Here is a 50,921-nt window from a genome sequence, read left to right on the forward strand (position 1 = left end):
ACCGACATGCCGGACCGGGTGGTCTGGGTGCCGCTGAACTCCGTCGGGCGGGGCGTCCCGGCCGACACCGGCGCCCGGCCGGGCGGTCTGGTCCGGATCGGCCCCGCCGCACCGGGTACTCCCGACGTCACACCGGAGGTGGGGGCGTGACTGCCTTCGCTCAACTGGCCGCGGCACCGCACAGTGCCGTACTCGCCGCCGAGGATCTGTCGATGTTCGGCACCGACCCGTGGTGGCTCGTCGTCATCAAGGCGGTGTTCTGCTTCGCGTTCCTGATGGTGACCGTGCTCTTCTCCATCGTGTGGGAGCGCAAGGTCGTCGCCTGGATGCAGCTGCGCATCGGCCCCAACCGGCACGGCCCCTGGGGCATGCTCCAGTCGCTCGCCGACGGCATCAAGCTGATGCTGAAGGAAGACGTCGTCGTCAAGCGCGCCGACAAGGTCGTGTACGTGCTCGCGCCGATCGTCGCCGCCATCCCCGCGTTCATGGCGATCGCGGTGATCCCGTTCGGCCCGTCCAACGAGGTCTCGATCTTCGGGCACCGTACGGCGATGCAGCTCACCGACCTGCCGATCGCGATGCTCTACATCCTCGCGGTCGCCTCGGTCGGGATCTACGGCATCGTGCTGGCGGGCTGGTCGTCCGGATCGACGTACCCGCTCCTCGGCGGTCTGCGCTCGTGCGCGCAGATGATCAGCTACGAGATCGCGATGGGCGCCGCGTTCGCCTCGGTCTTCCTCTACTCCGGGTCGATGTCGACCTCGAAGATCGTGGAGGCGCAGCAGGACCGCTGGTTCATCATCCTGCTGCCGGTCTCCTTCATCATCTACATCGTCACGATGGTCGGTGAGACCAACCGGGCCCCGTTCGACATGCCGGAGTCCGAGGGCGACCTGGTCGGCGGCTTCAACACCGAGTACTCATCGATCAAGTTCGCAATGTTCATGCTCGCCGAGTACGTCAACATGGTCACCGTCTCCGCGGTCTCCACGACTCTGTTCCTGGGCGGCTGGCGGGCCCCGTGGCCGATCAGCACCTTCTGGGAGGGCGCGAACCACGGCTGGTGGCCGATGCTCTGGTTCGTCCTCAAGGTCCAGTTGCTGCTGTTCTTCTTCATCTGGCTGCGCGGCACGCTGCCCCGGGTCCGTTACGACCAGCTGATGAAGCTCGGCTGGAAGGTCCTGATCCCGGTCTCCCTGCTCTGGCTGATGCTGGTCGCGACGGTGCGGGCGCTGCGCAACGAGGGGTACGACTTCTCGAAGATCGTGCTGTACGTGGCCGGGGCCGTGATCGCGATCCTGCTGATCTCCTTCGTCGCCGACATCTTCCGCGACAAGAAGGGCCGGGCCGCGGAGGCGGAGGCCGGACCGGAGCCGTCGTTCGACCCGATGGCGGGCGGATTCCCGGTGCCGCCGCTGCCCGGACAGACCCTGCCGCCGGTGCCGCGCCGCAGGCCGCGGGGCGAGCGGAAGCTCGTTGTCAGTGGCGGGTCGGATACTCAGAGTGACGGAAATTCGAGTGACGGAAAGGAGGCTGACGGTGTCTGAGTCATCAGAGCCCTCGGGCGAGAAGTTCCAGAACCCTGTCGCCGGCTTCGGCGTGACCTTCAAGGCCATGTTCAAGAAGCGGCTGACCGAGCAGTATCCGGAAACGCAGAAGGTGACGGCGCCGCGCTTCCACGGCCGGCATCAGCTCAACCGCCACCCGGACGGTCTGGAGAAGTGCATCGGCTGTGAGCTGTGCGCCTGGGCCTGTCCGGCGGACGCGATCTACGTGGAGGGCGCGGACAACACCGACGAGGAGCGCTACTCCCCGGGCGAGCGCTACGGCCGCGTCTACCAGATCAACTACGCGCGCTGCATTCTCTGCGGACTGTGCATCGAGGCGTGCCCGACCCGGGCGCTGACGATGACCAATGAGTTCGAGCTCGCCAACACCACCCGCGAGAGCCTCATCTACACCAAGGACGAGCTGCTCGCGGGCCTGGAGGAGGGCATGGTCGACACTCCGCACGCGATCTTCCCCGGGATGGACGAGCAGGACTACTACCGGGGGCTGGTCACCGAGGCCGCGCCGGGTACGGAGCGCCAGGCCGCGGTCTCCAAGGGCGAGCCCAAGCAGGACAACGGGCACGGATGCGGCTCGACGCAGGAGGTGGACGCATGACCGGCCTGGCCGCAGCGGCCTCCCAGACCTCGACCGGTGAGGCCTTCCAGTTCTGGGTGCTCGGCACTGTCGCCGTGATCGGCGCGCTGTCCACCGTACTGATGAAAAAGGCCGTGCACAGTGCTCTGAGCCTCGCCGGGACCATGATCGTCCTGGCGGTGTTCTACCTCGCCAACGGTGCCTACTTCCTGGGTGTCGTCCAGATCGTCGTCTACACCGGCGCGATCATGATGCTGTTCCTCTTCGTGGTCATGCTCGTAGGTGTCACGGCGGCCGACTCGCTGAAAGAGACCCTCAAGGGCCAGCGCTGGCTGGCCGCGGGCTGCGGGATCGGCTTCGGCATCCTGCTGATCGCGGGCATCGGCAACGCCTCGCTGAACAGCTTCAACGGGCTCGGCACCGCCAACGCCGAGCACGGCGGAAACGTCGAGGGGCTGGCCAGCCTCATCTTCACCAAGTACGTCTTCGCCTTCGAGATCACCGGCGCCCTGCTGATCACGGCGACGGTCGGCGCGATGGTGCTCACCCACCGGGAGCGCACCGAACGGGCCAAGACCCAGCGGGAGATGTCCGAGGAGCGCGTACGCGGCAAGCAGCTGCCGCCGCTGCCCGCCCCCGGTGTCTACGCCCGGCACAACGCCGTGGACATCCCGGGTCTGCTCCCGGACGGCACACCGTCCGAGCTCACCGTCATGCAGACGCTGCGCAATCGCGGGCAGATCCGCGATGTGTCGAACGAGTCGCTGGACCAGCTCAAGGCGCTGGAGCAGCGCTCCGAGGAGCGGCTCGGCCGTGACAACGAAGATGAGGGGGTCGCCAAGTGAATCCGGTCAACTACCTCTATCTCGCCGCCCTGTTGTTCACCATCGGTGCGGCCGGGGTGCTGATCAGGCGGAACGCGATCGTGGTGTTCATGTGCGTGGAGCTGATGCTCAACGCCTGCAACCTCGCGTTCGTGACCTTCTCCCGGATGCACGGCAATCTCGACGGGCAGATCATCGCCTTCTTCACGATGGTCGTCGCCGCCGCCGAGGTCGTGGTCGGGCTCGCGATCATCGTGTCGGTGTTCCGTTCCCGCCACTCGGCCTCGGTCGACGACGCCAGCCTGATGAAGCTGTAAGGGGACGTTGAATCGTGGAGAACCTGATTGCGCTGCTCGTCGCGGCGCCTCTGCTCGGAGCCGCGGTCCTGCTCTGCGGCGGCCGACGGCTGGACCGCGCCGGACACTGGGTCGGCACCCTGCTCGCCGCCGTTTCCTTCGTCATCGGTGTCGTGCTCTTCCTCGACATGCTGGGGAAGGGCGCGGAGGACCGGGCGCTGCACCAGAAGCTGTTCAGCTGGATTCCGGTCGAGGGCTTCCGGGCCGATGTGGCCTTCCAGCTCGACCAGTTGTCGATGACGTTCGTGCTGCTGATCACCGGTGTGGGCACGCTGATCCACATCTACTCGATCGGTTACATGGCGCACGACGAGCGCCGGCGCCGCTTCTTCGGCTATCTGAATCTGTTCCTCGCGGCGATGCTGATCCTGGTCATCGCCGACAACTACCTGCTGCTGTACGTCGGGTGGGAGGGCGTCGGCCTGGCGTCGTACCTGCTGATCGGCTTCTGGCAGCACAAGCCCAGCGCGGCGACGGCCGCCAAGAAGGCATTCCTGGTCAACCGGGTCGGCGACATGGGCCTGTCGATCGCGATCATGCTGATGTTCACCACATTCGGCACCTTCGCCTTCGGTCCCGTCCTGGGGGCGACCGGTCAGACGAGCGAGGGCAAGCTGACGGCGATCGGCCTGATGCTGCTGCTCGCGGCCTGCGGCAAGTCGGCCCAGGTGCCGCTGCAGTCCTGGCTCGGTGACGCGATGGAGGGCCCGACCCCGGTCTCGGCCCTCATCCACGCCGCGACCATGGTGACCGCGGGTGTCTACCTCATCGTCCGGTCCGGCGCGATCTTCAACGCGGCGCCGGACGCACAGCTGGCCGTCGTGGTCGTCGGTGCGGTCACGCTGCTCTTCGGTGCGATCGTCGGTTGTGCGAAGGACGACATCAAGAAGGCCCTCGCCGGGTCGACGATGTCGCAGATCGGCTACATGATCCTGGCCGCCGGGCTCGGCCCGATCGGCTACGTCTTCGCGATCATGCACCTGGTGACGCACGGCTTCTTCAAGGCCGGGCTCTTCCTCGGCGCCGGTTCGGTCATGCACGGCATGAACGACGAGGTCGACATGCGGAAGTTCGGCGGCCTCAGGAAGTACATGCCGGTCACCTTCATCACCTTCGGCCTCGGTTATCTGGCGATCATCGGCTTCCCCGGTCTGTCCGGCTTCTTCTCCAAGGACAAGATCATCGAGGCGGCCTTCGCCAAGGGCGGCACCGAGGGCTGGATCCTCGGCTCGGTGGCCCTGCTGGGCGCCGCGATCACCGCGTTCTACATGACGCGCGTGATGCTGCTGACGTTCTTCGGCGAGAAGCGATGGCAGCCCGACGCGGAGGGGCATGAGCCGCATCCGCACGAGTCCCCGAAGTCGATGACCATCCCCATGATCATCCTGGCGTTCGGGTCGGTCTTCGCCGGAGGCCTCTTCTCCATCGGCGACCGCTTCCTGAACTGGCTGGAGCCGGTCACCGGACACAGCCACGGCCACGCCCCGGTCAGCGCCACGACCGTCACGGCAGCCACGATGGTGGTGCTCGTCATCGGCGTCGCCATCGCCTGGGCGATGTACGGACGGGGGCCGGTGCCGGTCGTCGCGCCGCGCGGCTCGCTGCTCACCCGGGCCGCCCGCCGCGATCTCCTCCAGGACGACTTCAACCATGTGGTCCTGGTCCGCGGCGGCGAGCACCTCACCCGCTCCCTGGTGTACGTCGACCACACCCTGGTCGACGGCGTCGTCAACGGCACGGCCGCCTCGATGGGCGGGCTCTCCGGCCGGCTGCGCAAACTGCAGAACGGCTACGCCCGCTCCTACGCGGTCTCGATGTTCGGCGGTACGGCGGTCGTCATCGCCGCGACCCTGCTGATGAGGGCGGTCTGATCACATGTCCTTTCCCCTCCTGACAGCGACGGCGGCGCTCCCGGCGATCGGTGCGATCGCCACCGCCGCCGTCCCGGCCGCCCGGCGCACCACCGCCAAATGGCTGGCGCTGCTCTTCTCGCTGGCCACGCTCGTACTGGCGGGCATCGCGCTCGCCCGCTTCGAGCCCGGCGGCGCCCGCTACCAGCTCACCGAATCGCACGCCTGGATCAAGGACTTCGGCGTCCGGTACGAACTGGGCGTGGACGGCATCGGGCTGGCGCTCATGGCGCTCACCGCCCTGCTGATCCCCTTCGTCATCCTGGCCGGCTGGCACGACGCCGACCCTTCCCCAAGCTCTCAACAGAGTTCGAGCAGGGGAGGCCCCAGTCCAAGCTCTCAACTCCGTTCGAGCAGGGGAGGCCCCAACGAGACCAAGCCGTATCGATGGCGGCCGACTCAGGGCTTCTTCGCCCTGATCCTGATGGTCGAAGCGATGGTGATCCTCTCCTTCGAGGCCACCGACGTCTTCCTCTTCTACATCCTGTTCGAAGCCATGCTCATCCCGATGTACTTCCTCATCGGCGGCTTCGGGGACCGGGCACACACCGGCAGCGACGAGAACGCGGCGGCGCAACGCTCCTACGCCGCCGTCAAGTTCCTCCTCTACAACCTGGTCGGCGGCCTCATCATGCTGGCCGCCGTGATCGGCCTGTACGTGGTCGCGGGGACGTTCTCGCTCTCCGAGATCGCCGAGGCCCGGGCGAGCGGCTCGCTCTCCATGGCGACCAGCACGGAGCGCTGGCTCTTCCTCGGGTTCTTCTTCGCCTTCGCGGTGAAGGCCCCGCTGTGGCCGCTGCACACCTGGCTGCCCAACGCCATGGGTGAGGCGACCTCCCCGGTCGCCGTCCTGATCACCGCGGTCGTGGACAAGGTCGGCACATTCGCGATGCTCCGCTTCTGCCTCCAGCTCTTCCCGGAGGCCAGCAAGTGGGCGACGCCGGTGATCGTCGTCCTGGCGCTGATCAGCATCGTTTACGGGGCGCTGCTCGCCGTCGGCCAGCGCGACATCAAGCGGCTGATCGCCTATGCGTCGATCTCGCACTTCGGCTTCATCATCCTGGGCATCTTCGCGATGACCAGTCAGGGCCAGTCGGGCGCCACGCTCTACATGGTCAACCACGGGATCTCGACCGCCGCGCTGATGCTGGTGGCGGGCTTCCTGATCACCCGGCGCGGTTCGCGGCTCATCGCCGACTACGGCGGGGTGCAGAAGGTGGCGCCGGTCCTGGCCGGCACCTTCCTGATCGGCGGTCTGGCCACCCTGTCGCTGCCCGGGCTCGCCCCGTTCGTCAGTGAGTTCCTGGTCCTCGTCGGCACGTTCAGCGCGTATCCGGCGGCGGGCATCATCGCCACGACCGGCATCGTGCTTGCCGCGCTGTACGTCCTCGTCCTCTACCAGCGGACGATGACCGGACCGGTGAAGGCCGGAGTCCAGGGCATGGCGGACCTCAAGGTCCGAGAGCTGGCAGTGGTCCTCCCGCTGATCGCGCTGCTGCTCTTCCTGGGGGTCTATCCGAAGCCGCTGACGGAGATCGTCAACCCGGCGGTGCAGCACACCATGTCGGACGTCCAGAAGAAGGACCCCCAGCCTGAGGTGGAGGCCGCCAAGTGAGCGCAACAGCTGTCCACAGCCTGTGGACAATGGCGGGCGGGGTGACATCGGCCGCCCCGGCCGAGAAGTTCAAGGCACCGGTCATCGAGTACGCCCAGCTGACCCCGGTCCTCATTGTGATCGGCGTCGCCGTCGTGGGCGTACTCGTCGAGGCCTTCGTTCCGCGCCGGGCCCGCTACTACACGCAGGTCTTCCTGACGGTCGTCGCCCTCGCCGCCGCGTTCGCCGCGGTCATCGGCCTGGCGGCCGGGGGATACGGCACGACGAAGGCGCACATCGCCGCGATGGGTGCCATCGCGATCGACGGGCCGACACTCTTCCTGCAGGGCACCATCCTGCTGACCTCACTGGTCGCCGTCTTCACCTTCGCCGAGCGGCGGCTCGACCCCGCCGCGCACGGCAACCACGTCGACTCGTTCGCCGCACAGGCCGCGTCGGTCCCCGGCAGCGACAGCGAGAAGGCCGCGGTCAGGGCCGGATTCACCACCACCGAGGTCTTCCCGCTGGTCCTCTTCGCGGTGGCCGGCATGCTGGTCTTCCCGGCGGCCAACGATCTGCTGACGCTCTTCGTGGCCCTGGAGGTCTTCTCCCTCCCGCTCTACCTCCTGTGCGCCGTCGCCCGCCGCAAGCGGCTGATGTCGCAGGAGGCCGCGGTGAAGTACTTCCTGCTCGGCGCCTTCTCGTCGGCGTTCCTGCTCTTCGGGATCGCCCTGCTGTACGGGTACGCGGGCTCCGTCTCGTACGCCACCATCGCGAACGTGGTCGACGGCTCCGTCACCCGGATCGACCCGGCGCTCGCCGACACCATGGGCAACGACGCGCTGCTCCTGATCGGCGGGGCGATGATCCTGACCGGTCTGCTCTTCAAGGTCGGCGCCGTCCCGTTCCACATGTGGACCCCGGACGTCTACCAGGGCGCCCCGACCCCGGTCACCGGCTTCATGGCCGCGGCCACCAAGGTCGCCGCGTTCGGTGCGCTGCTGCGTCTGCTGTACGTGGTGCTGCCGGGCCTCGCCTGGGACTGGCGCCCGGTCATGTGGGCCGTCGCGATCGTCACGATGCTGGGCGGTGCGATCGTCGCCATCACCCAGACCGACATCAAGCGGCTGCTCGCCTACTCCTCGATCGCACACGCCGGCTTTATTCTCGCCGGTGTCATCGCGACCACCCCGGACGGCATCTCGTCGGTCCTCTTCTACCTGGGCGCGTACTCCTTCGTGACGGTCGGCGCGTTCGCCGTCGTCACCCTGGTGCGCGACGCGGGCGGCGAGGCGACGCATCTGTCGAAGTGGGCCGGGCTCGGCCGGCGCTCGCCGCTGGTCGCCGCGGTCTTCGCGGTGTTCCTGCTGGCCTTCGCCGGTATCCCGCTCACCTCAGGGTTCTCCGGGAAGTTCGCCGTCTTCAAGGCTGCGGCGGACGGCGGTGCGGGCGGTCTGGTCGTGGTCGGTGTGATCTCGTCGGCGATTGCCGCGTTCTTCTACATCCGGGTCATCGTGCTGATGTTCTTCAGCGAGCCGAAGGCGGACGGCCCGACGGTCGCCGTCCCGTCCCCGCTGACGATGACGACGATCGGGGTCGGGGTCGCGGTCACGCTGGTGCTGGGCCTGGCCCCGCAGTACTTCCTGGACCTGTCGAGCCAGGCGGGAGTGTTCGTGAGGTAGCACACACGCACACAGCTGGGACAACGCCGGACGGGCCCGAGAAGTCAAGCCCGTCCGGCGTTGTCGTAGGCGGCGCCTATCGTGGCAGGGGACGGCGGCAGGACAGAACGGCACGACTTCGGGGGACAGGGCAATGGGCGCGACGGGCGGGACCATGGATGTGACCGAGAGCGACGCGCGGCAGACGCTGCACCGGGTGTTCGGGTACGAGGCGTTCCGCGGCGAGCAGGAAGTGATCGTCGATCATGTGGTGGCGGGCGGGGACGCCGTCGTGCTCATGCCGACCGGTGGCGGAAAGTCCCTCTGCTACCAGATCCCGGCCCTGGTCAGAGCCGGTACAGGCATCGTCATCTCACCCCTGATCGCCCTGATGCAGGACCAGGTGGACGCGCTGCGGGCGCTCGGTGTGCGGGCCGGCTTCATCAACTCCACGCAGGATTTCGACGAGCGCCGCTCGATGGAGGCCCAGTTCGTCGCCGGCGAGCTCGACCTGCTCTATCTGGCCCCGGAGCGGCTCCGCCTGGACACCACGCTCGGCCTGCTCTCCCGTGGCGAGATCTCCGTCTTCGCGATCGACGAGGCGCACTGCGTGGCCCAGTGGGGCCACGACTTCCGCCCGGACTATCTGGCCCTCTCCGTCCTCGGCGAGCGCTGGCCCGACGTACCGCGCATCGCCCTGACGGCCACCGCGACCAACGCCACGCACCAGGAGATCACGCAGCGCCTGGGCATGCCCGACGCGAAGCACTTCGTCGCCAGCTTCGACCGGCCCAACATCCAGTACCGGATCGTGCCGAAGGCCGACCCGAAGAAGCAGCTGCTCTCCTTCCTCAAGGAGGAGCACGCCGGGGACGCGGGCATCGTCTACTGCCTGTCACGCAACTCGACCGAGAAGACCGCCGAGTATCTCTGCCGCAACGGCATCGAGGCCGTCCCGTACCACGCCGGTCTCGACGCGGGCACGCGCGCCGTCCACCAGTCCCGCTTCCTGCGCGAGGAGGGCCTGGTCGTCGTCGCGACCATCGCCTTCGGCATGGGCATCGACAAGCCGGACGTACGCTTCGTCGCCCACCTGGACCTGCCGAAATCGGTCGAGGGCTACTACCAGGAGACCGGCCGCGCCGGGCGTGACGGGCTGCCGTCCACGGCCTGGATGGCGTACGGCCTCCAGGACGTGGTGCAGCAGCGCAAGCTCATCCAGGGCGGTGAGGGCGACGAGGCGTTCCGCCGCCGCGCGGCCTCCCACCTCGACTCGATGCTGGCCCTGTGCGAGACGGTCCAGTGCCGCCGCGCCCAGCTCCTGACGTACTTCGGCCAGGAGCCCACCGCGGCGACCTGTGGCAACTGCGACACCTGCCTCACCCCGCCCGAGACCTGGGACGGCACGGTGGTCGCGCAGAAGCTGCTGTCGACCGTCGTGCGGCTGAAGCGGGAGCGAGGGCAGAAGTTCGGTGCGGGCCAGATCATCGACATCCTGCTCGGCCGCAAGACGGCGAAGGTCATCCAGTTCGACCATGACCAGCTCTCGGTCTTCGGCATCGGCGAGGAGCTGGCCGAGGCCGAATGGCGCGGAATCGTACGGCAGTTGCTCGCCCAGGGGCTGATCGCGGTCGAGGGCGAGTACGGCACGCTGGTGCTGACCGAGGAGAGTGGCCCGGTGCTCGGCCGGGAGCGCGAGGTGCTGCTGCGCAAGGAGGCGCCGAAGCCCGCGTCGCGCTCCACGAAGGGCGAACGCAAGGCGAAGTCCCAGGCGTCCGCCGCCGAGCTGGCGCCCGAGGCCGTCCCGGTCTTCGAAGCGCTACGGGCCTGGCGCGGCGCCCAGGCGAAGGAACAGGGCGTCCCGGCGTACGTCATCTTCCACGACGCGACGCTGCGCGAGATCGCCACGGTGCGGCCGGACTCGGTGGCCGCGCTGGGCGGCATCAGCGGCCTGGGCGAGAAGAAGCTGGCGACGTACGGGGAGGGGGTGCTGGAGGTGCTCGCGTCGTTCGGGGAGGCGGGGGCGGAGGCGGTGGCCGCTCCGGCACCGGAAGCCGGATCGGCCCCGGCACCGGAACCCGGCCCCGCGCCGGCTCCGGCCTCTGTACCGGGTCCGGCCACGGCCGGTTCGTCAGCGGCTTTCGACGACCCGGAGTTCGGCTGGGACGAGGAGCCGCCCGAGTACGAGTGAGTGCGGGGCGGGTGGCGGCGCCGGGGTTACTCCGGGGCCGTCGGCCGGCGGCGCGAGACGATCGCGGTGAGGTCGAGATCGACTGGGAAGGGCGCGGAGACCTTCATCCGGTCGTGGAAGATGCCGGTGGAGGTGTAGGCACCGGTCGACGGCTCCAGCTCGAAGACGTAGACCACCGCCCGGCCGTCCTGGTTCTCCACCCGCCAGTAGTGGGGGATCCGCGCCCGCGCGTACTTCACGGGCTTGGTTTCCCGGTCCCGGGTCAGGGATTCTTCGGACACGACCTCGACCGCCAACAGCACCGTCTCGGCGGGGAACCGCGTCTGCCGCAGACTCTCGACCGCGTCCGCCCGCACGACGACCACATCGGGTTCGGGCCGGTTCTGCCAGTCGACATCGATGGTGAATTCGCGAAAGACTTCCAAGCCGAGCGGTGCGAGTGACTGCAGCTGCCACTTGAGATAGTCGATCGCACGCTCGTGGAATACGGTCTGCGGACTCACGAAAACAAGGCTCCCGTCGATCAGCTCCGTGTGCGGAGGCAGATTCGGGAGTGTGTCCAGGTCATCGGCGGTCCAGCCGCCCGCGGGCGGAATCGCCCACCTCGGCTCGTTGGCCTCGGGTTCGACGCTCATCAGTGCTCCCATGCACGGAGTCTCGCGGGTCTGTCCAGCGTATCCGCCGGGAACCGGTTCCGAACCGCGCGAACAGGTGAACCAATTGCGTGCCATTGACGGCCGCGCTCCGTCAGGGGCGCGGCCGTCGACGGGCAGGCGTCATGCGGACGGCACGATCCGTCCCGTGACCTCGCCGAGGCCGACCCGCGTGCCGTCCGGGCCCGGTGCCCAGGCCGTCATCGTCACCGTGTCGCCGTCCTCCAGGAACGTCCGCTTGCCGTCCGGGAGGTCCAGCGGGTCGCGGCCGTTCCAGGTCAGTTCCAGGAGCGAGCCGCGCTGTCCGGGCTCGGCGCCGCTGACCGTGCCGGAGCCGTACAGATCACCGGTGCGCAGCGACGCGCCGTTCACCGTCATCTGGGCCAGCATCTGGGGCGCCGTCCAGTACATGGTGGCGAACGGCGGCTCGGCGACCAGTTGTCCGTTGATCGCGACGGAGATCCGCAGGTCGAGGCCGCCGGCCTCCTCCTCGCCCGCGTCCTCCAGGTAGGGGAGCAGCGGGAAGTCGCGGGCCGGGGGTGCGATCCGGGCCGCCTCCAGGGCTTCGAGCGGCGTCACCCATGCGGATACGGACGTGGCGAAGGACTTGCCGAGGAACGGGCCCAGCGGGACGTACTCCCAGGCCTGGATGTCCCGTGCCGACCAGTCGTTGAGCAGGCAGAGCCCGAAGACATGGTCGCGGAAGTCGCCGAGCGGGACCGGACGGCCCTGCTCGGAGCCCACTCCGACGACGAAGCCGACCTCGGCCTCGATGTCGAGCTTGATGGAAGGACCGAAGACGGGGGCCGCGTCGGCGGGCGCCTTGCGCTGGCCGGACGGGCGCACCACATCCGTGCCGGAGACGACGACGGTGCCGGACCTGCCGTGGTAGCCGATCGGGAGGTGCTTCCAGTTGGGCGTCAGCGCGTCACCGTTCGGCCGGAAGATCTTTCCGACGTTGGTGGCGTGGTTCTCGCTCGCGTAGAAGTCGACGTAGTCCGCGACCTCGTACGGCAGATGGAGCGTCACGGACCCGACCGGGTGCAGCAGCGGTTCGATGTCCACGCGGTGTGCCGGGACCGTCACCCACGCGGTCAGCGCCCGTCGGACGTCCCGCCAGGCGGTGCGGCCGGCGGCCAGCAGCGCGGTCAGGTCCGGCTGGGCGAGAAGCTGCGCGTAGGGCGATCCGAGTGCGTGTGCCGCCGCTCCGGCGTCCAGTACGTGGCTGCCGATGCGGACGCCGACCCGGCGGTCCTCGGGGTGGTCGGGGGTGGAGAACACGCCGTACGGAAGGTTGTGCGGACCGAAGGGGTCGCCCTCGGCCAGATCGAGCGGGCTGCTCTGCTCGGGCATGTGTTGCTGCCTCGCTTTCCAGGTCGCTTGGGGGACACGTTACGTCGGTGTCGCTACCCCGCGGGAGTGTCCCAACTGCTCCTCATGCCCGGAAAGTTCCGCCGCGCCCCCTGCTGTACGGGGGGCACGGCGGTGGGTTCACCCGGCCGTGCGCGGGATCCGCTTCTCCCAGGTCCGGTGGAAGACGACCTCGCCGCCGTCCTTGCACAGCACCTCGTCGGACGTGATGAAGTCGGTGTCATCTGCACTGATTTCGGACCGGGTCTCGATCCGTACGTCCCACGCCATCTCCGGCCGGTGCAGCCGGATCGACCAGTCGGAGCGGGTACGTGCGGAGAGCGGGTCGTTCTCCTGGATCGTGTACGTCTCCACGGCGTCCTCGGTGAATTCCAGGCCGTCCGGGTAGACGCGGGTGCCGCCGTAGCGCGGGTCGACCTCCAGCCGCCATTCGCCCTTGGCGACATCGCGGACCACCAGGCGCTCGGGGCGCTGTTCGTCGAGCGTCACCGGGTGGACGACGCCGAGCGGCTCCGACTGCTCCGGCTCCTCGAACCGGATCGCAGGGTCCTCGGTGTGCCGGCGCACCGGCAGTTCGACGAAGCTGGCGTCGGCGTCCAGGGTGAAGCCGACCGACCCGGCCTGCGGCCAGATCCACGGCCAGTACGAGGAGGAGACCGCGAGCCTGATCCGGTGGCCGGGCGGGAAGGTGTGCCCGATGCCGTTCAGGTCGAAGGTCACGTCCTCGGTCCCGCCCACCGGCCAGTCGTCCGCACGGTCGCGGCCGTGCCGTGCGGAGAGGTTGAGCGCGCCGCGGGTCACCAGGGTGGAGGAGCCGTCCGGCGCGACGTCGCAGAGCCGGGCGATCGCCTGGCCCCGCGGCACGTCCATCCGGATGCGCAGCTTCACCCGGGGGCGGCCCAGGATCTCGATCGGGGCGTCCTCGACCGGGAACTCGAAGCAGACCGACTTGGCGTCCTCGTCGCGCTGGTCGGGTGGCAGGTCGGCGTCGTTGCCGAACGGGAAGAAGCGCCCGGCGTCCAGACCGGTCTGCTGGGGCGAGTCGACGATCTGCGGACCGCCCTGGAGGGCGTACGCGACCGGCGCGATGTTCTCCGAGGGCCAACTGGTCTCACCGGCCCAGCGGCCGGGCAATGTCTCGTACACCGTGGCGGGCCGGTGGGACTCGCTGATCCAGGACCGCAGCAGGGGCTCGGCCATGATGCCGGTGTCCTTGTCCTTCAGGTGCTGGTCCCACCAGCGCAGCGTCTCCTGGAGGAAGCCGATCGCCGGACCGGGCGGCAGACCCCGGTCGGGGTACTGGTGCGACCAGGGACCGATCAGCCCGCGGACCTTGTCCGGGCCGAGGTGTTCGACGAGTCGCAGGACGGTGTCGCGGTACGGGTCGTGCCAGCCGCCCACCGCGAGGACGTTCGCTGTGATCGCGGAGTAGTCCTCGCAGACGCTGCCGTGCTTCCAGTAGTCGTCGCGGGTCTGGTGCGCCAGCCAGGTGTGGATGAATGGTTCGACCGTTTCCAGCCGATTCAGCCACATGTCCTTCCAGCCCTCGCCGACCTGTGCCGGATCCGGCGGCCGGGCGACGAAGGCCAGCATGGTGGCCGCCCAGGCGTGCATGTCGACGGCGAGGACCGAGCCGCCCATGTAGTGGACGTCGTTGTCGTAGCGGTCGTCGGTCGAGCAGACGGTGACGACGGCCTTCAGCGGCTCGGGGGCCAGCGCCGCGATCTGGAGCGAGTTGAAGCCGCCCCAGGAGATGCCGAACATGCCGACCCGGCCGGAGCACCATTCCTGCTCGGCCAGCCAGTGGATGACGGCGACCCCGTCGGCCAGCTCCGTCGCGTCGTACTCGTCGCCCGGCATCCCCTCGCTGTTGCCGTGTCCGCGTACGTCCACCCGGACGGAGGCGTAGCCGTGGCCCGCGTACCAGGGGTGGCGCTGCCAGTCCCGCGGTGCCGTCCAGTCGCTCAGCCGGTACGGCAGATATTCGAGGAGCGCGGGGACGGGTTCGTCGGTGAGGGGCCGCCAGATCCGGGCGTAGAGCCGGGTGCCGTCCGGCAGCGGAATGTAGACGTCCTCACGGGTGGTGTCATACGGATACGTGGTGCGGATGTGCATGGCGGTACCTCAGTGGACGGGGTGCATGGTGCGCTTGAGCCAGGGTGCGGCGGCGATGACGGCCACACCGGCCACCACCGCGATTGCGCCATTGACACCGAAGTAGGCGGGGTTGGAGACCTCGCCGTACAGCTTCACGATTTGGGCCTGGATGCCGTTGGCGAGGGCCAGCGAGAGGAACCAGAGCGCCATGGTCTGGCTGGCGAACGCCTTGGGCGCGAGCTTCGTGGTCGCGGACATGCCGGAGGTCTCCAGCAGGATGTCGCCGAGGCCGAGCAGCAGATACGAGCCGACGATCCACCAGGCGGCCATCTTGTAGGTGTCACCGGAGTGCCCGGAGGTCGGCAGCACCATCAGCAGGAACGACAGTCCGCCGAGGATCACTCCGATCGCGATCTTGTTGGAGGCGTGCGGCTGACGCGGGCCCATCCGGGCCCAGACGGCGGCGACCACCGGGGCGAGCGCGACCTCGAAGGCGCCGAGTGCGGAGGCGTACCAGCTCGCCGGGAAGTGGAAGCCGAGGATCTCGGTACGGGCGTTGGTCGACGCGAGCAGAATCATCGTCGAGTACGCCTGGAAGAGGATGAAGTTGAAGACGACGGAGGCCAGGAACAGCACCACGTACGGGCGCAGCCTGCCGCGTTCCTCGCTGGTGACCCGCGGGCTGCGGAACATCACCACGAAGTACACGACCGGTGCGATCACCGAGACGATGGTGAGCAGGTCGACGAAACGGTCCATGGTCAGCCACCCCGCAAGAGCCAGCGCGGTGGCGGCGGCGGCGACCACGACGGCACCGGCCACGATCAGCCGGACGGCGCGGCGCATCGGCTCCGGAGCCAGCGCGAATTCGGCGCTGTGCTTTCGCCCGGCCAGGTGACGCCTGCCCAGTACGTACTGGATCAGCCCGAGCGTCATACCGAAGGCGGCCGCCGAGAAGCCCCAGTGCCAGCTCGCATGGTCCCCGAGCCAGCCGGTGACCAGCGGGCCGAGGAACGCCCCGATGTTGATGCCCATGTAGTAGAGCGCGAAGCCGGCGTCGCGGCGCTCGTCGTCGGTGCGGTAGAGCTTGCCGACCATGGTCGCCACATTGGGCTTGAGCAGACCGGTTCCGGCGCTGATCAGACCGAGGCCGGTCCACGTCATGGCGTCGGTGGGCACCGCCATGGCGTAATGCCCGCACGCGATGAGAATTCCGCCGTACAGGACGGCGCGGTACGAGCCGAGGATCCGGTCGGCCAGCCAGCCGCCGGCCACGGAGACCAGGTAGACGAGGGTGCCGTAGGCGGCGGAGACGGACGCCGCGGTGCCCGCCTCCATGCCCATGCCGCCGCGGGCGACGGTGTCGGCGAAGTAGAGGACCAGGATCGCCTGCATGCCGAGGAACGAGAACCGTTCCCAGACCTCCAGGCCGGAGAGGGTCATCAGACCCCGTGGCTGGCCGAAAAAGGCATGGTCGTCGCCGGGCGGCGGCTGGGTCGGTTCGGTGTCGGTAGCCGTGTGGGACAAAGGGAGAACTCCTGATCGTATGAGCTGATCCCGAACATACCGGCGGTGGCGGGAAGCCGCCCACAGTGATCGAAAGGGGACCGGATACGCTGACTTGAGTGATGACAGCGACACATCGACATTCCGTGTGATCGTCAGCAGACAGGAGATCCCCTCGTGACCGTCGTCGGGCCGTTCGGACTGAGCGTGCGGGACCACGCTCTTGAGGCCGATGTCCAGGCCGGTTTGGCTGCTGTCGAGTCGGGGCTGCTCGACGCCACCAAGAGCGGCGTGCCCTTCATCACGGAGGCCGCACAGCATCTCGTACGCGCCGGGGGCAAGCGATTCCGGCCGCTGCTGGCCATACTGGCCGCCCAGTTCGGCGACCCCGACGCGCCTGGCGTCGTGCCCGCTGCCGTCGTCGTCGAGCTGACCCATCTCGCGACGCTCTACCACGACGACGTGATGGACGAGGCGGACGTACGCCGTGGCGTCGACAGCGCCAACACCCGCTGGGGCAACTCGGTGGCCGTGCTGACCGGCGACTTCCTCTTCGCCCGCGCCTCGCACATACTGGCCGACCTCGGTCCGGAGGCCGTGCGCATCCAGGCGGAGGCGTTCGAGCGGCTGGTCACCGGCCAGATCCTGGAGACCGCGGGCCCGGGCGACGGGCGCGACCCGGTCGAGCACTACCTCGAAGTGATGCGCGGCAAGACCGGCTCGCTGGTCGCCGTGGCCTGCCGGTTCGGCGCGATGACGGCCGGCGCGGACGAGTCGGCCGTCGACGTCCTCACCCAGTACGGGGAACGGCTCGGCGTCGCCTTCCAGCTCGTCGACGATGTGCTCGACATCGCCTCCGACTCCCACGAGTCCGGCAAGACCCCGGGCACCGACCTGCGCGAAGGCATCCCGACGCTCCCCGTGCTCCATCTGCGGGCCCGGGCCGCGGCCGACGGCAAGCCGGACGACCTGGAACTGGTCGAGCTGCTCGACGGCGACCTGAGCGATGACACCCGGCACGCCGAGGCGCTGCGCAGGCTGCGCGCGCACCCGGCGCTGGAGCAGGCCCGACGGGACGCCATTTGGTACGCGCAGGAGGCGCGTACGACGCTGGCGCCGCTGCCCGCGGGCTACGCGAAGGCCGCGCTGGAGGAGCTGTGCGACGCCGTGGTGCACCGGGCGGGCTGAGCCCGTCCCCGCCTTCGGTGCGCTGCTTTCGCGGTGGTCCGGTGGCCGGGTGAGCTCCGAGGCCGATCGTGTTGTTCACCGGCCAGGGACGTGGTCCGGAGGCGCTTTCGGCCGTACCGGATTCGGGCCGGTGGCGCCTCGCCCGTCTCGGGCCGGCGCCCGGCGGGTCCCGCCGGTATGACCCGCCCGGAAGAGGGCGCCCCTGGCGCCGCATCCCGGGCACGTCCGTACCTCGGCCTCGGCCCGGCTGGACTTCCCGCTGTTGCCCGAGGCACGGTGCACCGGGGGCTGCGGGTTCTGTCGCCCCAGGTGCGCCGAGGGCGTACGCGGTCCTGACCGACGGTCATCCGCAGATGTCCCGGGCGGCAACCGGGACGGGCCCGCACCCGGGCACGTTCGTGCCCCGGGTGCGGGCCGCTCGTCAGCGCAGGCCGATGGTGACCGGGCCGCCCTGGGCGCTGAGGCCCTTCATCACGGACCACGGCACGCGGAAGACGCGGCCGGGCGCGGCGGGCCAGGGCAGGGTCCGTTCCGATACGACCCGCCCGTTCTGGCGGACGATCACGTGCGGGAACCGGATGGACCGGTCCGTCCACAGCAGCAGGCGCCCACGCGGGGGAGCCGGGTCACCCGGGCGCAGCAGCCCCGGTGCCACCCAGCGCAGCGGCGCCTCGGCGAGGATGCGCAGGCCCGGGGCAGGCTCGCCGGCCCCGGTCAGCCATGCCTCGACCTGGTCCGCGACGTGCAGGCCGTCAAGGGCTGCGACGTCGGCGGTGTCGACCGGGTGGAGGAGGTTGCCCGCGGCGAAGACGCCGGGGCGGCTGGTCCGCAGGGCGGTGTCGGTCAGCGGGCCGAGGGTTCCCGGGTCCAGGTCGAGGCCGCCGCTGCGGACGAGTTCGTGGTCGGGGATCCAGTCTCCGGTGAAGACCACGGTGTCGCAGGCGACGGTGCGCCGGGCGTGGGTGTCGAGATTCTCGATCTCGACGGCCTCGACCCGGCCCTTGCCGATGATGCGGGTGACCCGGCTGCGGTTGGCGACGGGAACGCGCAGCAGGGCGCGGCCGGCGACGTTGAAAGCTGCGTACGACTCCGTCCTGGGGTACTGGCTGACCATCAGCTCGGTGGCGCAGCCGGCTTCGCGGAGGGTGACGGCGGCGGACCAGCTGACCAGTTCCCCTCCGACGATGACGGCCCGGCTGCCGACCTCGCTGTGGTGGAGGTGGACGGCGTTCTGCAGCTGCCCGGTGGTGTAGACGCCCTGCGGCCGGTCGCCGGGGATGCGCCGGGCCGCGCGGGGCCGTTCGCGTGCGCCGGTGGCGAGCACGACGGCCTTGGCGTCCACACGCAGCCGCCCCTGCGGACCGGTGACCTCCACGGCCCGGTCGCCCGCCCAGTGGGTGACCATGGTCTCGGTGCGGATGGTGGCCCCGGCCGAAGTGGCCTGTTCGACGAGGTGGCGTGCGTACTTCGGGCCGGTCATGACCCGGCGCAGGTCCCGCAGACCGTATCCGGTGTGGTCGCTGTGGCGGGGGATGCCTCCGGCGTCCTTCTCCCGGTCGAGCACCAGGACCTCGCCGCGGATGCGGGGTGCGAGGGAGGCGGCAGCCGTGAGCCCGGCGGGGCCGCCCCCGATGATCAGGACGTCCGGTGTGAGTGTGGTGGTGGTCATCAGGAGTTCACCTCGGGCCGCGCCGGCGCGGCGGCAGGGCCGCCGCAACCGTTTTCGTTCAGGAGTCGGTTGACAGCCGCGCCGCAGAAGAAGCCCTGGCAGCGGCCGTTCATGGCCCGGGTGCGGCGGCGCAGGCCCTCCAGGTTGCGTGCGGGCAGGGGCGACTGGAAGGCGTCGCGGATCTCACCGGCGGTGACACGCTCGCAGAAGCAGACGACCTTGCCGTACTCGGGATCGGCGGCGATGCGGTCGGCGTCCTGGTAGGGACGTACGGTCGCCTCGCCGATGTTGGCCATCTGCGGAGGGCCGGGCAGGTCGGTGCGTGCGGTGAGGACGAGTCCGGCCTCTTCGAGCACCTCGTGGACGTGCTCGGCGATGGCCATGCCGGAGGTCAACCCGGTCGAGCGGATTCCGCCGACGAGGAGGTACCGCTGCGAGGGGGTGGGCTCGATGAGAAAGTCCCCGCGGTCGATGGCGGCCCGCAGCCCCGCGTAGGAAGCGGTCACCTCCTCGGCGAGCAGCCGGGGCATGAGGCGCTCGCCCTTGTCCAGCAGGAAGGCGAATCCGTCCTCGGACGTTCCGGTCGCGGTGCGGTCGGTGAGGTCCTCCGAGGTGGGCCCCAGCATGACGTTGCCGTAGATGGTGGGAGAGATGAGCACCCCCTTGCCCCGGGACGTGGGAACCGGCAGGACGATCTTGTCGACCAGTGGGCGAGCGAGCTTGTCGAAGACGAACAGTTCACCGCGGCGCGGGGTGACGGTGAACCGCTCGTGGCCGAAGAGCCGGTCGATGCGGTCGGCGCCGAGGCCCGCCGCGTTGACCACCCAACGGGCCTGTACGGAGCCGCCCGTGGTGGTCAGCGTGGTGGACCGGGTGTTCACCGACACCGCGGTGACGGCGTGGTTGAGCAGGACCTCGGCGCCGCGCTGCCTCGCGTCGGTGGCCAGGGCCAGGTTCGTGGTCCAGGTGCAGATGATCGACTCGTCGGGGACGGTGAGTCCGCCGAGCGCTCCCTCGCCGAGGGATGGGATCAGCTCGTAGACCTCGTCGGCGCCGACGATCCGGCACCGGTCGTAACCGTTCTGCTCGGCCTTCTCCTTGAGGCCGGGCAGGGCGGCCAGCTCCTCCGCGTTCCACGCGACGAGGATCGCGCCCGTGTGCTCGACCGGGATGCCGGTCGAGCGGGCGTACTCCGACAGCAGGTGATATCCGCGCTTGACGAGCCTGGACTCCAGCGTGCCCGGCTTCGCGTCGAATCCGGTGTGCAGGATCGCGGTGTTCGCCTTGCTGGTTCCGTCGCCGACGTCGTCGCGCGCCTCGACGAGCGCGACCGACAGCTGATGGCCGGACAGGTCGCGGGCGATTGCCGAGCCGACGATGCCTGCGCCGATGACGACGACGTCGTAGACATGGTTCGGCTCGTGCGGTGTGGTGTCGGTCATCCGAGTTCTCCCTTGCGGGCGGTGGCCTCGGCGGCCGCCGCCCATGTACTGCGGTAGTGCGCGGCCCGGTCGGCCGACCAGACCGGTTCGTAGACGGTGACCGGCTTCCAGTCACCGACGGCTTCCGCCAGGTCCATGCCCGGGGTGAGGGCCAGCCTGGCCAGCGCGGCCGCGCCGAGCGGGGTGGCGTGCGAGGACGGGTAGATGTCGACAGGCACCTGGGCCAGATCGGCCTGGGCCTGCATCAGGGTGCGGCTGCGGGTCAGCCCGCCGTCCGCGCGCAGCCGGCTGAGCGGCGTACCGAGGTCGGACTCGACCAGGCCGCACAGGGCGGCGACCTGGGCGGCGATGCCCTGCAGCACGGCGAGGACCAGGTGCTCCCTGCCGGTGGCCAGGGTCATCCCGGTGAATGTGGCGGTTGCGTCGGGACGCCACCACGGTGCCGCGAGGCCCGCCAGGGCCGGTACGCACAGGGTGCCGTCGGACTCCTTCGCCGCTACGGCATCCAGTTCGCTCGCGGACCCGATGAATCCCAGGTCCCGGATCCAGCGGACGGCCGACGCCGCCGTGTACACCTGGCCATCCACGCAGTACGGCGTCTGCGCCGCGGTCCGCCAGGCCACCGAGGAGGTGAGCCCGGCCCGTGAACGCAGGGCGGTGTCACCGGTGTTGGCCAGCAGGAACGCTCCTGTGCCATAGGTGCACTTCGCGGTTCCCCGCTCCAGGCAGCCCTCGGCGAGCAGCGCTGCCTGCTGATCGACGATCAGGCCCGCGACCGGCACCTCGCGTCCGAAGGCACCGGTCGTGCCGATGACCTCGTCGCAGCCCACGATCCGCGGCAGCTTCTCGGCGCCCAGACCGAACAGATCCAGCAGCTCCGGGTCCCAGGAGACATTGTCGAGGTCCATCAGCAGCGACCGGCTCGCGGTCGAGGCATCGGTGACGTACTCGCCGGTCAGCTGGTGCAGCAGCCATGTGTCGGTGGTCGTCACCACCCCTTCGGCGGTGACGTGTCGTCGCAGCCAGGCCATCTTCGGCGCCGAGAAGTACGAGTCGAGCACGAGCCCACTGCGCCGGGCCACCCACGGGGCGTGCTCGGCCAGACCGGTGCAGATCGTTTCCGCCCTGCGGTCCTGCCAGACGATCGCCGGGGACAGCGGGGCGCCGGTGTGCGGGTCCCAGGCAAGTACGGTCTCGCCCTGGTTGGCCAGGGCCACCGCGCCGACGGGCCGGCCCGAGGCGGCGACGGCGCGCCGCCCGGCGGTGAGGACCGAGTCGAGCAGTTCTTGCGGGTCCTGTTCGACGCCCCCGCCGACGAGGTAGGCCGGCCGCAGCTCCTCCTCGGCGATGGCGATGGTCCCGCCTCGCTCGTCGACCACGATCGCCTTCGTACCGGAGGTGCCCTGGTCGATGGCCAGAATGGTGCTCATCGGTTGCTTTCCTTGGCGGTCGTGCCCACCGCGCCCGGCGCAGCGGGGTCTGCGGTGACGTCGAGGGTCTCGTCGATGTTGATCATGTCGGGCATCGACATGCCGGACACGCCGCGCCGGACCAGCAGACAAGCGAGGTAGGCGGCCCCGAGGGCGAAGAGGACGAGGACGTAGAGCCAGGGGTCGCGGAACGACTGGTCACGGAAGATGAGGAGTTCGTATCCCAGCCACACGGAGGCGACCACGATGACCGGTATCTCCCAGCGGCCGAGGGAGAAACCCTGCGTCGGCGGCAGCGACTTCCGCTTGACGATGTACATGAGCACCGTGCCGGCGTAGATGATGGCGGGCAGCAGAGTGGCGGCGGAGAAGAGCGAGAACAGAGCGTCGGTCGAGCCGGAGAAGCAGGCGAGGATCAGCTGCGCGACGACGAAGATGAACAGCGTGGCATTCAGCGGGGTGCCACGGGAGGGACTGACCTTGCGCAGCGCCTGCCACCCGGGGAAGCGCTCGTCGCGGGACATCGCCCACACCAGCCGGGTGCCGCTCATGGTGATGACCAGACCGCAGGAGAAGATCGAGACCACGACGAGGACCAGGAGCGCCTTGCCGATTGCCGATCCGAGCACGGCGGTGATCACGGTCGCCACGGGGGTGGCGGACCGGGCGAGCTTCGCGGGGTCGTCGATGAGGGCGGTGATGGCTACGAGGAACAGGAACCCGAGGACGCCGAGGGAGAGCACGGCCTGGGCCATGGCCTTGGGGATCACACGTGCCGGGTCCTTGGTCTCCTCCGCCAGGTTGGCTGCGGACTCGAACCCGACGATGGTGAAGGCGCCCAGGAGGAACGCGAGGGCGAACGGACCCGCCTCGGTGGCGGTGCCCAGGCCGTAGTAGCCGTCGTTCGCGGCCGGCGCGGCGCTGAACAGCGTGGAGAAGTCGAGCTTGCCAGCGAACGCCCCGACGACGAAGAGCAGCACGGTCAACGAGATCATGCCGACGAGCTGCACGGTCACGGCGACCTTGTTGACCCGGTGTGTCAGATGCGTCGAGGCGGCTACGAGAATCGCCTGGAGCAGGATGACGACGGCGGTGATCGCCCAGGCGTTCTGGGCCGTTCCCCGGTACTGGAGAAGCTCCGGCAGGATTGTCGCGGCGACGGTGTAGTCCACCGCGACCACCACGACTCCGAGGAAGGAGAACGAGATCCAGCCCATGACCCAGCCCCAGACCGGGTTCACCAGCCGGGAAACCCACTGGTAAGCGTATCCGTTGATGGGGATGCGGGCGGCGAGGGCGCCGAAGACGAGCGCGATGGACAGCTGGCCGATGACGCTGATCGGCCAGGCGAAGATACCGCGCGGGCCCGAGCTGTTCAGCACGGAGCCGTAGGTCGTGAAGATGCCCGTGGCGATCGAGACGAAGCCGAAGGCCATGGCGAAAGAGGCGTACCGGCTCAGCTCCCGGCGCATCTCCTGCTTGTAGCCGGAGCCCGGCGCGGACGATGGGTCGTCACCTTGTACGACATCGGTGTTTGTCGTGGCCATGGCGATGCTGTCCTTTCAAGAAACTACCGCTCGCTACAGAAACTGCCGTTCGTTGCATGGGGCGGGTCTCACGCGGAGACGTCGCCGAGAGGAGATCGCCGCAGCGCTCAGGAGTGTCCGGCCGGGATCACCACTGCGCCCGACTGCTCGATGGCCGAAGCCAGCGACGGTTCGGGGGTCTGATCGGTGATCAGGCCGGTGCAGTCGTCGAATCCGCAGACGCGGTGCGGAGCCACCCGGCCGAGCTTGCTCCCGTCGGCCAACACGTAGCTGAGCGTGCTGCGAGCGAGGATCGCGCGCTTGGTCGCGTTCTCCTCGAAGTGGAAGTCGGTCATCCCGGCGGAGCTGTCGACACCGCCGGAGCCGAGAAACGCCATGTCGGCGTAGAGGCCGTTGAAGAAGTCCACTGTCAGTGGGCCGGAGCAGACCAGGTCGCCGCCCCGGATCCGTCCGCCGGGAACCAGCACGTCGACATGGGGGCGGGTGGACAGCTCGGCCGCGACGAGCAGGGACGGGGTCGCCACCGTCCCCCGGAAGTCCGGTGCCAGGGCGCAGGCGACCTGCAGAGCCGTCGTGCCGACGTCGATCACGACGGTCATGCCGGAGCGGACCAGGTCCGCCGCGGCTCGCCCGATCGCCGTCTTGGCCTGCTGCTGCGAGGCGGACCGCTCCGTGAAGGACGCCTCTTCGCCGCTCAGGCCGCGGACGACGGACAGCGCTGCCGCACCGCCGCGCACCCGCATGAGATGCCCCTGCTTCTCCATCTGTGCCAGATCCCGGCGCACGGTCTCGGCCGAGACGCCGAGCTGCTCCGCCAGACTCTCGGTGCTGATCGTGCCGCTGCGTTCCACGGCGGTGGAGATTCGGCGGTGACGTTCGGCTGGCAGCATCCCGGCAACCTCGCTGACTGGTTTCGTGGAAAAGTGACTGGAGATGCCTGAAAGTGTGGACGCGTGACCGAAAATCGTCAAGAGTTGGCGTTCAATTCACCTGTCCCCCCGCGCTGTGACCCGATCGGCGGGCATGCGACGCGGTTCCCGGCTCGGCCCGCCCGGCCCGGCCCGCCCGGCCCGGCGTGTCGGTAGTAGTCGGGGGCCCACCCCTACGGGACGGGAAGGGCCCGCCCGGGTGGTGTCATACCGAAGAGGTAGGTGGAGTTGCTCCCCGGGGGTGACGTTTTCGCGCCGCGGGTTTGGTCAGATGGAGAACAACCACTCCTGAACAAGTCGGTGAGAATGGCGGCACGGAGTGGACGAGTGCATCCGGACGGAAGCCGCCGACCACGGAGGTAGGGCACAGATGGCACCGAACGACAGCGTAGAGACCAACGGCGGGACCAAGGGCACCGTCGCCGGCCGTCGAAAGGCGGCGCGCTACATCGTCCCGGTCGCGGTGGCGGGAGTGGCGGCCGCGACGATCGGGCTCGTCCCGGCGCTCGCGAGCACCGGTGACCCCGATCTGCCGAAGATCACCGCACAGCAGCTCATCGAGAAGATCGCCGCTTCGGACACCCAGCAGCTCTCCGGCACGGTGAAGATCAGCACGGACCTCGGCATCCCGTCGCTCGACGGTCTGGCCGGCTCCTTCGCCCCGGGCGGCAGCCAGGGCGACACCGGCAGCTCCAAGGGCGATTCGACCGCCGACCCGCAGACGAAGATGACGGAGCTGGCGTCCGGCACGCACACCCTGCGGGTGGCCGCCGACGGCCCCGACAAGCAGCGGGTGTCGATCCTGGAAAACGCGGCGGAGTACAGCCTGATCCACAACGGTGATCAGGTCTGGGCATACGACAGCAGGACCAACCAGGCCTACCACGCCACCGAGGACCGGAGCGGGAAGAAGTCCGGGCACTCGACCCCGGCTCCCGAGGGCGTGCCGACCACGCCGAAGGCGCTCGCCGAACAGGTCCTGAAGGCCGCCGGCCCCACCACATCGGTGACGGTCGACGGCACGGCGCAGGTCGCTGGACGTGACGCGTACAAGCTGCTCATCAAGCCCAGGCAGAGCGGCTCCACGATCGGCTCGGTCACGGTCGCGGTCGACGCGAAGAGCGGTGTGCCGCTGAAGTTCACGCTGCTTCCGAGCAGCGGTGGCAAGGCCGTCGTCGACGCCGGCTTCACCAAGGTCGACTTCGCGAAGCCGGCCGCCTCCTCGTTCACGTTCACCCCGCCCAAGGGCGCCGAGGTGACCGAGGCCGACGACGCGAAGGCACAGCGGGAGACCGACGGGACAGGGGGCCTGGGCATGTTCCCGGGCGCCGAGGGACTCGGCGCCGGGGGCCAGGGTTCCAAGGACACGAAGGTCATCGGCGAGGGCTGGAACGCGATCGCCGAGATCAGGACCCCGGGCGGCACCGGACTCCCCACGAAGGCGTCGGGTGACGTACCGGCCGAGGCGCAGCAGTTCCTGGACTCGCTGGGCGACAAGGTCTCCGGAAAGTTCGGCTCGGGCACGGTCTTCAAGACCCGCCTGGTCAACGCGCTGATGACGGACGACGGCAAGGTGTATGTCGGCGCGGTCACGCCGGACGCGCTGGTCAAGGCGGCTGACAACGCGGCCTGACGCCGGGGTGCGTCGCGCTTCCCGCCACTGACCGACCGCCTCGCCGTACCCTCCGTACGGCGGGGCGGTCCGCTGAGGCGGTGTCCGGCCCTGATCCGCCGGACAGGCCCTACCCGACCCATGGGGGAGTACGCATGACAGAGCCTGGGACCGTGACCGAGCCGAGGGCGGTGACCGACCCCGGGGCCGTGATCGAGACACGGGGCCTCACCAAGCGGTACCGCGGCGGCCAACTCGCCGTCGACGGCCTCGACCTCAGTGTCCCCGGCGGCAGTGTCTTCGGATTCCTCGGCCCCAACGGCTCGGGGAAGACCACGACCATCCGGATGCTGATGGGTCTGATCGATCCGACGTCCGGCACCGCGCAGGTCCTCGGCCACCCCATGCCGGGCGCGGCCCGCGCCGTGCTCCCGCAGGTCGGAGCCCTGATCGAGGGGCCCGCGCTGTACGGCTTCCTGAGCGGCCGGGACAATCTGCTGCGCTACGACTCCGCCGACCCGACCGCCGATCCGCGCACCCGCCGGGACCGGGTCGGGCAGGCCCTGGACCGGGTCGGGCTCGCCGCGGCGGCCGGCAAGAGGGCCAAGGCGTACTCGCTCGGCATGAAGCAGCGCCTCGGGCTCGCCGCCGCCCTGCTCCAGCCGCGCCGCCTGCTCGTCCTGGACGAGCCGACGAACGGCCTGGACCCGCAGGGCATGCGCGAGATCCGTGCCCTGGTCAGAGAACTGGCGGCGGAGGGCACCACCGTCTTCCTCTCCTCCCACCTCCTCGACGAGATCGAGCAGGTCTGCACACATGCCGCGGTGATGGCCAGGGGCCGGCTGATCACCCAGGGCCCGGTCGCGGATCTGGCGGCCGGGGCGCGCGGCCGGCTGGCCGTCACCACCCCCGACCCGGGTGAAGCCGCCCGCGTCCTCAAGGAGTTGGGCGTCACCGGTATCACGGTCGACGGCGACCGGGTGAGCGCCGAGGCCCCGCCGGGCGACGTCGAACTCGCGGACCTCAGCACGGCGCTGGTGCACGCCGGCGTACGCCTGCGGTCCTTCGGCGTCGAACGGGCCTCGTTGGAGGACGCCTTTGTCGCACTCACCGGAGAGGGTTTCGATGTCGCAGGCTGAAGCCGCAATCGCAGGGGCGGGCAGGGCGCGCAATCCGCTGTGGACCTTCGGAATCCTCCGCTCCGAACTGACCACCACACTCCGCCGCTGGCGCACCCTCGCACTGCTCGGGGTGCTGGCCGCCGTTCCCGTGCTGATCGGGATCGCGGTGAAGATCGAGACGAATCACGGCTCCTCGCCCGGACCGGGCGGTGGCGGGGGAGGCCCCGCTTTCCTCTCCCAGGTCACCAACAACGGCCTGTTCCTGGTCTTCGCGGCCCTCGCCGTGACGCTCCCGGTCTTCCTCCCGATGGCCGTCGGGGTCGTCGCGGGCGACTCGATCGCGGGCGAGGCCAACGCCGGCACCCTGCGCTATCTGCTGGTCGCTCCGGCGGGCCGGACCCGGCTGCTGCTGACGAAGTACGCCTCCGTCCTCACGTTCTGCCTGGTCGCGACCCTGGTCGTGGCCCTCTCGGCGCTCGCCGTGGGCGCGCTGCTGTTCCCGGTGGGTGAGGTCACCACCATCTCGGGGACCCGGATCGGGTTCGGCGAAGGGCTGCTGCGGGCCGGACTGATCGCGGTGGTGGTCGCGGCGTCACTGATCGGATTCGCGGCGATCGGCCTGTTCATCTCGACCCTCACCAGCAGTGGGATCGCGGCCATGGCCGCCACTGTCGGGATGCTGATCACTGTGCAGATCGTGGACACGATCCCGCAGCTGAGCGGCATCCATCCGTATCTCTTCCCGCACTACTGGATGTCGTACGCGGACCTGCTGCGCGACCCCGTGTACTGGGACGAGGCGGTCAAGAACCTGGGACTGCAGGGCTTGTACGCGGCGGTGTTCGGCTCGGCGGCCTGGGCCCGCTTCACGGCGAAGGACATCACCGCCTGACGCACGGTGCTCAGCACTCGTGCCGTCGGCCGGGCGAGCCGTCCCCCGATCGGCTCGTCGCGGCACGAACGGCACGAACGGTGCGAACAGCAGGAACGATACGACACGGCACGTTCCGTTTCCGCCTCAGTATTCTTCGACTTCTGGCGACGGACTGTCAACAAGGATTGGCTCAAATACACCTATGCTCACCGAATGATCACATCGCCGAGTTCACTGCGTCGCAGCGAGAGATCACGACGGGCGATCCTGGAAGCCGCCCTCGAACTGTGTACGGAGAAGGGGTACGGCCGGGTCACGGTCGAGGCCATCGCGGCCAGAGCGGGTGTCAGCAAGAAGACGATCTACCGTTGGTGGCCGTCGAAGAGCGCGGTGATGCTGGAGGCGTTCACCGACGCGCTGGTCGGCACGACGCCGTTCGTCGACACCGGTGACATCGCCGCCGATCTGCGCGCCAATGTGATGGGCGCGGTGAAGCTGCTCTCCACACCGCCCTACGGCCCCGCGTACGCCGGGATTCTCTCCGAGGTCCACCACGACGACGCACTCGCGCAAACAGTCAGAACGAAGCTGATCGACCCCCGCTTCAACGAGGCGGTCGCCCGCCTGCGCCGGGCCCAGGAGCAGGGCCAGATCCCACCGGGCGCCGATCTTCCGCTGGCGGTGGAGATGCTGTACGGGCCGGTGTACTACCGCCATGTGCTGCGCAAGCCGGTACAGGACGAGGAGACGATCGCGGCACTGGTCGCGCATGTGCTGCGCGCGCTGGGGGCGCCGGAGGTGCTCCCGCCGGAGGGCGGGATCGGCTGAGAATCACTGGTATCCGTAAACCCGCTCCAGCACCTCCGCCACCCCCTCGCCCTCGTTCGACGACGTCACCTCGTCCGCCGCGGCCCGGAGGTCCGGATGGGCGTTGGCCATGGCGACGCCGTAACCGGCCGCGCGGAACATCGGCAGGTCGTTGGGCATGTCACCGAAGGCGATCGCGGTGCCCGCGTCCACGCCCAGGAATTCGGCCGCCAGCGCGAGCCCGCTGCCCTTGTCGACGCCGTACGGCTGCAGTTCGACGGTGCCGGGGCCGGAGAGCGTGACGGAGGCGAGATCGCCGACCGCCGTACGGGCCGCCTCGGCCAGCGCGTCGTCCGTGAGCTCCGGGTGCCGGATGAGGACCTTGATGACGGGTGCGGACCACAGTTCGTGGCGATGACGCGTCCGTTGGGCAGGAAGCGTGGGGTGGGGCATCAGATACCCCGGCTCGATCAGTGTCCGGCCCTCGGTCCCGTCCTGGTCCACGGCCGCGTGGACCGGTCCCACCTGGGCCTCGATCTTGCCGAGCGCGGTGTCGGCCGCCTCCCGGTCCAGGGTGACCGTGCGTACCATCCGCCCGGACCCGGCGTCGTACAGCTGAGTCCCCTGCCCGCAGACCACCGGCCCCCGGTAGCCCAGCTCGTCGAGCAGCACCCGTATGCCGGGCACGGGCCGCCCGGTGACCACGAGATGCTGCGCCCCGGCCCGTGCGGCCAGGGCGAGGGCGGCGCGGGTGCGGGGGCTCACGGTGTCGTCGCGGCGCAGCAGGGTACCGTCCAGGTCCGTGGCGACGAGGGCATATGCGGGTGGGATGGGCATGGATCAAGCCTAAGGTCCGCCCGGGTGCACGCACTTCGGCGTTGACAGGCGATGGCCCACTGCGTGTAATGAGACCGGTGTCGCGTGACGCCGGCCAAAGAGCAGTGGGCCGGCCGGTGGTCGGGCGAACACCCTTCATCCAAGGGGTCCGTGATGAGTTCATACTCCGCGCCCTGTATGTGACGTAGCGCAGCAGCCGCACGTCATCATCTGCCGTTCGCGCGGCCCGGCACTGTCATGTGCGCCGTCTCGACACCAAGTCCTGTGATTGTGCACCGTAGTTACCGGCAGGCCGTGTCCGGCGGTCGGCCGTGCGGTGGCTCCGTCCCGTGCGCAGCACGATCAGCCGTTCCCGCAGTCACTGCGGGCTTCATCCGCATCCTCCGGAGACACGCAACCGTATGCCCACATCGTTCAATCAATCAGTCATCGAGGAGTTCCGCGCCAATGGAGGGAAGGTCGGCGGCCCCTTCGAGAGCGGCGATCTGCTCCTGCTGACGACCACCGGCGCGAGGTCGGGGAGGGAGACCACCACTCCTCTCGGCTATGTCCGCCACGGTGATTCGCTGCTGATCGTCGGCTCCAACCTCGGCGCCCCGGCCCACCCCGACTGGTACCACAACCTGCTCGCCCACCCCGTGGTACGGGTGGAGGTCGGCACCCGTACCTTCCAGGCCCTCGCGGTTCCCGCCGAGGGAGCGCGGCGCGAGGAACTGTTCGCACACGCGGTGAAAGCAGCGCCCGGATACGGCGACTACCAGACCCGGACGCCTCGGCTCCTGCCGGTCGTGGTGCTGGAGCGCGCCGAGCCCGACGGCTGGGAGGGCCCACGCGAGGTCAACAGCCTCGCCGACAAGGTCATGGAGGTCCACACCTGGCTGCGGGGCCAGTTGCGCCAGGTAAAGACGGAGGCCGACGCCCACTTCGCTGCACGGGCGGCCCACCGGGGCCCCGGTGAACCACCGGCCCCGGGTCTGGGACTCCAGATCAGGCAGCGCTGCCTGGCGTTCTGCAACGCACTGGAATTCCACCACACCAGCGAGGACGCGCACCTGTTCCCCGGAATCGCCCGCTACCACCCGCACTTGACCGACACCTTCGCCCGGCTCGCCGACGAACACCGCACGATCGCGCGGGTCCAGGGCGAGTTGGTGGCGCTGCTGGCGGACATCGGCATCGTGGATCCCGAGCGGTTCCGCGCGGAGCTGGACAGGATGTCCATGGAGCTGAACGCACATCTGGATTACGAGGAGGAGCAGATCCTGCCGCTGCTGGCCGAGGTCCCCTGGCCTCCGGCTCCTCCGGCTCCTGCGGTTCCTTGAACCGCTCCGCTCCGAACCGAATGTGAATGGCTGAAAGGTTGTGCCGTGCGAGTAAGAGTCAAGGACTTCGATCACCTGGTGCTCAACGTGCAGGATGTCGAGCGCGCACTGGAGTTCTACTGCGGCCCACTCGGCCTGGAGCCGATCAGGGTGGACGAGTGGCGGGCCGGTGAGTTCCCGTTCCCGTCGGTACGGGTCAGTCCGGGCGTGATCATCGATCTGCTGGGCCGGCCGCGTTCCGCATCGAACGTCGACCACATCTGCCTGGTCGTTGAACCGCTGGACTGGCAACAGGTCATCGACTCGGGCACCTTCACCGTGCTGGAAGGCCCGGTCAGCCGCTCCGGTGCCCGGGGCGAGGCGCAGTCGGTGTACGTCCGGGACCCGGACGGCAACACCGTGGAGCTGCGCTGGTATCCGCAGGACGTGGTGGAGGGCTGAACCGGGTGGCCCGGGTCCGGGGCGGAAACCCTGCTGATCGCACCGGAGGGTGCGGCAGGGTTCCGGCCCGGACCCGGCGTCCGTCATCCGCGCGCCCCGCCCCCGCCCCGCCCCTGCGCCCTGAGCCACCCGCCGCGCCGGCGTGCTGATCTTCGGGCTCCTGCCGGTCAGCATCGGCAGCCGCGTCCGCAGCTATTGCACGCAGAATTCATTGCCCTCGGGATCGGCGAGAACAGTCCACGTGCCCCCCGGTTCCTCGACCCTGTGGAGCACCGTCGCGCCCAGCGCCTCCAGCCGCTTCACCTCTGCGTCGCGTCGCTCCGGTCCCGCGTGTACGTCCAGGTGGAGCCGGTTCTTCACCGTCTTGGCCTCCGGTACGCGCTGGAACAGGAGCCGTCGCCCGAGGCCCGTCCCGCTCTCCGCCTCGTACGGATCGTCCGGGTGCCGGACCGCCACGAGATCGCGAAAGGCCCGGCGGCCGTGGACCAGGACCGTCGCCTCTTCCGGCACCGCCCCGAAGCCGAGCAGCCGCTCGATCAGTGTGCTGTTGTCCTCGACCAGGTAGCCGAGGGTCTCGGCCCAGAAGGCGGCCTGGGCGTGCGGGTCGGACGCGTCGATGACGATCTTCCAGTCCAGAGTCATGGAAACCGTTTATAGTGGTTACATGACCGAGCTGGCAACGGGCACGCCGGGCCTGATTCTCCGTACGCCGGAGGGTCGTCCCTACCGCTTCGATCCCGGCGCCCTGTGCCTGGAGTTGCTGCCCACCGGCGGGTACGCGCGGTACGCCGCGTACGAGGTGCTGCACACCCCCGCCGACCTGGTGCGATGGGCGGGCGAGAGCCGACTGCCGGACGGACTGTCGCTTTCGGTGAGTGCGGCGGAGCTGCGGCGGGCGCACGAGCTGCGCGCCGCGCTCTGGAATCTGACCGCTGCCCGCGCGCACGGCCGCCCCCTCGCCCCGGCCGACCTCGCCACGGTGAACGCCACGGCGGCCGAGCCCCCGCTCGTCCCTCGTATCGACGCCGACTCCGGCGGCCTCGCATGGGCCCCGGACTCCACCGGCAGTGCCCTTCTGTCGACCGTTGCCCGCGACGCGGTGGAGCTGTTCACCGGCCCGTACGCCGACCGAATCCGCGAATGCGGCTCCGACAGCTGCAAGTTGCTCTTCGTCGACACCTCACGGCCGGGCAGGCGCCGTTGGTGCGCGATGGAACGCTGCGGAAACCTTCACAAGGTACGGGCCCACCGCGCCCGGCACGCCACGAACGACTGAGGAGTAGCACGCCGGCAGGGCGACCGGCCCCGAGGGTGTACACCTCTGGCTCGGCCCGGACGCCGAACCGCCCACGGAGAAGGACACCCCGTACCGCGCGAACGTGACGGTCGGCCCGTGATGTGTCACGTTTTCGCGGGGGGCGGGTGTCAGTGGGGGGAGGGTGGGCTTCCCTCGTCGTCGCTCTCGATGAAGTGGTCGAACTCGCCGGCCTGGACGCCCTTGGTGAAGGCGTCCCATTTGGTCTGGGTGGTGGTGACGATGTTGGTGGGGTCGCCGGTCTCGCGGAGGTGGACGAGTTCGTCCGGGCCGAAAGCGATCTCGATCCAGGGGCCGGGCCCCTCCTCGCCCTCGGGGGCGGCGCGGATCCAGGTGAGGTCGGTGGGGATGTCAGTCATGGAGGGCGTCTTTCTTCAGGGCGCGGAGAAGGGCGGCCAGGGCGATGGGGGCGGTGCGGATCGTCGCGCCGCGCGGGTCGCCGGACTCGGTCAGGCCAATGGTGCCGGTAGGGGAGGCGCATATGTGTATGCAGGCGTCCCCCTCGCCGCAGTACGACGACTTCTGCCAGAAGGGTGTGGGCACGGTGGCGTCCTTTCAGAGGTCCTGTGCGATGCGACGGATGAAGTCCCGGGACTTCCTGGGCGTGAGGGCGACCGCGTCCATTCGGTCGAGAAGCGTCCGGTACTTCAGCAACTGGGCCCCGGCATCGAGCAGCACGGATCCGTGTGACTGGTCGAGGTGCACCGTGTCGAGCTGTGGCACAGGACCGACCCCGTAGGCGAGCGACTGCCCGGAGCCCGGGTATGCCCCGGCGTCGAACGGAATCACGGTCACGGTGATATCCGGGTGTTCGCTCATCGTCAGAATGTGTTCCAGCTGCTTTCGCGCTGTGCTGGAACCTCCGAACTTCATCCGGAGTGCGGCCTCGTGGACAACAGCTGAGTACGGGGTGGGCGACGTCCGGTAGATGACGTCCTGCCGCTTGATCCGGTGGGAGACGCGGTGTTCGATCTCCGGCGGCGACAGCTCGGGCACAACTTGGCCGAATACCTCGCGCGCGTGATCCGCGGTCTGAAGCAGCCCAGGGATGTGGCAGGTGTACGCGGTGCGCAACGCGGTTGCGTGGTGCTCGAATTCGGCGAGGTCGAGCAGGCCCCTCGGCAGGATGCCCCGGTACTGTTCCCACCAGCCGGTCGATCTGTCACTTGCCATGGCCGCCAGCGCTTCCACGTAAGCCGGTTCGGCACAGGCATAGGTGTGAGCCATGGCCCGCACACGCTCCGGGCTTACGCCGAATCGAGCGCTCTCCACATTGCTCAGCTGTCCTGAACTGGTTCCCAGCTGCTTCGCGGCCTCGGTGGCGGTCATTCCCGCGCGTTCCCTGAGCTTGCGGAGCTCACCTGCAAGACGGGTGCGGCGGGCCGTGGGCGCTGGCCTCGCTGCCATCGAACTCCTCCTGGATGTCGAAGGGTTGGGGCGTCACTCACACGAGGGAATCAGGATGGATTTTCTCGAAGTTTCGCAAAACATCTTTGCCAATGGAGTCTAGTCTCTGCCTCAGGCCACCCGCCCGGAAGTACCCCGCTCGACGGAGCGGCCTCGTCACCGGGCAACCCGAAGCGCACCTGCCAACTTCCCTCCGTGAACGGAGACTTCCATGGTCAGTACCACGGTATCCCCGCCCTGGACGTACACCCTCCAACTCCCGCAGGATCCCCGCGCCCCCGGCGTGGCCCGATCGACGCTCCGTACGATCCTGCGCGTGCACGGCATGCGCGAACTCGCCGAGATCGCCGAACTGTTGGCGAGCGAACTGGTCACCAACGCCTACCTGCACTCCTCGGGGGCGTACTCCCTGCGCCTGCGCGACGCCGGGCGCAGCCGAATCCGGCTGAGCGTCTGGGACACCAACCCCCATATCCCCGCCCCCTTCCGGTGGAGCGCCGAGGCCCCGGAAGAGCTGGCCGAGCGGGGGCGGGGGCTGTACCTCGTCACCCTCTATGCGGAGAGCTGGGGCGCGTACCCCATGCGCGGTGGGTTGCCGGGGCAGGGCGGGAAACTGCTCTGGGTGGAATGCGCGGCCAAGGGAGAGGGGGAGGGCGGGGAGTGAGCGGCCGACCTCGTTATGAGCGAGTCGCCTCGTAGTCGGGGAGTGCGGCCGGGGTGGTCCGGGTTGCCCGGCGCATGGCCAGGATAAGTACGGCCAGCCCGGCGAAGACGACCGCGGCGATGACGCCCGTGACGTGCAGGCCGGCGGTGAACGCCTCCCGCGCGGTGTGCAGCAGTTCCGCGCTTTGGCCGGGGGGAAGGTGCCGGCCGGCGGCGACCGTGTCGGCCAGCGAGTCGGACGTGCCGTCCATCCGGCTGCGGTAGACCACCGCGGCCACCACGCCGAGCAGCGCGAGGCCGAGCGAGCCGCCGAAGTAGTTGCCGGTCTCCGACATCGACGCCGCCGAGCCGGCGCGCTCCGGCGGTACGGACCCGACGATCAGCCCGGTGCCCAGCGCGAACAGCGGGCCGGTGCCCAGCGCCAGTACGGTGATGCCGGTCATCACCATCGGCAGGGCGTTCGCACCGTCGGCGCCGACCAGCAGCAGGCTGCCCAGCGCCGACCCCGCCAGCCCGCCGGCGATCGCGGTCGTCTGCTTCATTCGCCGGGCCAGCGCCGGCGCGGCCATGGTGCCGGCCGCCACGCCCAGGCCCATGGGCGCGAACAGCACCGCCGACGCGGCCGGCGAGAAGCCCAGCACGCTCTGGAGGAACTGGGTCACCAGCAGGCCCGTACCGGCCATGGCGGCGCCGGCCAGGCCCAGCGCGACGAATACGGCCGTGAACGGGCGGTTGCGGAACAGCCGCAGGTCCAGCAGCGGCGTCTCCAGTCGCAGTTGCCGGCGTACGAACAGCAATCCGATGGCCGCGCCGACGACGAGGGCCATCGCCGGCACGACCGGCACGCTCTCCACGGTCAACTGCTTGATGCCGTAGACCATCAGAAGGACCGCCGCGAGCGACAGTCCGACGCCGGCCAGGTCCAGCCGGCCGGACTGGTCGCTGCGGAACTCCGGCAGCAGGACCGGCCCGGCGAGCAGCAGCAACGCCATCGCCGGCACGGCGACCAGGAACACCGATCCCCACCAGAAGTACTGGAGCAGGAATCCGGCGAGTACGGGTCCGAGCGCGCCGCCGGTGAACTGGCAGGTCGCCCAGATCGCGATGGCCTTCCCGCGCTGTCGTTCGTCGCGGAACATGTTGGTGATCAAGGCAAGTGTGGAGGGCGCCAGGGTCGCGCCGGCGACGCCCAGCAGCGCACGCGCGACGATCAGCGTCAGCGGGCTGACCGCGAAGGCGGCCACGACCGACAGCACCGCGAACGCCGCTCCGCCGATCATCAGCAGCCGTCGGCGGCCGATCCGGTCGCCGAGCGTACCCATCGTGATGACCAGGCCGGCCACCATGAGTCCGTAGCTGTCACTGATCCACAGCTGCTGGATGTTGGTGGCACCCAGGTCGGCGCTCAGCCGTGGGAGGGCGAGAAGCAATGCTGTCATGTCCATCGCGACGAGCAAGGTCGGCAGCATGAGGACGACCAGTCCCAGCCATGCCCGGTTGACTCGCATATCCGAAACTTCCTGTTCTCTCGACGTCTCGCCGGTTGGTCGGAGTGGTCGAGAGCTTCTTGACATCGGTACGGACGGAAATCTCTCGCGCCTGCCACGGCGGGGCGTCACCAGAAATGACGTCCTCGCGGTCCGGGCGGTGCGACGGCGAAAAACTCATGCGAACGTTCGGGCGGGGATGTCAAGACGGCGGCGGCGGCTCCGACCAACCGGTCGAAGGGCCCCGCCGGGGCGCGCGAACCACGAGGAGTACGAGATGAAGTTCCTGATCAGCATGCATATCAACCCGGCCGTGATGGACGCGCTGAGCGACGAGGAGAAGGCGGCCATCGGCGCCGGCCACGGCAGGTTCATCGAGGTGCTGAAGAAGTCCGGTGAGCTGATCACCACGCAGGCGCTGGTCGACCCGTCACAGGCCGCCGTGGTGTCCGTACGCAACGGCCAGCCGGTGGTGACCGACGGACCTTTCCTGGAGTCCAAGGAGTACCTGGGCGGCTTCTACTTGATCGACTGCGAGAACAAGGAGCGGGCGATCGAGCTGGCATCGCAGATCCCGGACGCCGCGGTCGACGGTCTGGGCATCGAGGTGCGACAGGTGATGTTCGCCGACGGACAATTGGAGGCATGACAGCGCCACCCATCGAGGACCTGCTGCGTGAGCTCACGCCGCAGGTCCTCGGCACGTTGGTACGTCGGCACGGCCAGTTCGAAGGGTGTGAGGACGCCGTGCAGGAGGCCGTCCTCGCCGCCGCCGCGCAGTGGCCGGCCGAGGGAGTGCCGAACAACCCGCGCGGCTGGCTGGTGACCGTCGCGTCCCGGCGGCTCATCGACCAGATGCGCAGTGACCACGCGCGCCGCGAGCGGGAGGCGGCAACGGCCACCGAGGTGATGCCCGAGGACGTACCGGACACCGACGACACGCTCGTCCTGCTGTTCCTGTGCTGCCATCCGACGCTGACCGCGGCCTCCCAGACCGCCCTGACGCTGCGGACGGTCGGCGGCCTGACCACCGCCGAGATCGCCCGCGCGTTCCTGGTGCCGGAGGCCACGATGGCGGCCAGGATCAGCCGGGCCAAGCAGCGCATCAAGGCCGCCGGCAGCTCGTTCAGCCTGCCGGACGGCGCGGAGCGCGAGGAGCGGCTACGAGTCGTCCTGCACGTGCTCTACCTGATCTTCAACGAGGGCTACACCGCGTCCTCGGGCAGCGAGTTGCACCGCGCCGACCTCGCGCACGAGGCGATCCGGCTGGCCAGGATGGTGCACGCGCAGCTGCCCGAGGGCGGCGAGGTGACCGGGCTGCTCGCGCTGATGCTGCTGACCCACGCCCGCCGGGAGGCACGTACGACGGCGGCCGGCGACCTGGTGCCGCTGGACGAGCAGGACCGTACGAAGTGGGACCGCGGGCTGATCGACGAGGGCATTGAGCTGGTCAAGGCGTCACTGGCCCCTCCGGCGCTGGGGCCTTACCAGCTGCAGGCCGCCATCGCCGCCACACACGCCGACGCGGCCACGGCCGGGGAGACCAACTGGCCGCAGGTGCATGCCCTTTACCTGATCCTGGAACGGATCGCACCCAACCCGATGGTCACCCTCAACCGGGCGATCGCGCTCGCCGAGACAGAGGGCCCGGCCGCCGGGCTGGCCCTGCTGGCCACCTTGGACAGTGACGAGCGGATGGTCGGGCATCACCGGCTGCTGTCCGTACGGGCGCATCTGCTGGAGAAGACCGGCGACACGGCCGGGGCGTACGAGCACTACCGGCGCGCCGCGAAGTCCACCGCCAGCATCGCCGAACGGCGCTATCTGGAGTCCCGGGCCGGCCGGGTGGGGACATAGATCCGGCCGGGTGGGGACATGGATTCTGCCCCAATCCCTGGGGCACCCGCCGTATCCGCCCGACCGCGCCGTCTCAGGAGGCCGGCGCCGATGTCCGTGGCACTCGATCCCTCGGCTGCCGTACCACCGGGGTCCAGCCGCTGTTCGAGGGGTCGTCCTGGAGGCGGAACCACGGATCGACGGGGCCGAGGCCGGACGGGTGGACCTGCTCCACGATGTCGTCCGCATGCGTGGTGGGTGAGGTTCCGCAGATGAGGAAGGACAGCGTGGACAGGGCGGCGATGGCGGTGCGCAGGAGCACGCGGGAGTTCCAGGACGTGTGCGTGAATCGGCTCATAACATGTCAGAAAAATATAAGCATGTGGTAGTTCTGGGATTGCCCACCGTGACGCGCTCAAAGCCGCCTGAATGCCGTACCGCTCAGGTGGTCCAGGTAGCCCATGACAGCCCGGCCGTCGTCGGCCGGCGCGATCAGCCCCACGTGGTTGTCCGGGCGGATCAGGACGAGGGTGTCGGTGCCCGTTTCGATGCCGTACGCCGAGCGGGCGTGGCCTGCGTCGTCGGTCAGGCCGCGCCGTGCTTCGGCGTCCACCCCGTACGCCCGTACCGCGTCGCCGTACGCCGTTTCCATCGCCCGCAGCGCGTCCGCCGTGGCCGGGCCGAAGCCCAGCAGGGTGAAGTGCGGTCCGGCGAACGCCTCGAACAGCCGGGTCGGTGCGCCCGTCTCGGCATCGCGGCAGGGGGCGTCCGGGGCGCGGTCGCCCGCTCGCAGGCGGGCGGTGGAGCCTGCGGGGGAGAGTGAGCTCCAGTGGTAGCCCAGGCCGAGGCCCGTGGTCTCCCCGGTGAACGCCGAGTCCAGGCCGCCGCCCGGCTGCCTGATCGCATCGAGGGTGACCCGCAGTCGCTCGGAGCTGATGTCCAGCGCCCAGGAGGCCACGGGCAGCCGCTCCTCCTCGTACGTGTCCAGCAGGCCGGGATCAGCCTGGCCGGTGACGACCCGGGCGAGCTTCCAGCCCAGGTTGAACGCGTCCTGGATCCCGGTGTTCATGCCCAGTCCGCCCGCGATGGAGTGCACATGCGCGGCGTCCCCGGCCAGCAGTACGCGACCCGCCCGGTAGCGGTCGGCCATGCGCTCGTTGACCCGGTACGTGGACAGCAGGGTGGCCTGCGTCAGGCGGGTGCCCGGCAGTCCGGTGTGCTTGGCGAAGAGCCGCCGGAAGCTCTCCAGCGAGGGCGGTACGGGGGCTCCCGCCCGGTCCCGCTCCGGCCCCGCCTGGAACCACCAGCCCGAGCGCGTACCCGGGATCGGGCACAGCATCACGGCGCCGTCCTCGTCGAACCACTGGTGCCAGTAGCCGCGGTCGAGGCCGTCCGCCTCCACGTCCCCGCAGACCATCATCTGCTCCTCGGTCGTCTTCCCCTCGAAGCGGACGCCGAGCAGCCCCCGCACCGGGCTGTGGCCGCCGTCGCAGCCCACCACGTACCGCGCCCCGATGCTCCGGCCGTCTGCGAGCCCGACGAATACGGAGTCGGAGCCCACCGTCAACCGATTGGCTTCCGCGCCGAGTTCGACGTGTACGCCGTACTCCGCCAGGCGGTCCCGCAGGATCTCCTCCAGCCGCCACTGGGCGATCAGCCACCACCGGTCGTACGGGGTGTCCGGCGTCGGGTGCGATGCCCCGAACGGGTCGGCGTCGGCGATCGGCAGCCCGTTCCGGTACTTGCGCATGGGCAGCGGCGCCGAGCCCGCGGCCAGGACCCTGTCCACGACGCCGAGGTCCTCCAGGACCTCCAAGGAGCGGGGGTTGGGGCCCTTGGCCCGCGAACTGCGCGGAAATTCGGCGGACTTGTCGATGATCCGTACGTCGATGGAGCGCCGGGCCAGATCGCAGGCCAGGGCCAGGCCGGTCGGACCCGAGCCGACGATCAGTACGTGGGTGGTGGGCGCGGATGCGGGCATGGAGTCGCTCCTCGGTTGCGGTTCCGTGGGCCCCCAGGGAAACGCAACCAAGTCAAAAAAGCAACTCGGTAACTAAAATTGAGCGTCCGCGGCCTCGCGGGCGTCGTAGGCGGCGCGCGCCATCGCGATCTCGCCCCGGTGCTCCTCGGTCCAGGTGACGAGCGCCCGGATCGTGGTGTGCAGCGTGCCTCCGAGCGGTGTCAACTCGTACTCCACGCGCGGCGGCACCACGGCGTGGACCGTCCGCTCAACCAGTCCGTCCCGCTCCAGCTGGCGCAGGGTGACCGTCAGCATCCGCTGGCTGATGCCGTCGATCTCGCGACGCAGCTGGGTGAAGCGGAGCTTGCGCCGGTCCAGCAGGGCGATGACGAGCAGCGACCACTTGTCGGCGACCCGGTCGAGGATCTGCCGCACCTCGCAGCCCTCGCGGGTGTCCCACTGGAACGGATCGGGGTCGCCGATCAGCTCGGCCGTGCCCGCGGTGCCTTTGAGGTGACTCGGTGACTTCGAAGTGCCTTCTTCCATGGCGATCGATGCTGGCGCACGATGCCATTGGTTACAAGAGGGAACCGACCCTCTTCCGGGTAACCCTCCATTCACGTACCCGAAGGGGACAACTGTGTCTGCCGTGCCCGCACCACCCGCCCCGGACGCCTCGGACGTTCCGGAGGCGCCGGACGCCATGACCGCCCGCGCCCGCGTCCTGCTTCTCGTCCTGTGCGGCACGATCTTCCTGGAGGGCATCGACGTCGCCATGCTCGCCGTGGCCGTGCCCTCGGTCAGGGCCGATCTCGGTCTGTCGACCGGCACCACGGCCTGGGTGATGAGCGCGTACGTCCTCGGATACGCCGGGTTCACCCTGCTCGGCGGACGCGCCGCCGATCTGCTGGGCAGGCGGCGGATGTTCCTGATCTGGCTCACCGTCTTCCTGCTCTTCTCCGGCCTCGGCGGCTTCGCGGAACAGGGCTGGATGCTGATCGCCGCCCGCTTCGTCACCGGGGTGGCCGCCGCCTTCATGACCCCGGCCGCGATGTCGCTCATCACCACCTCCTACGAAGAGGGGCCGCAGCGCGACAAGGCGCTGCTCGTCTTCGCGGGCACCGCGGCCGGCGGATTCTCGCTCGGACTCGTCATCGGCGGGCTCCTCACCCAGCTCGGCTGGCGCTGGGTGTTCTTCGCGCCCGTGCTGCTGGCCGGCGCCATCCTGCTCGCCGCGATCCGGATCGTCCCGGCCGAGGAGCGTCCGGTCCGTACCGGCGGCTTCGATCTGGCGGGAGCCGCCGCGGCGGCCGGGGCGATGCTGCTGCTCGCGTACGGGATCGTGCGCCTGGAGCACGGGGCGGCGGACTGGGAACGGTCGGCGGGGGCGTTCGCCGCGGGGCTGCTCATGATCGCGGCCTTTGTCCTGATAGAGCGGCGCTCCTCGGCCCCGTTGGTCAGACTCGCCCTGCTGCGCCGGGCATCGGTGATCCGTGCCGACCTCGGTGCCCTGCTCTTCGTGGGCTCCTTCTTCGGCTTCCAGTTCGTGGTGACGCTCTACCTCCAGGAGTTGCGCGGCTGGTCCTCGCTCCGGACCGCGCTCGCCCTGGTGGCAATGGGCGCCGACGCGGTGATCGCACCGACCCTCACCCCGCGCCTGGTGAACCGGTTCGGCAATGTCCGGGTCGTCCTCGGCGGCTTCGTCGTCGCCATCGTCTCGTACGGACTGTTCCTGCCGGTCGGGATGGACTGGTCGTACGCGGCGATGTTCCCGACCCTGATCCTCACCGGGACCGCCTTCGCCCTGGCCTACGGTCCGCTGACGATCGCCGCGACCGACGGCGTACCGGACCGGGAACAGGGCCTGGCGGGCGGGCTGCTGCACACCTCGACCCAGTTCGGCTCGGCGGTCGGGATCTCGGCGGTGACGGCGGTGTACGGGATCGCGTCGGCGGGCACGGACGGCTCGCCCGGAGCCGCCCTGGCGGCCTATCGGGCGGCGCTCGTCGTCCCGGTGGTGATGGTGGCGGCGGGGGCGCTGGTCACTTCGCTGGGGTTGCGGCGGAGGAGGACGAAGCGGAATCCCCGGCCGTCGGTGTCTGCTGCGCCGCCAGCTGGGCCGCACGAGTCTGCGCCTGCGCCCTCGTCCGCCGCGCCGTCCGGAACGCGTCCCACGTCAGCAGGGTGAGCGCCAGCCACACCAGGGCGAACCCGGCCCACCGCTCCGGCGGCATCTCCTCATGGAAGTACAGGATGCCGAGGACGAACTGGAAGACCGGCGCCAGATACTGCAGCAGGCCCAGCGTGGAGAGCGGTACGCGGATGGCCGCCGCCCCGAAAAGGACGAGCGGCGTGGCTGTGACGACCCCCGTCGCGGCCAGCAGCGCCGAATGACCGAGGCCCTCGGAGGTGAAAGTCGCATCGCCCTGCGCGCCCAGCCACAGCAGGTAGCCGAGCGCGGGCAGGAACAGTACGGCGGTCTCGGCGGTGAGCGACTCCAGGCCGCCCATGTTGACCTTCTTCTTCACCAGGCCGTATGTCGCGAAGGAGAACGCCAGTGTCAACGAGATCCACGGCGGACGTCCGTACCCGATCGCCAGCACGAGCACCGCCGCGACACCGGTGCCGACCGCCACCCACTGCGCGGGGCGCAGCCGTTCGCCGAGGAGCAGAACGCCCATGGCGATGGTGACCAGCGGATTGATGAAGTAGCCGAGCGAGGCCTCGACGACATGGCCGTTGTTCACGGACCAGATGTACAGACCCCAGTTGACCGTGATCACGGCCGCGGCGACCGATATCAGGCCGAGCTTCTTCGGCTGCCGTATCAGCTCACCGATCCAGGACCAGCGGCGCAGCACCAGCAGTGCGATGCCGACGACCCCGAGGGACCAGGCCATGCGATGGGCGAGGATCTCGATCGCGCCGGCGGGCTTCAGCAGCGGCCAGAACAGCGGGACGATGCCCCACAGGGCGTAGGCGCCGATACCGGACAGCAGCCCGGCCCGTTGTTCATTTGTTCCCTTCACGGGCCCTCCCGGCACGTCTGTGTCAACTGCTCCGCCGACTGGACGACGGTAGCGCCGGGAGGGCCCCATGTCATAGCCGTATCGCCATACGGTCATGACATGGGGCCCGTGAGGCGCGGGGAGCGGAGTTACGCCGCGGCCACCGCCGCGGCCACCGTCTCGGCGAGCGGCGTCGTCGGCCGGCCGATCAGCCGGGCCAGGTCACCGCTCGTACCGGCGAGCAGTCCGCGCTCGATCGCGGCGTCTACGTCGACGAGGATCGCCGCGAACCCCTCGGGCAGACCGGCGCCGACCAGGATCTCCTGGTGCACGGCGGCCGGGACGTTCTTGTGCACGATCTCCTTGCCGGTGGCCTCGGCGAGCTGCGCCGCGTAGTCCGCGAACGACCAGGCGACATCGCCGCTCAGCTCGTAGACCGCGCCGATGTGACCCTCACCGGTCAGCACCGCGGCTGCCGCGGCGGCGTAGTCGGCGCGGGTGGCGGAGGCGACCCGTCCGTCGCCCGCGTTGGCGACGACGGCGCCGTGCTCCAGGACGGGGGCGAGGTTGGCGGTGTAGTTCTCGGTGTACCAGCCGTTGCGCAGGAGGGTGTGCGGCAGCCCGGAGTCGAGGATCAGTCGCTCGGTGACCTTGTGCTCGTCGGCCAGCTTGAAGTCGGCGTCGGGGCCGCCCAGCACGCCGGTGTACGCGAGCTGGGCGACGCCCGCCGCCTTGGCCGCGTCGATGACGGCGGTGTGCTGCGGCACGCGCTTGCCGACCTCGCTGCCGGAGATGAGCAGGACGCGGTCACCGGCCCGGAAGACGTCCTTGAGGGACTCGGGGCGGTCGTAGTCGGCGACGCGGAGCTCGACGCCGCGGGCGGCGAGCGGGGCGGCCTTCTCCTCGTTGCGGACGACGGCGACGATCTCGTTCGCGGGCACGGCGGTGAGCAGCTGGTCGATGACGAGACGGCCGAGCTCTCCGGTGGCTCCGGTGACAACGATGCTCATGGGGGGTTTCTCCTCTTTGGTGGCACTGGTCCTTGTTTGGGCTCGCAGACTCACTGTACGGGGTGCACTAACCAATCGAAAGTACCAACTTTGAAGTAAGGTACTGGCATGAGCGTGAGTGACCTGAGCAGGAAGCCTGATGTGAACCGGCAGATGTGCCCCTCCCGGCTGGTGCTCGAACATGTCACCAGCCGCTGGGGCGTCCTGGTCCTCGCCGCCCTGCTGGAGCGCTCGTACCGCTTCAGCGAGCTGCGCCGCGAGGTCGGCGGCGTCAGCGAGAAGATGCTGGCCCAGACCCTCCAGACGCTGGAGCGCGACGGCTTCGTGCACCGGGACGCGAAGCCGGTGATCCCGCCGCGGGTGGACTATTCGCTCACCGGGCTGGGCCGGGAGGCCGCCGAGCAGGTGTGGGCGCTGGCCCGCTGGACGGAGCAGCGCCTGGACGCCGTGCACGCGGCGCGCGAGGCGTATGACGCCGAGAAGAAGGAGCAGGCTCAGTCCGGCTGAGGCGCGTGCCCCTCCTCCATCGTCTGCAGCGCCCGCGAGACGTTGAACGGCAGGATCGTCACCGCCACGTGCGGCAGCTGCGCCAGCGTCCTCGCCATCTGCTCACCCGTGCCCCGGTGCAGCAGCTTCCCGAGCGCGTTGCTGTACGTCCGCCGGGGCACCAGCACCGTCAGCCAGGTGTCCCCGTCCTCCGTGGTGCGGGACGCGAGCTCCTTCATCGCATGGCGCAGCCGCCGGTCGGGGCACTCGACCAGCTCCAGGGACACGGACGTGGCGGCCGTCGCCTCCCACCGGGCGGCCAGCCGCCTGGCGTACGCCTCGTCGATCGCGAAGTGCACCGCCCGGATCTCGTCCGGACGCAGCTCATGGGCGTACTGCAGGGCCTTCAGCGTCGCCAGGTCGAGCGTCTCGACGAGGACGAAGACCAGATGGCGGCGGTATCGCGAGCGGTCGGCGCCCGGCGCCTGGATGCCGTGCAGCACGGCGGCCTCCTGCCGGTACTCGCGGTTGATCCGCATCAGCGCCCAGACCCCGAGCGGGAAGACGACCACGACCAGCCAGGCGCCCTCGGTGAACTTGGTGACCGCGAAGATCAGTACGACGGCGGCCGAGATGACCGCGGCGAGCCCGTTGACCGCGATCTTCAGCCTGCGGTACGGCTCCCGGCGCCGCAGGTGGTACGCGGTGAGGCCGGCCCCGGCCATGGTGAAGGCGGTGAACACGCCGATCGCGTACAGCGCCACCAGCCTGTCCACGCTGGCGCCGGTCGCCAGCAGCAGCGCCAGGGAGACGACGGTCAGCGCGATGATGCCGTTGGAGAACGCCAGCCGGTGCCCGCGCCGGGTCAGCATCCTCGGCAGGAACCGGTCCTCGGCGACGAAGCTGGCGAGGTACGGGAAGCCGGTGAACGGGGTGTTGGCGCCGGTGTAGAGGACCAGCGCGGTCGCCAGCTGCACGAAGACCAGCCCGGCCGTACCGAACGGCCCGCCGCCGAACGCGAGATGGGCCTCCTGCGCGATGACGGTGGGTGTGCCGTCGGTGTACGGGACGGCATGGGTGAAGTGCGCCAGCGTGGAGACGCCGAGGACCAGGACACCGAGCACGCAGCTCATCGTGATGAGGGTGCGGCGGGCGTTGCGGCCCTGGGGTTCGCGGAACGTGGAGATGCCGTTGGAGATCGCTTCGAGCCCGGTGAGGGACGAGCCGCCGTTGGCGAACGAGCGCAGCACGATGAAGAGCGAGGCGCCGTAGAGCCAGCCGTTGCCCGGAGTGCCGAGCGGCACGGCCCCGGCGGCGTGCAGATCGGCGCGCGGCAGCTCGCCCGTGAGCCCACGCAGTGCGGCGACGAGAAGGACGAGGCCGACGGCGGCCATGAAGAGATAGGCGGGCAGCGCGAAGGCCCGGCCCGCCTCGCGGACCCCGCGCAGATTCCCGTACGCGAGCAGCACGATGACGGCGACGGAGACCGGGAGCTGGAGATGGTCCAGGCCGGTGAAGTTGTTGCCGGCCAGATGGGCGAGCGAGATCAGGGCGTTGGTACCGGCCGAGACCTGGACGGCGACGGTGACGATGTAGTCGACGAGCAGCGCCACGGCGGCGATCTGCGCGATGTTGGGCCCGAAGTTCTCCCGGGCGACGACGTACGACCCGCCTGCCCGCGTGTAGATCATCACGACATCGCTGTAGCAGAGCGTGAGAAGCAGCAGTACGAGCAGGATCGCGCCGGTCACCGGCATGAGCAGGGTGAACGCGGCGGCGCCGACGACGGGTACGAGGACCCGGAGCATCTCCTCGGAGCCGTACGCGGACGAACTGATGCAGTCGGAGGCGAGCACCCCGAGCGCCGTCCGGTTGTTCAGCTTCTCCTCGCTGATGCGCTCGGTGGTGAGCGCTCTGCCGAGCAGGCGCCGCTTGATGCGGTACGCGGGGCGGTCCGGGGTCATGGCCACATGGTGCGCGGTGGCCGGTCGTACCCCCGACCGCAATCGCCGGACGGGCCGAAATTCAGCCCGTCCGGCGATGGGAAGTACCCCAGAGGGTGCCGTCGGCCGATGTATCCCTGGGGGTGTCCGCTAGCCGACGACCGTCCAGTTGTCGTTGCCCGCGAGCAGTGCGGCCAGGTCGCCCTTGCCGTCTGACTCGACGGCGGTCTCGAGCTGTTCGGCCATCTGTGTGTCGTAGACCGGCCGGTCGACGCTGCGCAGTACCCCGATGGGGGTCTGGTGCAGGGTGTCGGGGTCGGCGAGCCGGGACAGCGCGAAGGCCGTGGTGGGGCTGGCGGCGTGGGCGTCGTGGACGAGGATCTGCGACCGGTTCTCCTCGGTGACCGCGACGACCTTGAGGTCACCCGTGGCCGGGTCGCGCACGACACCCTTGTCGTTCTCCGCACCGAAGAGGATCGGCTGCCCGTGCTCCAGCCGGATGACCGCGTTCTGCGCCTGTTCCTTGTCCTTGAGGATCTCGAAGGCGCCGTCGTTGAAGATGTTGCAGTTCTGGTAGATCTCCACCAGCGCCGTGCCCGGGTGGTCGGCCGCTGCGCGCAGCACGCTTGTGAGGTGCTTGCGGTCGGAGTCGATCGTACGGGCGACGAAGGACGCCTCCGCGCCGATGGCCAGGGACACCGGGTTGAAGGGGGCGTCGAGCGAGCCCATCGGCGTCGACTTGGTGATCTTGCCGACCTCGGAGGTGGGGGAGTACTGCCCCTTGGTGAGCCCGTAGATCCGGTTGTTGAAGAGCAGGATCTTCAGGTTCACATTGCGGCGCAGCGCGTGGATGAGGTGGTTGCCGCCGATGGACAGCGCGTCGCCGTCGCCCGTGACGACCCAGACGGACAGGTCGCGGCGGGAGGAGGCGAGACCGGTGGCGATGGCCGGGGCGCGGCCGTGGATCGAGTGCATCCCGTAGGTGTTCATGTAGTACGGGAAGCGGGAGCTGCAGCCGATGCCGGAGACGAAGACGACGTTCTCCTTCGCCAGCCCGAGCTCGGGCATGAAGCCCTGCACGGCGGCGAGGACCGCGTAGTCACCGCAACCGGGGCACCAGCGCACTTCCTGGTCGGACTTGAAGTCCTTCATGGACTGCTTGGCCTCGGCCTTGGGCACCAGCTGCAGGAGTTCATTGGTGTCAGGCATCGATGGCCTCCTTGAGAGCCGTCGCAAGCTGCTCGGCCTTGAACGGCATACCGTTGACCTGGTTGTAACTGCGCGCGTCGATCAGGTACTTGGCCCGGATGAGGGTGGCCAGCTGGCCGAGGTTCATCTCCGGCACCACCACCTTGTCGTAACGCTTCAGCACCTCGCCGAGATTCCTCGGGAAGGGGTTGAGGTTGCGCAGATGGGCCTGGGCGATGGGCTGTCCGGCGGCGCGCAGCCGGCGGACGGCGGCGGTGATGGGGCCGTAGGTGGAACCCCAGCCGAGGACGAGTGTGCGCGCCTCGCCCGGATCGTCGACTTCGAGGTCGGGGACCTCGATGCCGTCGACCTTGGCCTGACGGGTGCGGACCATGAAGTCGTGGTTCGCGGGGTCGTACGAGATGTTGCCGCTGCCGTCCTGCTTCTCGATGCCGCCGATGCGGTGTTCGAGGCCGGGGGTGCCGGGGACGGCCCACGGGCGGGCCAGGGTCTGCGGGTCGCGCTTGTACGGCCAGAAGACCTCGGTGCCGTCGGCCAGTTCATGGTTCGTGCCGGTGGCGAACTGGACGCGCAGGTCGGGGAGTTCATCGATCTCGGGGATCTTCCACGGCTCGGAGCCGTTGGCGAGATAGCCGTCCGAGAGCAGGAACACCGGGGTGCGGTACGTCAGCGCGATCCGGGCGGCGTCGAGCGCGGCGTCGAAGCAGTCCGCCGGGGTCTTCGGGGCCACGATCGGGACCGGGGCCTCGCCGTTGCGCCCGTACATCGCCTGGAGCAGGTCGGCCTGCTCGGTCTTGGTGGGCAGACCGGTGGACGGGCCGCCGCGCTGGATGTCGATGACGATCAGTGGCAGTTCGAGGGAGACGGCGAGCCCGATGGTCTCCGACTTCAGGGCCACCCCGGGCCCGGACGTCGTCGTCACCGCAAGCGATCCGCCGAACGCGGCGCCCAGCGCGGCACCGATGCCCGCGATCTCGTCCTCGGCCTGGAAGGTGCGTACACCGAAGTTCTTGTGCTTGCTGAGCTCGTGCAGGATGTCGGAGGCCGGGGTGATCGGGTACGAGCCCAGGTAGAGCGGCAGATCAGCCTGCCGGCCCGCGGCGACCAGCCCGTAGGACAGCGCCAGGTTCCCGGAGATGTTGCGGTACGTACCCGGCGGGAAGGCCTGCGAGGCGGGTGCCACCTCGTAGCTGACCGCGAAGTCCTCCGTCGTCTCCCCGAAGTTCCACCCGGCGCGGAACGCGGTCACATTCGCCTCGGCGATCTGCGGCTTCTTCGCGAACTTGGCGCGAAGGAACGCCTCGGTTCCCTCGGTCGGCCGGTGGTACATCCAGGAGAGCAGCCCGAGCGCGAACATGTTCTTCGAGCGCTCGGCCTCCTTGCGGGAGAGCCCGAACTCCTTCAGCGCCTCGATCGTGAGGGTGGTCAGCGGCACCGGGTGGACGTTGTACGCCTCCAGCGAGCCGTCCTCCAGGGGACTGGTCTCGTAGCCGACCTTCGCCATCGGGCGCTTGGTGAACTCATCGGTGTTGACGATGATTTCGGCGCCGCGCGGCACATCGCCGATGTTGGCCTTGAGGGCGGCCGGGTTCATCGCGACCAGGACGTTCGGCGCGTCACCCGGTGTCAGGATGTCGTGGTCGGCGAAATGCAGCTGGAACGACGAAACCCCCGGCAGGGTGCCTGCGGGGGCGCGGATCTCGGCGGGGAAGTTCGGCAGCGTGGAGAGATCGTTCCCGAAGGACGCGGTCTCCGAGGTGAACCGGTCACCGGTGAGCTGCATACCGTCTCCGGAGTCACCCGCGAAGCGGATGATCACCCGGTCCAGGCGGCGGATCTCCTTCTCGCCGGCGCCTGTGCGATCGGGATGGGGGGCACGCTGTCCCCCGACGAGCGCCTCGCTGGCCTCATCGGCCTGTTCGGCTGTGCTACTGACCTGGCTGGTCACTGAACTGGACCTCCCTCGGGGCGGCGGCTCGGGACCGGCCGGCCCGCCGGCGGTCCCAAGGCCCACCCTACGTCGGTAAGGGTCGCCTTCCCTGGACCGATCATATGGTGGACGTCGTTTTGAGACGCGATTTGATACCGGTTTGTCATGTTTCGCAAGCCCCTCAGCCGTTCGGTGGAGACGCTCTGCACTCGTTCTTTGGTTCTAGGACCCCGATCGGCCCTTGTCCGGGCGCGGGTCACCGCGACGGCCGCGTCCGGCCCCCGCGGTGACCTTCACCAGGCATCTGACAGGGTGTCAGCTCATTAGGAGTTCAGGTAGGTCAACACCGCCAGCACCCGGCGGTGATCCCCGTCACTGGGGGACAGGCCCAGCTTCAGGAAGATATTGCTGACGTGCTTCTCCACGGCCCCGTCGCTCACCACCAGCTGCCTGGCCACCGCGGAGTTCGTCCGGCCCTCCGCCATCAGGCTGAGCACCTCGCGCTCGCGCGGCGTCAGCCCGGCCAGGACATCCTGTTTACGGCTTCGCCCCAGCAGCTGCGCCACCACTTCCGGGTCCAGTGCCGTCCCGCCCTGCGCCACCCGGACCACCGCGTCCACGAACTCCCGGACCTCGGCGACCCGGTCCTTCAGCAGATACCCCACACCTCGGCTGGATCCGGCCAGCAGCTCGGTCGCGTACTGCTCCTCGACGTACTGCGAAAGGACCAGTACCCCGATCCCGGGATAGTCCTTGCGCAGCCGCACCGCCGCCCGCACGCCCTCGTCGGTGTGGGTGGGCGGCATCCGCACATCGGCGACCACCACATCGGGCAGCGCATCCTGTCCGGCGAGGTCGCGCACCGTCTTGATCAGCGCCTCTGCGTCCCCCACCCCGGCTACGACGTCATGCCCGAGATCGGTCAGCAGCCGGGTGAGCCCCTCCCGAAGCAGTACCGAATCCTCGGCGATGACTACTCGCACCCTGTCCTCCACCATCACGCTGTATCCCCCACGGCTCGCTGGTCCCGCCTGCTGTATGACGTCCAGCATCCCAGTATCGGCAGTGCCGTGGGGCCGGGGGAGGGGGGGGGGGGGGGGGAGAAGAACGAACAAGCGCCGGGGGGGAAGGGAGGGGGGA

General features: G+C 69.5%; 45 protein-coding genes and 1 pseudogene (1 of these 46 cut by a window edge). 22 read left to right on the top strand and 24 right to left on the bottom strand.

Features of this window, described 5'->3' with window-relative positions; translation table 11 throughout:
- From ACZ7IB_RS06355 to recQ, 9 genes are all read left to right on the top strand, one after another.
- Nucleotides 1-150, top strand: the final stretch of a protein-coding gene (locus tag ACZ7IB_RS06355) for an NADH-quinone oxidoreductase subunit G (RefSeq protein ID WP_470909678.1). The gene continues 2,421 nt to the left of window position 1, outside the view; the window shows 150 of its 2,571 coding nt (coding positions 2,422-2,571); its start codon lies off the left edge, out of view; it ends in the stop codon at nt 148-150.
- Nucleotides 147-1,547 carry an NADH-quinone oxidoreductase subunit NuoH gene (gene nuoH / locus ACZ7IB_RS06360; RefSeq protein ID WP_470909680.1) on the top strand — a complete coding sequence of 467 codons (1,401 nt, stop codon included), beginning with the start codon at nt 147-149 and terminating at the stop codon, nt 1,545-1,547. Before ACZ7IB_RS06355 ends, nuoH begins: the two co-directional genes overlap by 4 nt.
- Nucleotides 1,540-2,166 (top strand): NADH-quinone oxidoreductase subunit NuoI, encoded by a 627-nt coding sequence (gene nuoI, locus ACZ7IB_RS06365; protein WP_470909682.1) that lies wholly within the window; start codon nt 1,540-1,542, stop codon nt 2,164-2,166. The genes nuoH and nuoI overlap by 8 nt, the downstream gene beginning before the upstream one ends.
- Complete coding sequence (locus ACZ7IB_RS06370) at nt 2,163-2,990, top strand: NADH-quinone oxidoreductase subunit J (RefSeq protein WP_470909684.1); 828 nt, start codon at nt 2,163-2,165, stop codon at nt 2,988-2,990. Before nuoI ends, ACZ7IB_RS06370 begins: the two co-directional genes overlap by 4 nt.
- Nucleotides 2,987-3,286, top strand: a complete 300-nt coding sequence (gene nuoK / locus ACZ7IB_RS06375) for an NADH-quinone oxidoreductase subunit NuoK (protein ID WP_093543641.1) — start codon at nt 2,987-2,989, stop codon at nt 3,284-3,286. Before ACZ7IB_RS06370 ends, nuoK begins: the two co-directional genes overlap by 4 nt.
- 14 nt (nt 3,287-3,300) lie before the next feature.
- A complete protein-coding gene (gene nuoL / locus ACZ7IB_RS06380; protein ID WP_470909687.1) occupies nt 3,301-5,196 on the top strand; it encodes an NADH-quinone oxidoreductase subunit L in 1,896 nt (631 codons plus the stop codon).
- A 4-nt stretch (nt 5,197-5,200) separates the two neighbouring features.
- Nucleotides 5,201-6,850, top strand: coding sequence for an NADH-quinone oxidoreductase subunit M (locus ACZ7IB_RS06385; RefSeq protein ID WP_470909689.1), 1,650 nt, complete (start codon nt 5,201-5,203; stop codon nt 6,848-6,850).
- Nucleotides 6,847-8,511 (top strand): NADH-quinone oxidoreductase subunit NuoN, encoded by a 1,665-nt coding sequence (nuoN, locus tag ACZ7IB_RS06390; RefSeq protein ID WP_470909691.1) that lies wholly within the window; start codon nt 6,847-6,849, stop codon nt 8,509-8,511. Before ACZ7IB_RS06385 ends, nuoN begins: the two co-directional genes overlap by 4 nt.
- A 154-nt stretch (nt 8,512-8,665) precedes the next feature.
- The gene (recQ, locus tag ACZ7IB_RS06395) at nt 8,666-10,681 is read left to right on the top strand and encodes a DNA helicase RecQ (protein ID WP_470909693.1); all 2,016 of its coding nucleotides are present in this window, start codon (nt 8,666-8,668) and stop codon (nt 10,679-10,681) included.
- A gap of 26 nt (nt 10,682-10,707) precedes the next feature.
- Here the strand turns inward: recQ and ACZ7IB_RS06400 are convergent, their stop codons facing one another.
- The 4 genes from ACZ7IB_RS06400 to ACZ7IB_RS06415 all read right to left on the bottom strand — a co-directional run bounded on the left by ACZ7IB_RS06400 (nt 10,708) and on the right by ACZ7IB_RS06415 (nt 16,329).
- On the bottom strand, nt 10,708-11,316 hold the full coding sequence (locus ACZ7IB_RS06400; RefSeq protein ID WP_470909696.1) for a Uma2 family endonuclease: 609 nt from the start codon (nt 11,314-11,316) through the stop codon (nt 10,708-10,710).
- Between the two features lie 141 nt (nt 11,317-11,457).
- The gene (gene fahA, locus ACZ7IB_RS06405) at nt 11,458-12,687 is read right to left on the bottom strand and encodes a fumarylacetoacetase (RefSeq protein WP_470909698.1); all 1,230 of its coding nucleotides are present in this window, start codon (nt 12,685-12,687) and stop codon (nt 11,458-11,460) included.
- 138 nt (nt 12,688-12,825) lie between these two features.
- A complete protein-coding gene (locus ACZ7IB_RS06410) occupies nt 12,826-14,820 on the bottom strand; it encodes a CocE/NonD family hydrolase (RefSeq protein WP_470909700.1) in 1,995 nt (664 codons plus the stop codon).
- Between the two features lie 9 nt (nt 14,821-14,829).
- Nucleotides 14,830-16,329 carry a peptide MFS transporter gene (locus ACZ7IB_RS06415; protein ID WP_470909702.1) on the bottom strand — a complete coding sequence of 500 codons (1,500 nt, stop codon included), beginning with the start codon at nt 16,327-16,329 and terminating at the stop codon, nt 14,830-14,832.
- A gap of 156 nt (nt 16,330-16,485) precedes the next feature.
- On the opposite strand from ACZ7IB_RS06415, the gene ACZ7IB_RS06420 reads away from it, so the two are divergent.
- Entirely contained in the window at nt 16,486-17,496 is a 1,011-nt protein-coding gene (locus tag ACZ7IB_RS06420; protein WP_470909704.1) for a polyprenyl synthetase family protein, read from the top strand.
- 421 nt (nt 17,497-17,917) lie between these two features.
- Here ACZ7IB_RS06420 and ACZ7IB_RS06425 read toward each other — a convergent pair whose 3' ends face one another.
- The 5 genes from ACZ7IB_RS06425 to ACZ7IB_RS06445 form a co-directional block, all read right to left on the bottom strand.
- The gene (locus ACZ7IB_RS06425; RefSeq protein WP_470909706.1) at nt 17,918-19,165 is read right to left on the bottom strand and encodes an NAD(P)/FAD-dependent oxidoreductase; all 1,248 of its coding nucleotides are present in this window, start codon (nt 19,163-19,165) and stop codon (nt 17,918-17,920) included.
- Nucleotides 19,165-20,607 (bottom strand): FAD-dependent oxidoreductase, encoded by a 1,443-nt coding sequence (locus ACZ7IB_RS06430; protein WP_470909708.1) that lies wholly within the window; start codon nt 20,605-20,607, stop codon nt 19,165-19,167. The genes ACZ7IB_RS06425 and ACZ7IB_RS06430 overlap by 1 nt, the downstream gene beginning before the upstream one ends.
- Nucleotides 20,604-22,037 carry an FGGY family carbohydrate kinase gene (locus tag ACZ7IB_RS06435; protein ID WP_470909710.1) on the bottom strand — a complete coding sequence of 478 codons (1,434 nt, stop codon included), beginning with the start codon at nt 22,035-22,037 and terminating at the stop codon, nt 20,604-20,606. Before ACZ7IB_RS06435 ends, ACZ7IB_RS06430 begins: the two co-directional genes overlap by 4 nt.
- Nucleotides 22,034-23,584, bottom strand: coding sequence for an APC family permease (locus ACZ7IB_RS06440; protein WP_470909713.1), 1,551 nt, complete (start codon nt 23,582-23,584; stop codon nt 22,034-22,036). Before ACZ7IB_RS06440 ends, ACZ7IB_RS06435 begins: the two co-directional genes overlap by 4 nt.
- Nucleotides 23,585-23,691: 107 nt before the next feature.
- A complete protein-coding gene (locus ACZ7IB_RS06445) occupies nt 23,692-24,474 on the bottom strand; it encodes a DeoR/GlpR family DNA-binding transcription regulator (protein ID WP_470909715.1) in 783 nt (260 codons plus the stop codon).
- A gap of 409 nt (nt 24,475-24,883) precedes the next feature.
- On the opposite strand from ACZ7IB_RS06445, the gene ACZ7IB_RS06450 reads away from it, so the two are divergent.
- The 4 genes from ACZ7IB_RS06450 (at nt 24,884) to ACZ7IB_RS06465 (ending at nt 28,948) form a co-directional block, all read left to right on the top strand.
- Nucleotides 24,884-26,146, top strand: coding sequence for a LolA family protein (locus tag ACZ7IB_RS06450; protein ID WP_470909717.1), 1,263 nt, complete (start codon nt 24,884-24,886; stop codon nt 26,144-26,146).
- A gap of 134 nt (nt 26,147-26,280) precedes the next feature.
- Entirely contained in the window at nt 26,281-27,264 is a 984-nt protein-coding gene (locus ACZ7IB_RS06455) for an ABC transporter ATP-binding protein (RefSeq protein WP_470909719.1), read from the top strand.
- Entirely contained in the window at nt 27,251-28,138 is an 888-nt protein-coding gene (locus ACZ7IB_RS06460) for an ABC transporter permease (protein WP_470909721.1), read from the top strand. The genes ACZ7IB_RS06455 and ACZ7IB_RS06460 overlap by 14 nt, the downstream gene beginning before the upstream one ends.
- A gap of 195 nt (nt 28,139-28,333) precedes the next feature.
- A complete protein-coding gene (locus ACZ7IB_RS06465; RefSeq protein WP_470909723.1) occupies nt 28,334-28,948 on the top strand; it encodes a TetR/AcrR family transcriptional regulator in 615 nt (204 codons plus the stop codon).
- 3 nt (nt 28,949-28,951) lie between these two features.
- On the opposite strand, the gene ACZ7IB_RS06470 is transcribed toward ACZ7IB_RS06465, so the two are convergent.
- Nucleotides 28,952-29,764, bottom strand: coding sequence for an HAD family hydrolase (locus tag ACZ7IB_RS06470; protein ID WP_470909725.1), 813 nt, complete (start codon nt 29,762-29,764; stop codon nt 28,952-28,954).
- Nucleotides 29,765-30,165: 401 nt separating this feature from the next.
- On the opposite strand from ACZ7IB_RS06470, the gene ACZ7IB_RS06475 reads away from it, so the two are divergent.
- Together ACZ7IB_RS06475 and ACZ7IB_RS06480 are read left to right on the top strand one after the other, a co-directional pair.
- Nucleotides 30,166-31,086, top strand: a complete 921-nt coding sequence (locus ACZ7IB_RS06475; RefSeq protein ID WP_470909727.1) for a nitroreductase/quinone reductase family protein — start codon at nt 30,166-30,168, stop codon at nt 31,084-31,086.
- Between the two features lie 45 nt (nt 31,087-31,131).
- The gene (locus ACZ7IB_RS06480; RefSeq protein ID WP_470909729.1) at nt 31,132-31,527 is read left to right on the top strand and encodes a VOC family protein; all 396 of its coding nucleotides are present in this window, start codon (nt 31,132-31,134) and stop codon (nt 31,525-31,527) included.
- Nucleotides 31,528-31,719: 192 nt separating this feature from the next.
- Here the strand turns inward: ACZ7IB_RS06480 and ACZ7IB_RS06485 are convergent, their stop codons facing one another.
- On the bottom strand, nt 31,720-32,169 hold the full coding sequence (locus tag ACZ7IB_RS06485; protein ID WP_405685387.1) for a VOC family protein: 450 nt from the start codon (nt 32,167-32,169) through the stop codon (nt 31,720-31,722).
- 22 nt (nt 32,170-32,191) lie between these two features.
- On the opposite strand from ACZ7IB_RS06485, the gene ACZ7IB_RS06490 reads away from it, so the two are divergent.
- Nucleotides 32,192-32,803 carry a CGNR zinc finger domain-containing protein gene (locus ACZ7IB_RS06490; protein WP_470909732.1) on the top strand — a complete coding sequence of 204 codons (612 nt, stop codon included), beginning with the start codon at nt 32,192-32,194 and terminating at the stop codon, nt 32,801-32,803.
- Between the two features lie 149 nt (nt 32,804-32,952).
- Here ACZ7IB_RS06490 and ACZ7IB_RS06495 read toward each other — a convergent pair whose 3' ends face one another.
- From ACZ7IB_RS06495 to ACZ7IB_RS06505, 3 genes are read right to left on the bottom strand one after another with little or no spacing between them, the layout of a single operon-like run.
- Nucleotides 32,953-33,201: a DUF397 domain-containing protein gene (locus tag ACZ7IB_RS06495; protein ID WP_470909734.1), complete on the bottom strand. Its 249-nt coding sequence runs from the start codon at nt 33,199-33,201 to the stop codon at nt 32,953-32,955.
- Nucleotides 33,194-33,385: a DUF397 domain-containing protein gene (locus tag ACZ7IB_RS06500; RefSeq protein WP_266358802.1), complete on the bottom strand. Its 192-nt coding sequence runs from the start codon at nt 33,383-33,385 to the stop codon at nt 33,194-33,196. The genes ACZ7IB_RS06495 and ACZ7IB_RS06500 overlap by 8 nt, the downstream gene beginning before the upstream one ends.
- Before the next feature lie 12 nt (nt 33,386-33,397).
- Nucleotides 33,398-34,249, bottom strand: a complete 852-nt coding sequence (locus ACZ7IB_RS06505; protein ID WP_470909736.1) for a Scr1 family TA system antitoxin-like transcriptional regulator — start codon at nt 34,247-34,249, stop codon at nt 33,398-33,400.
- Nucleotides 34,250-34,460: 211 nt separating this feature from the next.
- Between ACZ7IB_RS06505 and ACZ7IB_RS06510 the strand changes: the two genes are divergently transcribed.
- A complete protein-coding gene (locus ACZ7IB_RS06510) occupies nt 34,461-34,913 on the top strand; it encodes an ATP-binding protein (RefSeq protein ID WP_470909738.1) in 453 nt (150 codons plus the stop codon).
- Nucleotides 34,914-34,926: 13 nt separating this feature from the next.
- Here ACZ7IB_RS06510 and ACZ7IB_RS06515 read toward each other — a convergent pair whose 3' ends face one another.
- Complete coding sequence (locus ACZ7IB_RS06515) at nt 34,927-36,420, bottom strand: MFS transporter (protein ID WP_470909739.1); 1,494 nt, start codon at nt 36,418-36,420, stop codon at nt 34,927-34,929.
- Between the two features lie 256 nt (nt 36,421-36,676).
- Between ACZ7IB_RS06515 and ACZ7IB_RS06520 the strand changes: the two genes are divergently transcribed.
- Both ACZ7IB_RS06520 and ACZ7IB_RS06525 read left to right on the top strand, forming a co-directional pair.
- Nucleotides 36,677-37,048, top strand: a complete 372-nt coding sequence (locus tag ACZ7IB_RS06520; protein WP_470909741.1) for a YciI family protein — start codon at nt 36,677-36,679, stop codon at nt 37,046-37,048.
- Complete coding sequence (locus tag ACZ7IB_RS06525) at nt 37,045-38,256, top strand: RNA polymerase sigma factor (RefSeq protein ID WP_470909743.1); 1,212 nt, start codon at nt 37,045-37,047, stop codon at nt 38,254-38,256. Before ACZ7IB_RS06520 ends, ACZ7IB_RS06525 begins: the two co-directional genes overlap by 4 nt.
- Nucleotides 38,257-38,329: 73 nt before the next feature.
- Here ACZ7IB_RS06525 and ACZ7IB_RS06530 read toward each other — a convergent pair whose 3' ends face one another.
- The 3 genes from ACZ7IB_RS06530 to ACZ7IB_RS06540 all read right to left on the bottom strand — a co-directional run bounded on the left by ACZ7IB_RS06530 (nt 38,330) and on the right by ACZ7IB_RS06540 (nt 40,741).
- Nucleotides 38,330-38,593, bottom strand: a complete 264-nt coding sequence (locus ACZ7IB_RS06530) for a hypothetical protein (protein ID WP_470909744.1) — start codon at nt 38,591-38,593, stop codon at nt 38,330-38,332.
- Between the two features lie 57 nt (nt 38,594-38,650).
- Nucleotides 38,651-40,216 (bottom strand): FAD-dependent monooxygenase, encoded by a 1,566-nt coding sequence (locus ACZ7IB_RS06535; RefSeq protein ID WP_470909746.1) that lies wholly within the window; start codon nt 40,214-40,216, stop codon nt 38,651-38,653.
- Between the two features lie 72 nt (nt 40,217-40,288).
- Nucleotides 40,289-40,741, bottom strand: a complete 453-nt coding sequence (locus ACZ7IB_RS06540) for a winged helix-turn-helix transcriptional regulator (protein WP_470909747.1) — start codon at nt 40,739-40,741, stop codon at nt 40,289-40,291.
- A gap of 157 nt (nt 40,742-40,898) precedes the next feature.
- Between ACZ7IB_RS06540 and ACZ7IB_RS06545 the strand changes: the two are divergent.
- Nucleotides 40,899-42,260 (top strand): annotated as a pseudogene (locus ACZ7IB_RS06545) (MFS transporter); the annotation flags it as partial.
- On the opposite strand, the gene rarD reads toward ACZ7IB_RS06545, so the two are convergent.
- Nucleotides 42,238-43,224, bottom strand: coding sequence for an EamA family transporter RarD (rarD, locus tag ACZ7IB_RS06550; RefSeq protein ID WP_470909748.1), 987 nt, complete (start codon nt 43,222-43,224; stop codon nt 42,238-42,240). The pseudogene ACZ7IB_RS06545 and the gene rarD overlap by 23 nt on opposite strands.
- A gap of 128 nt (nt 43,225-43,352) precedes the next feature.
- Entirely contained in the window at nt 43,353-44,213 is an 861-nt protein-coding gene (locus tag ACZ7IB_RS06555) for an SDR family oxidoreductase (protein WP_470909750.1), read from the bottom strand.
- A 108-nt stretch (nt 44,214-44,321) separates the two neighbouring features.
- Between ACZ7IB_RS06555 and ACZ7IB_RS06560 the strand changes: the two genes are divergently transcribed.
- Nucleotides 44,322-44,720, top strand: a complete 399-nt coding sequence (locus tag ACZ7IB_RS06560) for a winged helix-turn-helix transcriptional regulator (protein ID WP_470909752.1) — start codon at nt 44,322-44,324, stop codon at nt 44,718-44,720.
- Here ACZ7IB_RS06560 and ACZ7IB_RS06565 read toward each other — a convergent pair.
- The 4 genes from ACZ7IB_RS06565 to ACZ7IB_RS06580 form a co-directional block, all read right to left on the bottom strand.
- Nucleotides 44,708-46,663, bottom strand: coding sequence for an APC family permease (locus tag ACZ7IB_RS06565; RefSeq protein WP_470909754.1), 1,956 nt, complete (start codon nt 46,661-46,663; stop codon nt 44,708-44,710). The two genes, ACZ7IB_RS06560 and ACZ7IB_RS06565, sit on opposite strands and share 13 nt — an antisense overlap.
- 129 nt (nt 46,664-46,792) lie before the next feature.
- Nucleotides 46,793-47,851 carry a 2-oxoacid:ferredoxin oxidoreductase subunit beta gene (locus ACZ7IB_RS06570; protein WP_470909756.1) on the bottom strand — a complete coding sequence of 353 codons (1,059 nt, stop codon included), beginning with the start codon at nt 47,849-47,851 and terminating at the stop codon, nt 46,793-46,795.
- Nucleotides 47,844-49,799 carry a 2-oxoacid:acceptor oxidoreductase subunit alpha gene (locus tag ACZ7IB_RS06575; protein WP_470909757.1) on the bottom strand — a complete coding sequence of 652 codons (1,956 nt, stop codon included), beginning with the start codon at nt 49,797-49,799 and terminating at the stop codon, nt 47,844-47,846. Before ACZ7IB_RS06575 ends, ACZ7IB_RS06570 begins: the two co-directional genes overlap by 8 nt.
- Nucleotides 49,800-50,104: 305 nt before the next feature.
- On the bottom strand, nt 50,105-50,779 hold the full coding sequence (locus tag ACZ7IB_RS06580; protein ID WP_308427387.1) for a response regulator transcription factor: 675 nt from the start codon (nt 50,777-50,779) through the stop codon (nt 50,105-50,107).
- Between the last annotated feature and the right edge of the window lie 142 nt (nt 50,780-50,921).

Source organism: Streptomyces sp. NPDC037301 (assembly GCF_055602785.1).

What these genes read in the sequence shown, in the direction of transcription:
- ACZ7IB_RS06430 (WP_470909708.1), bottom strand. Translation starts at nt 20,607, where the DNA reads ATGACCGACACCACACCGCACGAGCCGAACCATGTCTACGACGTCGTC.
- ACZ7IB_RS06570 (WP_470909756.1), bottom strand. Translation starts at nt 47,851, where the DNA reads ATGCCTGACACCAATGAACTCCTGCAGCTGGTGCCCAAGGCCGAGGCC.
- ACZ7IB_RS06440 (WP_470909713.1), bottom strand. Translation starts at nt 23,584, where the DNA reads ATGGCCACGACAAACACCGATGTCGTACAAGGTGACGACCCATCGTCC.
- ACZ7IB_RS06565 (WP_470909754.1), bottom strand. Translation starts at nt 46,663, where the DNA reads ATGACCCCGGACCGCCCCGCGTACCGCATCAAGCGGCGCCTGCTCGGC.
- ACZ7IB_RS06475 (WP_470909727.1), top strand. Translation starts at nt 30,166, where the DNA reads ATGCCCACATCGTTCAATCAATCAGTCATCGAGGAGTTCCGCGCCAAT.
- ACZ7IB_RS06450 (WP_470909717.1), top strand. Translation starts at nt 24,884, where the DNA reads ATGGCACCGAACGACAGCGTAGAGACCAACGGCGGGACCAAGGGCACC.
- ACZ7IB_RS06530 (WP_470909744.1), bottom strand. Translation starts at nt 38,593, where the DNA reads ATGAGCCGATTCACGCACACGTCCTGGAACTCCCGCGTGCTCCTGCGC.
- ACZ7IB_RS06445 (WP_470909715.1), bottom strand. Translation starts at nt 24,474, where the DNA reads ATGCTGCCAGCCGAACGTCACCGCCGAATCTCCACCGCCGTGGAACGC.
- ACZ7IB_RS06485 (WP_405685387.1), bottom strand. Translation starts at nt 32,169, where the DNA reads ATGACTCTGGACTGGAAGATCGTCATCGACGCGTCCGACCCGCACGCC.
- ACZ7IB_RS06400 (WP_470909696.1), bottom strand. Translation starts at nt 11,316, where the DNA reads ATGAGCGTCGAACCCGAGGCCAACGAGCCGAGGTGGGCGATTCCGCCC.
- ACZ7IB_RS06510 (WP_470909738.1), top strand. Translation starts at nt 34,461, where the DNA reads ATGGTCAGTACCACGGTATCCCCGCCCTGGACGTACACCCTCCAACTC.
- ACZ7IB_RS06525 (WP_470909743.1), top strand. Translation starts at nt 37,045, where the DNA reads ATGACAGCGCCACCCATCGAGGACCTGCTGCGTGAGCTCACGCCGCAG.
- ACZ7IB_RS06495 (WP_470909734.1), bottom strand. Translation starts at nt 33,201, where the DNA reads ATGACTGACATCCCCACCGACCTCACCTGGATCCGCGCCGCCCCCGAG.
- ACZ7IB_RS06470 (WP_470909725.1), bottom strand. Translation starts at nt 29,764, where the DNA reads ATGCCCATCCCACCCGCATATGCCCTCGTCGCCACGGACCTGGACGGT.
- ACZ7IB_RS06580 (WP_308427387.1), bottom strand. Translation starts at nt 50,779, where the DNA reads ATGGTGGAGGACAGGGTGCGAGTAGTCATCGCCGAGGATTCGGTACTG.
- ACZ7IB_RS06455 (WP_470909719.1), top strand. Translation starts at nt 26,281, where the DNA reads ATGACAGAGCCTGGGACCGTGACCGAGCCGAGGGCGGTGACCGACCCC.
- ACZ7IB_RS06435 (WP_470909710.1), bottom strand. Translation starts at nt 22,037, where the DNA reads ATGAGCACCATTCTGGCCATCGACCAGGGCACCTCCGGTACGAAGGCG.
- ACZ7IB_RS06520 (WP_470909741.1), top strand. Translation starts at nt 36,677, where the DNA reads ATGAAGTTCCTGATCAGCATGCATATCAACCCGGCCGTGATGGACGCG.
- ACZ7IB_RS06385 (WP_470909689.1), top strand. Translation starts at nt 5,201, where the DNA reads ATGTCCTTTCCCCTCCTGACAGCGACGGCGGCGCTCCCGGCGATCGGT.
- recQ (WP_470909693.1), top strand. Translation starts at nt 8,666, where the DNA reads ATGGATGTGACCGAGAGCGACGCGCGGCAGACGCTGCACCGGGTGTTC.
- ACZ7IB_RS06515 (WP_470909739.1), bottom strand. Translation starts at nt 36,420, where the DNA reads ATGCGAGTCAACCGGGCATGGCTGGGACTGGTCGTCCTCATGCTGCCG.
- ACZ7IB_RS06555 (WP_470909750.1), bottom strand. Translation starts at nt 44,213, where the DNA reads ATGAGCATCGTTGTCACCGGAGCCACCGGAGAGCTCGGCCGTCTCGTC.
- ACZ7IB_RS06425 (WP_470909706.1), bottom strand. Translation starts at nt 19,165, where the DNA reads ATGACCACCACCACACTCACACCGGACGTCCTGATCATCGGGGGCGGC.
- ACZ7IB_RS06560 (WP_470909752.1), top strand. Translation starts at nt 44,322, where the DNA reads ATGAGCGTGAGTGACCTGAGCAGGAAGCCTGATGTGAACCGGCAGATG.
- ACZ7IB_RS06370 (WP_470909684.1), top strand. Translation starts at nt 2,163, where the DNA reads ATGACCGGCCTGGCCGCAGCGGCCTCCCAGACCTCGACCGGTGAGGCC.
- ACZ7IB_RS06410 (WP_470909700.1), bottom strand. Translation starts at nt 14,820, where the DNA reads ATGCACATCCGCACCACGTATCCGTATGACACCACCCGTGAGGACGTC.
- ACZ7IB_RS06505 (WP_470909736.1), bottom strand. Translation starts at nt 34,249, where the DNA reads ATGGCAGCGAGGCCAGCGCCCACGGCCCGCCGCACCCGTCTTGCAGGT.
- fahA (WP_470909698.1), bottom strand. Translation starts at nt 12,687, where the DNA reads ATGCCCGAGCAGAGCAGCCCGCTCGATCTGGCCGAGGGCGACCCCTTC.
- ACZ7IB_RS06535 (WP_470909746.1), bottom strand. Translation starts at nt 40,216, where the DNA reads ATGCCCGCATCCGCGCCCACCACCCACGTACTGATCGTCGGCTCGGGT.
- ACZ7IB_RS06490 (WP_470909732.1), top strand. Translation starts at nt 32,192, where the DNA reads ATGACCGAGCTGGCAACGGGCACGCCGGGCCTGATTCTCCGTACGCCG.
- ACZ7IB_RS06540 (WP_470909747.1), bottom strand. Translation starts at nt 40,741, where the DNA reads ATGGAAGAAGGCACTTCGAAGTCACCGAGTCACCTCAAAGGCACCGCG.
- ACZ7IB_RS06460 (WP_470909721.1), top strand. Translation starts at nt 27,251, where the DNA reads ATGTCGCAGGCTGAAGCCGCAATCGCAGGGGCGGGCAGGGCGCGCAAT.
- ACZ7IB_RS06465 (WP_470909723.1), top strand. Translation starts at nt 28,334, where the DNA reads ATGATCACATCGCCGAGTTCACTGCGTCGCAGCGAGAGATCACGACGG.